The 56,263-nt window shown below is 47.1% G+C and carries 57 protein-coding genes and 2 pseudogenes (1 of these 59 only partly in view); 36 read left to right on the plus strand and 23 right to left on the minus strand.

The window, feature by feature from the left end; genetic code table 11:
• Positions 1-88: 88 nt before the first annotated feature.
• The 5 genes and pseudogenes from KOD92_RS02430 to KOD92_RS27640 form a co-directional block, all read left to right on the plus strand.
• A complete protein-coding gene (locus tag KOD92_RS02430; RefSeq protein WP_215231921.1) occupies positions 89-514 on the plus strand; it encodes a YybH family protein in 426 nt (141 codons plus the stop codon).
• Positions 515-610: 96 nt separating this feature from the next.
• A complete protein-coding gene (locus tag KOD92_RS02435) occupies positions 611-1,123 on the plus strand; it encodes a VOC family protein (protein ID WP_215231922.1) in 513 nt (170 codons plus the stop codon).
• Between the two features lie 273 nt (positions 1,124-1,396).
• On the plus strand, positions 1,397-1,855 hold the full coding sequence (locus tag KOD92_RS02440; protein WP_229254489.1) for a DUF1569 domain-containing protein: 459 nt from the start codon (positions 1,397-1,399) through the stop codon (positions 1,853-1,855).
• A pseudogene (locus KOD92_RS02445) lies at positions 1,856-2,164 on the plus strand (XRE family transcriptional regulator); the annotation flags it as partial.
• Positions 2,165-2,835: 671 nt separating this feature from the next.
• Positions 2,836-2,937: pseudogene (locus tag KOD92_RS27640) on the plus strand (XRE family transcriptional regulator); the annotation flags it as partial.
• 241 nt (positions 2,938-3,178) lie between these two features.
• Here KOD92_RS27640 and KOD92_RS02450 read toward each other — a convergent pair.
• From KOD92_RS02450 to KOD92_RS02460, 3 genes are all read right to left on the minus strand, one after another.
• Positions 3,179-4,471: a T9SS type A sorting domain-containing protein gene (locus tag KOD92_RS02450; RefSeq protein WP_215231923.1), complete on the minus strand. Its 1,293-nt coding sequence runs from the start codon at positions 4,469-4,471 to the stop codon at positions 3,179-3,181.
• A 104-nt stretch (positions 4,472-4,575) separates the two neighbouring features.
• Positions 4,576-5,784 carry a serine hydrolase gene (locus tag KOD92_RS02455; RefSeq protein WP_215231924.1) on the minus strand — a complete coding sequence of 403 codons (1,209 nt, stop codon included), beginning with the start codon at positions 5,782-5,784 and terminating at the stop codon, positions 4,576-4,578.
• Between the two features lie 236 nt (positions 5,785-6,020).
• Positions 6,021-7,565 carry a tail fiber domain-containing protein gene (locus KOD92_RS02460; protein ID WP_215231925.1) on the minus strand — a complete coding sequence of 515 codons (1,545 nt, stop codon included), beginning with the start codon at positions 7,563-7,565 and terminating at the stop codon, positions 6,021-6,023.
• A gap of 455 nt (positions 7,566-8,020) precedes the next feature.
• On the opposite strand from KOD92_RS02460, the gene KOD92_RS02465 reads away from it, so the two are divergent.
• Positions 8,021-9,148, plus strand: coding sequence for a PQQ-binding-like beta-propeller repeat protein (locus tag KOD92_RS02465; protein WP_215231926.1), 1,128 nt, complete (start codon positions 8,021-8,023; stop codon positions 9,146-9,148).
• 24 nt (positions 9,149-9,172) lie between these two features.
• On the opposite strand, the gene KOD92_RS02470 is transcribed toward KOD92_RS02465, so the two are convergent.
• A complete protein-coding gene (locus KOD92_RS02470) occupies positions 9,173-9,565 on the minus strand; it encodes a hypothetical protein (protein ID WP_215231927.1) in 393 nt (130 codons plus the stop codon).
• 257 nt (positions 9,566-9,822) lie between these two features.
• Between KOD92_RS02470 and KOD92_RS02475 the strand changes: the two genes are divergently transcribed.
• The 4 genes from KOD92_RS02475 to KOD92_RS02490 all read left to right on the plus strand — a co-directional run bounded on the left by KOD92_RS02475 (position 9,823) and on the right by KOD92_RS02490 (position 13,056).
• Positions 9,823-10,539, plus strand: coding sequence for an SDR family NAD(P)-dependent oxidoreductase (locus KOD92_RS02475; protein WP_215231928.1), 717 nt, complete (start codon positions 9,823-9,825; stop codon positions 10,537-10,539).
• Between the two features lies 1 nt (position 10,540).
• Positions 10,541-11,188: a flavin reductase family protein gene (locus KOD92_RS02480; RefSeq protein ID WP_215231929.1), complete on the plus strand. Its 648-nt coding sequence runs from the start codon at positions 10,541-10,543 to the stop codon at positions 11,186-11,188.
• Positions 11,189-11,193: 5 nt separating this feature from the next.
• Entirely contained in the window at positions 11,194-12,438 is a 1,245-nt protein-coding gene (locus tag KOD92_RS02485; RefSeq protein WP_215231930.1) for an NAD(P)/FAD-dependent oxidoreductase, read from the plus strand.
• 231 nt (positions 12,439-12,669) lie between these two features.
• Entirely contained in the window at positions 12,670-13,056 is a 387-nt protein-coding gene (locus KOD92_RS02490; RefSeq protein WP_229254490.1) for a VOC family protein, read from the plus strand.
• A gap of 104 nt (positions 13,057-13,160) precedes the next feature.
• Here KOD92_RS02490 and KOD92_RS02495 read toward each other — a convergent pair whose 3' ends face one another.
• The 3 genes from KOD92_RS02495 to KOD92_RS02505 all read right to left on the minus strand — a co-directional run bounded on the left by KOD92_RS02495 (position 13,161) and on the right by KOD92_RS02505 (position 16,782).
• Positions 13,161-14,078 carry a hypothetical protein gene (locus KOD92_RS02495; protein WP_215231931.1) on the minus strand — a complete coding sequence of 306 codons (918 nt, stop codon included), beginning with the start codon at positions 14,076-14,078 and terminating at the stop codon, positions 13,161-13,163.
• A 10-nt stretch (positions 14,079-14,088) separates the two neighbouring features.
• A complete protein-coding gene (locus tag KOD92_RS02500; protein WP_215231932.1) occupies positions 14,089-15,540 on the minus strand; it encodes an MBOAT family O-acyltransferase in 1,452 nt (483 codons plus the stop codon).
• A gap of 261 nt (positions 15,541-15,801) precedes the next feature.
• Complete coding sequence (locus KOD92_RS02505) at positions 15,802-16,782, minus strand: GlxA family transcriptional regulator (RefSeq protein WP_215231933.1); 981 nt, start codon at positions 16,780-16,782, stop codon at positions 15,802-15,804.
• A gap of 148 nt (positions 16,783-16,930) precedes the next feature.
• Between KOD92_RS02505 and KOD92_RS02510 the strand changes: the two genes are divergently transcribed.
• From KOD92_RS02510 to KOD92_RS02545, 8 genes are all read left to right on the plus strand, one after another.
• Complete coding sequence (locus KOD92_RS02510) at positions 16,931-17,377, plus strand: SRPBCC family protein (RefSeq protein WP_215231934.1); 447 nt, start codon at positions 16,931-16,933, stop codon at positions 17,375-17,377.
• 307 nt (positions 17,378-17,684) lie between these two features.
• Entirely contained in the window at positions 17,685-20,075 is a 2,391-nt protein-coding gene (locus tag KOD92_RS02515) for a TonB-dependent receptor (RefSeq protein ID WP_215231935.1), read from the plus strand.
• Positions 20,076-20,111: 36 nt separating this feature from the next.
• Positions 20,112-21,344, plus strand: coding sequence for a DUF4374 domain-containing protein (locus KOD92_RS02520; protein WP_215231936.1), 1,233 nt, complete (start codon positions 20,112-20,114; stop codon positions 21,342-21,344).
• Complete coding sequence (locus tag KOD92_RS02525; RefSeq protein ID WP_215231937.1) at positions 21,341-22,174, plus strand: helix-turn-helix domain-containing protein; 834 nt, start codon at positions 21,341-21,343, stop codon at positions 22,172-22,174. Before KOD92_RS02520 ends, KOD92_RS02525 begins: the two co-directional genes overlap by 4 nt.
• A gap of 36 nt (positions 22,175-22,210) precedes the next feature.
• The gene (locus tag KOD92_RS02530; protein ID WP_215231938.1) at positions 22,211-22,543 is read left to right on the plus strand and encodes a hypothetical protein; all 333 of its coding nucleotides are present in this window, start codon (positions 22,211-22,213) and stop codon (positions 22,541-22,543) included.
• Positions 22,544-22,546: 3 nt separating this feature from the next.
• Complete coding sequence (locus KOD92_RS02535) at positions 22,547-22,846, plus strand: hypothetical protein (protein WP_215231939.1); 300 nt, start codon at positions 22,547-22,549, stop codon at positions 22,844-22,846.
• Positions 22,836-24,554, plus strand: coding sequence for a PepSY-associated TM helix domain-containing protein (locus KOD92_RS02540; RefSeq protein ID WP_215231940.1), 1,719 nt, complete (start codon positions 22,836-22,838; stop codon positions 24,552-24,554). Before KOD92_RS02535 ends, KOD92_RS02540 begins: the two co-directional genes overlap by 11 nt.
• A complete protein-coding gene (locus KOD92_RS02545; RefSeq protein WP_215231941.1) occupies positions 24,544-25,263 on the plus strand; it encodes a DUF4198 domain-containing protein in 720 nt (239 codons plus the stop codon). The genes KOD92_RS02540 and KOD92_RS02545 overlap by 11 nt, the downstream gene beginning before the upstream one ends.
• Positions 25,264-25,299: 36 nt before the next feature.
• On the opposite strand, the gene KOD92_RS02550 is transcribed toward KOD92_RS02545, so the two are convergent.
• Positions 25,300-26,322 carry an LLM class flavin-dependent oxidoreductase gene (locus KOD92_RS02550; protein ID WP_215231942.1) on the minus strand — a complete coding sequence of 341 codons (1,023 nt, stop codon included), beginning with the start codon at positions 26,320-26,322 and terminating at the stop codon, positions 25,300-25,302.
• Positions 26,323-26,439: 117 nt separating this feature from the next.
• On the opposite strand from KOD92_RS02550, the gene KOD92_RS02555 reads away from it, so the two are divergent.
• The 3 genes from KOD92_RS02555 to KOD92_RS02565 all read left to right on the plus strand — a co-directional run bounded on the left by KOD92_RS02555 (position 26,440) and on the right by KOD92_RS02565 (position 29,523).
• Complete coding sequence (locus tag KOD92_RS02555; protein ID WP_215231943.1) at positions 26,440-27,354, plus strand: pirin family protein; 915 nt, start codon at positions 26,440-26,442, stop codon at positions 27,352-27,354.
• A gap of 236 nt (positions 27,355-27,590) precedes the next feature.
• Positions 27,591-28,634, plus strand: a complete 1,044-nt coding sequence (locus KOD92_RS02560; protein WP_215231944.1) for an SDR family NAD(P)-dependent oxidoreductase — start codon at positions 27,591-27,593, stop codon at positions 28,632-28,634.
• A 76-nt stretch (positions 28,635-28,710) separates the two neighbouring features.
• On the plus strand, positions 28,711-29,523 hold the full coding sequence (locus tag KOD92_RS02565; RefSeq protein ID WP_215231945.1) for a helix-turn-helix domain-containing protein: 813 nt from the start codon (positions 28,711-28,713) through the stop codon (positions 29,521-29,523).
• On the opposite strand, the gene KOD92_RS02570 is transcribed toward KOD92_RS02565, so the two are convergent.
• Positions 29,520-29,756, minus strand: a complete 237-nt coding sequence (locus KOD92_RS02570; protein ID WP_215231946.1) for a hypothetical protein — start codon at positions 29,754-29,756, stop codon at positions 29,520-29,522. The genes KOD92_RS02565 and KOD92_RS02570 overlap by 4 nt on opposite strands.
• A gap of 110 nt (positions 29,757-29,866) precedes the next feature.
• Positions 29,867-31,129, minus strand: a complete 1,263-nt coding sequence (locus KOD92_RS02575) for a TolB-like translocation protein (protein ID WP_215231947.1) — start codon at positions 31,127-31,129, stop codon at positions 29,867-29,869.
• Positions 31,130-31,236: 107 nt separating this feature from the next.
• On the opposite strand from KOD92_RS02575, the gene KOD92_RS02580 reads away from it, so the two are divergent.
• Positions 31,237-32,799, plus strand: a complete 1,563-nt coding sequence (locus KOD92_RS02580; RefSeq protein WP_215231948.1) for a sulfatase family protein — start codon at positions 31,237-31,239, stop codon at positions 32,797-32,799.
• A gap of 39 nt (positions 32,800-32,838) precedes the next feature.
• Here KOD92_RS02580 and KOD92_RS02585 read toward each other — a convergent pair whose 3' ends face one another.
• From KOD92_RS02585 to KOD92_RS02595, 3 genes are all read right to left on the minus strand, one after another.
• Positions 32,839-33,093, minus strand: a complete 255-nt coding sequence (locus KOD92_RS02585; RefSeq protein ID WP_215231949.1) for a hypothetical protein — start codon at positions 33,091-33,093, stop codon at positions 32,839-32,841.
• A 68-nt stretch (positions 33,094-33,161) separates the two neighbouring features.
• Positions 33,162-34,586 (minus strand): family 16 glycoside hydrolase, encoded by a 1,425-nt coding sequence (locus KOD92_RS02590; protein ID WP_215231950.1) that lies wholly within the window; start codon positions 34,584-34,586, stop codon positions 33,162-33,164.
• Positions 34,587-34,695: 109 nt separating this feature from the next.
• On the minus strand, positions 34,696-36,303 hold the full coding sequence (locus tag KOD92_RS02595; protein ID WP_215231951.1) for a family 43 glycosylhydrolase: 1,608 nt from the start codon (positions 36,301-36,303) through the stop codon (positions 34,696-34,698).
• 179 nt (positions 36,304-36,482) lie between these two features.
• Here KOD92_RS02595 and KOD92_RS02600 point away from each other — a divergent pair, with 179 nt between their 5' ends.
• The 3 genes from KOD92_RS02600 to KOD92_RS02610 all read left to right on the plus strand — a co-directional run bounded on the left by KOD92_RS02600 (position 36,483) and on the right by KOD92_RS02610 (position 38,930).
• Positions 36,483-37,541, plus strand: coding sequence for an NAD(P)-dependent alcohol dehydrogenase (locus KOD92_RS02600; protein ID WP_215231952.1), 1,059 nt, complete (start codon positions 36,483-36,485; stop codon positions 37,539-37,541).
• Between the two features lie 163 nt (positions 37,542-37,704).
• A complete protein-coding gene (locus KOD92_RS02605; protein WP_215231953.1) occupies positions 37,705-38,229 on the plus strand; it encodes an RNA polymerase sigma factor in 525 nt (174 codons plus the stop codon).
• Between the two features lie 5 nt (positions 38,230-38,234).
• Positions 38,235-38,930, plus strand: coding sequence for a hypothetical protein (locus tag KOD92_RS02610; RefSeq protein WP_215231954.1), 696 nt, complete (start codon positions 38,235-38,237; stop codon positions 38,928-38,930).
• On the opposite strand, the gene KOD92_RS02615 is transcribed toward KOD92_RS02610, so the two are convergent.
• From KOD92_RS02615 to KOD92_RS02630, 4 genes are all read right to left on the minus strand, one after another.
• Positions 38,869-41,475, minus strand: a complete 2,607-nt coding sequence (locus KOD92_RS02615) for an ABC transporter permease (protein WP_215231955.1) — start codon at positions 41,473-41,475, stop codon at positions 38,869-38,871. The two genes, KOD92_RS02610 and KOD92_RS02615, sit on opposite strands and share 62 nt — an antisense overlap.
• A complete protein-coding gene (locus tag KOD92_RS02620; RefSeq protein ID WP_215231956.1) occupies positions 41,472-41,810 on the minus strand; it encodes a PadR family transcriptional regulator in 339 nt (112 codons plus the stop codon). Before KOD92_RS02620 ends, KOD92_RS02615 begins: the two co-directional genes overlap by 4 nt.
• A 177-nt stretch (positions 41,811-41,987) precedes the next feature.
• Positions 41,988-43,058 carry a glycosyltransferase family 9 protein gene (locus tag KOD92_RS02625; RefSeq protein ID WP_215231957.1) on the minus strand — a complete coding sequence of 357 codons (1,071 nt, stop codon included), beginning with the start codon at positions 43,056-43,058 and terminating at the stop codon, positions 41,988-41,990.
• On the minus strand, positions 43,051-43,632 hold the full coding sequence (locus tag KOD92_RS02630; protein ID WP_215231958.1) for a D-glycero-alpha-D-manno-heptose-1,7-bisphosphate 7-phosphatase: 582 nt from the start codon (positions 43,630-43,632) through the stop codon (positions 43,051-43,053). The genes KOD92_RS02625 and KOD92_RS02630 overlap by 8 nt, the downstream gene beginning before the upstream one ends.
• Positions 43,633-43,753: 121 nt before the next feature.
• On the opposite strand from KOD92_RS02630, the gene KOD92_RS02635 reads away from it, so the two are divergent.
• Both KOD92_RS02635 and KOD92_RS02640 read left to right on the plus strand, forming a co-directional pair.
• Positions 43,754-44,467 carry a DUF421 domain-containing protein gene (locus KOD92_RS02635; protein WP_215231959.1) on the plus strand — a complete coding sequence of 238 codons (714 nt, stop codon included), beginning with the start codon at positions 43,754-43,756 and terminating at the stop codon, positions 44,465-44,467.
• Complete coding sequence (locus tag KOD92_RS02640; RefSeq protein WP_215231960.1) at positions 44,467-45,150, plus strand: YetF domain-containing protein; 684 nt, start codon at positions 44,467-44,469, stop codon at positions 45,148-45,150. The genes KOD92_RS02635 and KOD92_RS02640 overlap by 1 nt, the downstream gene beginning before the upstream one ends.
• An 86-nt stretch (positions 45,151-45,236) precedes the next feature.
• On the opposite strand, the gene KOD92_RS02645 is transcribed toward KOD92_RS02640, so the two are convergent.
• Positions 45,237-45,833 (minus strand): hypothetical protein, encoded by a 597-nt coding sequence (locus KOD92_RS02645; protein ID WP_215231961.1) that lies wholly within the window; start codon positions 45,831-45,833, stop codon positions 45,237-45,239.
• A 208-nt stretch (positions 45,834-46,041) separates the two neighbouring features.
• Between KOD92_RS02645 and KOD92_RS02650 the strand changes: the two genes are divergently transcribed.
• The 6 genes from KOD92_RS02650 to KOD92_RS02675 all read left to right on the plus strand — a co-directional run bounded on the left by KOD92_RS02650 (position 46,042) and on the right by KOD92_RS02675 (position 50,092).
• Positions 46,042-46,431 (plus strand): SPW repeat domain-containing protein, encoded by a 390-nt coding sequence (locus KOD92_RS02650; protein ID WP_215231962.1) that lies wholly within the window; start codon positions 46,042-46,044, stop codon positions 46,429-46,431.
• Positions 46,432-46,456: 25 nt separating this feature from the next.
• Entirely contained in the window at positions 46,457-47,203 is a 747-nt protein-coding gene (locus tag KOD92_RS02655; protein ID WP_215231963.1) for an OBAP family protein, read from the plus strand.
• A gap of 84 nt (positions 47,204-47,287) precedes the next feature.
• Complete coding sequence (locus KOD92_RS02660) at positions 47,288-48,445, plus strand: zinc-dependent alcohol dehydrogenase (protein WP_215231964.1); 1,158 nt, start codon at positions 47,288-47,290, stop codon at positions 48,443-48,445.
• Between the two features lie 8 nt (positions 48,446-48,453).
• Positions 48,454-48,939 (plus strand): hypothetical protein, encoded by a 486-nt coding sequence (locus KOD92_RS02665; RefSeq protein ID WP_215231965.1) that lies wholly within the window; start codon positions 48,454-48,456, stop codon positions 48,937-48,939.
• A gap of 99 nt (positions 48,940-49,038) precedes the next feature.
• Complete coding sequence (locus KOD92_RS02670; RefSeq protein WP_215231966.1) at positions 49,039-49,710, plus strand: DUF6766 family protein; 672 nt, start codon at positions 49,039-49,041, stop codon at positions 49,708-49,710.
• Between the two features lie 103 nt (positions 49,711-49,813).
• Complete coding sequence (locus KOD92_RS02675) at positions 49,814-50,092, plus strand: SemiSWEET family sugar transporter (protein ID WP_215231967.1); 279 nt, start codon at positions 49,814-49,816, stop codon at positions 50,090-50,092.
• Positions 50,093-50,160: 68 nt separating this feature from the next.
• Here the strand turns inward: KOD92_RS02675 and KOD92_RS02680 are convergent, their stop codons facing one another.
• Positions 50,161-50,670 (minus strand): DUF4142 domain-containing protein, encoded by a 510-nt coding sequence (locus tag KOD92_RS02680; protein ID WP_215231968.1) that lies wholly within the window; start codon positions 50,668-50,670, stop codon positions 50,161-50,163.
• 212 nt (positions 50,671-50,882) lie between these two features.
• On the opposite strand from KOD92_RS02680, the gene KOD92_RS02685 reads away from it, so the two are divergent.
• Positions 50,883-51,800 (plus strand): NDR1/HIN1-like protein, encoded by a 918-nt coding sequence (locus KOD92_RS02685; RefSeq protein WP_215231969.1) that lies wholly within the window; start codon positions 50,883-50,885, stop codon positions 51,798-51,800.
• A 91-nt stretch (positions 51,801-51,891) separates the two neighbouring features.
• Here the strand turns inward: KOD92_RS02685 and KOD92_RS02690 are convergent, their stop codons facing one another.
• From KOD92_RS02690 to KOD92_RS02705, 4 genes are all read right to left on the minus strand, one after another.
• A complete protein-coding gene (locus KOD92_RS02690) occupies positions 51,892-52,413 on the minus strand; it encodes a hypothetical protein (protein ID WP_215231970.1) in 522 nt (173 codons plus the stop codon).
• Between the two features lie 47 nt (positions 52,414-52,460).
• Positions 52,461-53,705: an amine oxidase gene (locus tag KOD92_RS02695; protein WP_229254492.1), complete on the minus strand. Its 1,245-nt coding sequence runs from the start codon at positions 53,703-53,705 to the stop codon at positions 52,461-52,463.
• Complete coding sequence (locus KOD92_RS02700; protein WP_229254493.1) at positions 53,695-54,771, minus strand: glycosyltransferase; 1,077 nt, start codon at positions 54,769-54,771, stop codon at positions 53,695-53,697. The genes KOD92_RS02695 and KOD92_RS02700 overlap by 11 nt, the downstream gene beginning before the upstream one ends.
• A gap of 123 nt (positions 54,772-54,894) precedes the next feature.
• Positions 54,895-55,047, minus strand: coding sequence for a hypothetical protein (locus KOD92_RS02705; RefSeq protein ID WP_215231972.1), 153 nt, complete (start codon positions 55,045-55,047; stop codon positions 54,895-54,897).
• Between the two features lie 77 nt (positions 55,048-55,124).
• On the opposite strand from KOD92_RS02705, the gene KOD92_RS02710 reads away from it, so the two are divergent.
• Together KOD92_RS02710 and KOD92_RS02715 are read left to right on the plus strand one after the other, a co-directional pair.
• Entirely contained in the window at positions 55,125-55,670 is a 546-nt protein-coding gene (locus KOD92_RS02710) for a YciE/YciF ferroxidase family protein (RefSeq protein ID WP_215231973.1), read from the plus strand.
• A gap of 213 nt (positions 55,671-55,883) precedes the next feature.
• Positions 55,884-56,263 carry the 5' portion of a hypothetical protein gene (locus KOD92_RS02715; protein ID WP_215231974.1) on the plus strand. It continues 76 nt past the right edge of the window, so only the first 380 of its 456 coding nucleotides appear in the window; the start codon lies at positions 55,884-55,886; its stop codon lies off the right edge, out of view.

Genomic DNA, 56,263 nt, shown 5'->3' on the forward strand with positions numbered 1-56,263 from the left:
TAAGAAGCAGAAACTTAAATAGTTGCTAGAATTAAGGCACAGAATTTTTAATTACTAATCGAATTCCTTTTACACATACAATAATATTATGTCCAGCGAAGAGCAAATTGAAGATCTGATCCGACAACAGGAAGCGGCAGTACAACGTAAAGATATTGATGGCGCAATGGTCAATTATGCGAATGATGTAGTTTCATTCGATGTGGTTGATAATTTGCAAAAGGTTGGCGTAGCAGCATGCCGGCAACGTCTGGAAAATTGGCTTTCTCAATTCCCAGGTCCGTTTTCATACAACATAGAGCGACTTTCGATCACTACTAATGAAGATCTTGGATTTTGTCATTCATTTAATCATGTAAAAGGATTGCTGGAAAACGGTGAAGAAATTGATATGCGCTGGCGTGCCACAATTTGCTTCGAGCGAAAAAATGATAAATGGTTTATTATCCACGAACATAGCTCGGTACCATTTGATCCGAAAACTGGCAAGGCATTAATAAAGTTAGACGAATAATTAGTTAATGTTTAGCTGTCTGTTGTCTCATACCACCGCAATTGTCAATGCCGCAATTGGCAGTTTTGTCAACCATCAATTAAACAAATTACTGACATGGAAGGCATCAAAGATATCACCTCAAAACTTGAACTCGCCCAGATTTGCTGGGTAGTTAAAGACATTCACGCGGCTACGGATTTCTTTTCTAAAAGCCTCGGTATCCCCGCGTTTCCTGCACCTGAGCTAGTTCGCGCGCAGGACCTGGGCATGACTTACCAGGGCGAGATAGTTGCCGCAGAATGGCTCACCACGCAGGCTTACAATGGTGTCACGTTCGTAGAACTCGTTCAGCCTTTATCAGGGCAAAGCATGTTTCATGATTATTTGGATCGATATCCAGGAGGTGGAGCGCAGCATTTTGCATACAGGCTTTCGGTCAGCGATTTTGAAGAGGTCGTCGAGAAACTTCGTACAGAGGGATATTCAATCATAAGTGAAGTGGATCACCCGATCGCGCGAATGGTGTTTTTCGATACTTATGAAACCATTGGCGCAGTTACTGAAATCATGGGAATTACGCCGGAAGGATGGAATGCTGTTGAACAAATGAAAAAAGGAAATGGCTAGAAAACTTTCGAGCCGACTTCAAGAGAAACTTTCTTCAAAAGCGGCCAACATCCTGTAACAGATTAATAGTAAAACCAAACTGGGAGACCTACGGAAAATTGCCAAGGATATTAAGAAAGATCATGAGCTAGCACTTGAACTATGGTCAACTGGTAGATTTTTGCCCAGACAACTTGCCATTTTAATAGTGATTGAAAGCAACAAAAGGAATTTATAGTTATTTTCCTCAAAAAGTTGCAATTCACAGCGCTAGCCGATCAAGTATTTGTTCTTATGATTAAAAACATATTCTCACCCGATGTTACCGCTGAGCTTATCGGCCGGATTGATACGCTGAATCAGAATTCCCAGCCTCTTTGGGGAAAGATGAATGTGGCCCAAATGCTGGCTCACTGCTGTGTCAGTTACGAACTTATCTATGAGATGGAAAAGTTTGAAAAGCCGGGCAAGTTTATGAAATTCATTATTAAGCTGCTTGCCAAGCCCCAGGTAGTTGGCGAAAAGCCTTATCCAAAAAATGGCAGGACAGCTCCTGTGTTTTTGATCACAGATGTCAGAGAATTTGAAATTGAAAAAGACAGGCTTATAGCATATCTGAATAAAACTCAGCAACTAGGCGAATCCTATTTCGATTGGCGGGAATCACTATCATTTGGGAAACTCAGTATTCAAGAATGGAATAACCTGTTCTACAAGCACCTGGATCATCATTTACGCCAATTCGGTGTTTGAAACCAGCAGAAGATCTGTTTGCTCGAACAGAAGGAAAAGATTGATTCGGATATTTTGGAGCAGGTTGCGGCGATTCTCAAAATACCGACGGAGGCGATTCGGAATTTTGATGAGGAACAGGCTATCAATGTAATCTGCAATACATTTCAGAATCAGGCATTTTTCGGAAATTCATTTGGCACATACCATAATAATCCGATTGATAAACTAATGCAACTTAATGAGGAGAAGATTGCTTTGTATGAGCGAATGTTGAGAGAGAAGGATGAGATGATGGGGCGGTTGGAGCGGTTGATTGGGGGGAGGTAAATAGGTAAACTGCAAAGCTCCAGAGGAGCTCCCTGTTTCTAGAAAAATCAATGATAATAAATTTGTCAGGCCCCAGCGGGGCCTCCTGTGAATTCGCGATTAATTAGGAGGCCCCGCTGGGGCCTTTCATGTTTATTTGTTTTTACCTTTCTATAAACAGGGAGCCGCTCTGCGGCTAGACGGAATTCGAGAAGGTAAGGCGGTGAATTGTTTGAATCCTTTGCAATGAAATACAATTGGTAACTCTTTCACTTACGGTACAATTCACTTACATCCCTTAATTAGATTGTTCAACTTTATGCGAAGATTGATTTGTGTAAGCGGATGTTGAGGGAGAAGGATGAGATGATGGGGCGGTTGGAGCGTTTGATTGGGGGGGGGTAAATAGGTAAACTGCAAAGCTCCTGAGGAGCAACCTGTTTCTAGAATCAATGATATTAATTTGTCAGGCCCCAGCGGGGCCTCCTGTGAATTCGTGATTAATTAGGAGGCCCCGCTGGGGCCTTTCATGTTTATTTGTTTTTACCTTTCTATTAACAGGGAGCCGCTCTGCGGCTAGATGGAATTCGAGAAGGTAAGGGGGTGAATTGTTTGAATCCTTTGCAATGAAATACAATTGGTAACTCTTTCACTTACGGTACAATTCACTTACATCCCATAATAATATTGTTCAACTTTATGCGAAGAAGATTGCTTTGTATGAGCGGATGTTGAAAGAGAAGGATGAGATGATGGGGCGGTTGGAGCGGTTGATTGGGGGGGTAAATAGGTAAACTGCAAAGCTCCGGAGGAGCAACCTGTTTCTAGAATAAATCAATGATAATAATTTGTCAGGCCTCAGCGGGGCCTCCTGTGAATTCGTGATTAATTAGGAGGCCCCGCTGGGGCCTTTCATATTTATTTGTTTTTACTTTTCTATAAACAGGGAGCCGCTCTGCGGCTAGACGGAAGTCGAAATACCCCAATTAGCCAGCTTCGAACTTGTAACAAAAGCGCGCCGAAAGTGACAAAATATTAATGATTGATGACGACCTTTTCTGTTTTAGAATGACCGTTCTTCATAAGTACTGTTACCAGGTAGATGCCGTTATTGAATTTAGTGACATCAATTTTTCCCGATGAAACGTTCTCTGATTGATATACCTGCTTTCCTGCGACATTGTGAATGGCGACCTGCTGCATTTTCTGAAATTCCACATCTTTGAAATGAAGTACGTCTGAAACTGGGTTTGGATACAGGGTCAAAAAGTTGTCTGCGGCTCCGATTTGCACGCTTTGGATCTTGCTGTATGCGAAAGTTTCATCGTTATCAACCATTTTCAGCCGGTAGTAATTGACTCTCGGCAACGGCGCTACATCCGAAAAAAAATATGTAAGAAGTGCCTTGCTTTCTCCGACAGCATTTTCTCTGCCGATCACCTTCCAATTTACCGCGTCAGAGCTCCGCTCGATCTGAAAATAATCTGCATTGGTTTCCTCCGAAGTCCCCCAGTTCAGGCCAACCTGACCAGCTTCTTCCTTGGCCGTAAAACTGATCAGCGTCACCGGCATTGGGCTGCCTGAGACGGAACCAACTGTGATCGCGCTATACTCGGACATTGTGCTGGTTGTCAATGTGCCTGTCACAATGGCCCCTTCCGTATTGGTGGCAGGTGCAACATCGCCGCTTAGGTTTACCCAAGCTTCCGCTTTTGTGTTCCACCCTACGAGGCGAATGTTTGCAGGCGCGTACCCTTCTATTTTCGAATGATCGGCAATAGAAACCTCAATGCGGATCTCCGATTCCTGGTCTGAATCAGTCAGGGGTACCCAGTCCCAAAAACCGCTGTCAGATACGGATGTGAGCTTAGTGACCCCCGTAACGCCTTCTTCGCTCATTGAATTAATATCGTGAGCACCACCAGTCGGATCAAGCTCTTTGCCAGGACTTCCCTCCCAGTAGGCCACTGCCAGCTTGATTGAGGAAGGTTTTTCCATTGAAATAGTCAAGGACCTCAGATCATTACCCTCCTGGCTGCCAACTGGAAATGTAAATGCCTCGCTGCCAATTTTGGTCACATATCCATTTACGTAACCTGCATCTGTTGTTTCATCCGTATACGCACCATCGGTGAATAACACTGAGCTGGACGCGTGATTACTGCGGGGAGTAATGATGTGAGCAGCAAGAGTCATTGGATTGGAATGTACCCGCAGGTTGCCCCCAGGAAAGCACTGGACTGTGCTGTACACTTTCCCCTTTACCTGTGCAAACGTCAATGTGGCGCTGCACAAAAAGGATAATAGCATGTAGAATTTGTTTTTCATCTCTATTTTTTGCGGTTAAGCCAGAAAAGGCTTCTATCGAAACCAACTGGCGAAGTGATAATGATATCTTAGCCAGCGGTTTCGATAAAAATTAATTTATTTAGTTATTTCAATGAATCCTCGAACAATTGAGCAATAACAGTTGGTTTCTCAGCAAAATCACTTTGGGGAGAGTTTGCAAATACAGATACTTGAACATTCCCAAAATCCATAATAATATTTTCGCAGTTATAACCAAGTCCAGTTTTATAATAGTACAGACCCTTCGTACCTTTAAGTACCCCGTCAAAACCGAGAAGTTTACTTTTCATTGCTAAAAAATCAGTAGCGTTTATAATCTTATTTTGATTAACAGCAGACTGAATCTTAGCGAAATCTGATGCACTCAAATATAATCCCGTTGCACCACAACTTGTTGTTACAATGGCTTTATCAATCCCAGGCGCGTCCCCTAGTTTCTCCGGATATCCCTGGGTTGAAAGACTCGCAGCAATAGGGCCATTTTTATCCCATGCCTGCCAATCAATTACATCAGAGTTAGCAAGTCCGGCAGGAAGAAACACATTATTCCGAACAAGATTACGAAAATGAATACCACAAGCAGACAAGATCGCCACGTCCGAATTATGCTGTGAGAGGTTATTGAACTTACTTGCATCGCCCTGCTTTTTCAGCTCAACTGCCTCAACATAAGGAGCAATAACACCGAGCAAAATATAATTAATATCATTGTTCCTCCGGTCACCTGATATGAAGACACTCTCAGTTAGTTGGCCTTCAACAGTTTTCCTAACATTACCATAATTAATTAAGCCTGTTCTATGAGCAAGCAGTCTTTCAAAATTCAATTCTTTAAATTGCTTACTTGGTACCCAGCCCTTTGGAAGGTACAGCGATACTTTGGTTTTTAATGAAAGGTTGTACTTCTTAAGGACCCGAAGTACTGCAAGCGCAGTAACATATTGTGTAGTTGCATTCGTTTCCTGTGACCTAACGGCACTATGCTTTGCAAAGCCTGTGCCTTCGCTGTGTTTTCTTGCAAATCCATCGCCACCATTTGACATAAAAGATTCTTCGCCATTAACGAATATTGAATAGCCGAAACCAACATTTCCTAAATAATCTTCAATTCGCTCCGCGAAGATATCTACATCAAGCTTTGTGGGAATAACAAGCTTCGCATTGCTATCGTCGCCGACATTCTGTTCTACAAGACTTTCTTGTAAGATTTGATCTTCTTTACAAGAAGTTGCAAATAATACTGTGCAAAAAATAAGGCATGCGCCCGCTGATTTCAAAAATTTAATTTTCATTTCTTTTAAGAATTTGTGTTAATATTTTTAATCGAAGTGCTCTTACACTTGGTAGAACAAAGGTATAGTGTACGACAAATCTGAACTTTTAACGTATGTAAATAAATATAAAAAAGTATAAAACCGCGTGAACAAATAACACCCGCTTTTAATTGATCTTATTTAAACAATATGTAATAAAATATAAAAAAAAAAGCATGGCCGAATTCGACCATGCCAACAAATAACTGAACCTGTTATTTTGAAATTCTTGCACGACCGACCGTCTTATTTATTTGCAATAGCTCCTTAATTTCATTTATTTCATTTTCCTGTGCATTCAGTTTTGCTGTCTGCGTATTTAACAAATCAGAATGCGTGGCACGTTCAGATAATAACTTCTCAATCTGGCTTTGCTGTTCCTGAATAGCTTTCGTTAAAATTGGAATAAGGGAATTGTAATCCAGCGCCAGCGTTTTATCCGCATCCTTGCCTTCGCGAACCAGCTGCGGCAGTATTTTCTGAACCTCCTGTGCTATAAAACCGATTTCTGATTTATTATAAATACTGTCCGCAATAGTCGCTTTTTTCTCGTAGCTCACCGGCTTTAATTTGGAAACAATCCCCAGCCCATTTTTTAATGACTGGATGTTGCGTTTCAAGCGGGCATCTGAGGTTAAACTGGTGCCACTGTTTCGTACCTCGCCAGATGCATTTATGTCGCCGAGTACATCCAGCTCATAATTAGGATTAGTTCTATTGATCCCTACATATCCGCTACTGTTCAAAATAGTAATTGCATCTTTTAAATTCTGCCCTCTAACTCTAAACAAGAGCGCCCCCGCTGTACCAATATCATTGCTATACAATATTCTGGCGTTATAGGCTCCATTGTAATTGTCCTTGAAATCAACGTACCCGTTGTCTTCTTGATTCTGAGCGCCAAACAAAGTTATGCCTCCATTTCTAAGTATAACGGCCTGGGTACTCTCAATAACATCGGAGTTTACTTGATAAATAGGCCCATTTACGCGAAAACTAACTTGCGAAACATCAGGCATTCCCGGCGTACCTATTCCTACCGAGCCACCAGGAGTGATTCGCATCCGCTCAGTTGGCACATTATCGCTTCCTGTTGTGCGGAAGATCAATGGATGCTGTGTAGTCGTTTGGATGCCGGTCACTGCATTATTTTCAGGATGAGCATTTGGATTAATGTTGGCATTATATTCTGCGAACAAGCTGGTGGCAGCAGCTTGTGCCGTGCCGTGGCCTGCCACTGTCGTCGTGCGGACCGATTCGCCAGCTACAACAGTATTGCTCCTCACAGTAACTTCTTGGCTACCAGCTCCGCCATGATAAATAGCAGATCCGATATCGGCAGGATCCGATGGCGTGGCGTTGTTGCTGGTTTTCAGCCAGTCAAAGTCACTGCCCGAGCCGGACTGACCTTTTTTAGAACTGACCCAGCCGCTACCATCCCAGTAATATACCCCGGTACCACCTTCCGCTGCCGGGTAAGAAGTGGATGTAGCTATAACCCCAGCGTTAATGTTATAAACCTGCATTCCCGCAGCAGGCGTACCAGCCAATCCCCACGTGGTAGTATTCGCAAGCGATATCCTTGGAAGCAGTAAACCTTTATCAGAACTTTCTATTTCTAAAACCGATCCTGCATTAATTGTTTGTGGGTTTTCACCTACTTTCACTTGCGCAAAAGCACAATGGTTTCCGAGAAAAACAGCTGCGCCAAGTGTACATGCGGAGAGCAGGATTTTGTGTTGTTTTGGTAAAATGTTCATATTTAATTTAAGTTTAAAAGTCGAGTTTGTAATATTGAGAATCTAAATGGCTAAGTGTGTGGTGGGCCAATTCCTATTGGCATTTTTCAATGCTGCTTCAAAAGATTTACCTAACCCTGTGCTATATACGCTGAGCTATTAATTACATTTTCTCACGAGTTGGAGCGTTGTACTTGATCAGTCCCGTTATTTCTTCTCCTACAATTCCTGATTTTGATAATGCAAAGCTAGACTACCGGTTTGCGCCGTTCTTTAAACACTTATTAACATTTATAAAAAAATATAAAAATCCGGAGATTGTCATTTGTTGATCCTAAATGATGAATCGTCAACTAGTTATCATTTGGATTTATATTGAAGTATTATCCACTTCGCTTATTCTTTAAAAAGAAAACTGTGCTCATTCGCTGTTCCGATAAGCCTAGAATTATATCTAACCGTTCAAGCAAAACTCAATGAAGTCCATCCGCCTACTTAGCCTGTTAGTGATCGTATATAGCTTTACATCATGCCAGAAGAAAAACACCCCCGAACCTGAACCTGAGCCCGATGTAAATGGAACCGTGTACGTAGGTAGCGATGACAAAAATCTATACGCGATTAATGCCACTACTGGCTTGAAAAAATGGGCTTTTGCAACGGATGGAGCTATCTTTTCTAGCCCCTCTTTTGTAAATGGGGTAGTATATGTAGGGAGTTTTGACAAGAAGGTATATGCAGTGAATGCTGCTACCGGGGCGAAAAAATGGGAGTTTGCAACCGGTGGACTTATTTTTTCCAGCCCCTATGTTGTAAATGGGGTGGTTTATATAGGCAGTACTGACCAAAAGCTATATGCACTGGATGCAGCTACGGGTGCTAAAAAATGGGAGTTTGCGGCAGATGCCAGTGTGGATTCGAGTCCTATGGTGGTGAATGGAGTAGTGTATGTGGGAAGTGAAGGCAAGAAGGTATATGCACTTGATGCTGTTACAGGTGCAAAGAAATGGGAGTTTGCAATGAGCGGTACGAGTGCGACGACCCCGACGAGCCCTACATTTGACCATGGGGTGGTCTACGCATGTGACTTTCAAAGAACACTTTTTGCCATTGACGCAGCTACCGGTGCCAAAAAATGGGAATTTAAGACAGAAGCAAGTATTGATTCGAGCCCGACAGTCAAAAACGGTTTGGTGTATATAACCAGCTTTGACTTCAAACTGCGCGCTCTGGATGCGGCCACCGGAATAGAAAAATGGCAATTTGAGATTGGCATTACAGGGATGTCCAGCCCTACCGTCAGCAATGGTTTTGTGTATGTAGGAAGTATCCCTGGTAGATTGTATGCGGTCGACGCGGTCACCGGCCTTAAAAAATGGCAAGTTATTACGGACGACATGAGGCCCGCCATGTACTCAAGCCTAACTGCCGCAGAAGGGAAAATATATGCCTGTACCGGCGAAAAAAAAGTCTATGCGCTTGATGCTATGACCGGTGGCAGCAATTGGGTCTTTCAAACTGAGGGTTTAATTAATTCTTCCCCCTGCGTGGTTACGCCAAGCGGCAATGTATACCACTCTGGGGTAAGCGGCGCACAGGAATAGTTTGCTCCGAGATAATATGGATCGTTACTTTTTCCTGAAATAATAATAAAATAATCGCTCTCCCCTGTCGGCAATAATAACGGAGTTGTAATGATCCCAATTGTTGGCTTCTAGAAGATTCAATACCGCTGATGTTGACTTAAACCGGACCGGCTTTCCCGATGTGTTATCTATAATCCTTTGATCACCAGAATCATTACCAATGCTACCTACCCAGAAACTGCTCTTCTGACCGAAGTCAACATAGACATCTATGTACTTATTAGACATTCTTTCGGCAATCAAAACTTCGATAACCTTAATACTGTCCGATCCATTAATGTCCACCTTCCCAACAAATAGCTGGCCAAATGAGGGCATAGAAGCCAGAACAAAGATGGTCGGTATGAAAAGGCGCTTCACTAGTTTAATGTACATGATGGTCATGATTTTGGAATGGATACTTATTCGAACGCGAATAGAAGTCTTTTCACTGGTTGGAATTTGTAACCTCAAATATACCGGCGATCGGGCTAATTTATATTAAGTTATTGTTACTCTTTAACTTCAATTTCCCGGGAGAACCTGATCAGCTTAGTGGTACGATTATGTTAGATAGATAATGTATTAATATGCATTCGCATTGCATCCGCATTGCATTTGAAAGCGGTAACGGAGTTTAAATATCCAGAACAATGAATTTTAGTGGAAAAAATATACTGGTTGTCGGTGGGAGCTCTGGTATTGGTTTATCGCTTGTTGAAACCTTAAACGAACACAATGCATCGGTGTATGTGATTTCGCGGTCAAAGCCAGCTGATTTTCCCCAAGGTATAGCGCATTTGCAAGCCGATGTGACAGGTGATCTTGAAGCGATCAGCGGTTTTTTGCCGGAACAGTTGCACGGGCTGGTTTACTCAGTCGGCAGCATTAACCTGAAACCATTCAACCGCCTGACAAGCGAAGATTTTTTAAATGATTACCGCCTCAATGTCCTGGGTGCTGCTCAGATTATACAGCATGCCTTGAAGCCACTGAAGAATGCGGCCGGGGCTTCAGTTGTTTTGATAAGTTCTGTCGCGGCTAATACCGGGCTACCTTATCATGCAAGTATATCGGCAGCGAAAGGCGCCGTGCAGGGACTGGCTATCTCGCTGGCTGCTGAACTGGCTGGTCAGAAAATCAGGGTAAATGTAGTGGCGCCCTCACTTACTGACACACCCATGGCGCAGAACCTGCTGAGCTCGCCCGAAAAACGCGATGCGTCTGCTAAAAGGCATCCGCTTGGAAAATATGGGCAGCCAGAGGATATCAGCAAAGCTATTGCATTTTTATTGTCAGACGACAGCAGCTGGGTAACCGGCCAGATCATCGGCGTTGACGGAGGATTGGGCAAACTAAAAACCGCTTAAAATGAGCACAAATATAAACGCCGGTCAAATTGCCGAGCTTGAAAAGCAGTATCGCATATGCCTGATTAATAGTCTATTGGGATATAAATCATTGAACCTTCTGGGCACCGTCAGCAAGACCGGCGCTACTAATTTGTGTGTGATCAGTTCGGCCTTTCACCTTGGAGCGAATCCGCCGTTGATCGGGATGGTTATGCGGCCCGGGCGAGAGCATAACGACACTCTGGCCAACATTGAGGCAACCGGGCAATACACCCTGAGCAATGTGCTGCCCGAGTGGTATAAGCAGGCGCATCAAACCAGCGCCAGTTATCCTTCCGGCGTTTCTGAGTTTGCAACTTGTGGATTTGATGAACTGTATGTACCTGGTTTTGAAGCGCCTTTTGTTCAACAATCAACGGTCCGGATCGGATTAAAACTGCGTGAAACCATTCCAATGGAAATCAACCGCACTACGATCTTGATCGGTGAGATCGTTGAAATAGTAGTTGATGATGTGCTCATCGGCCAGGACGGAACCATTGATCATGTTCAGGCAGAAACCGTGACCGTGGCGGGATTGGATGCTTATTTTCTAACACATCCCCTCGGCCGGCTGGCCTATGCAAAACCTGATATTGAGCCACATGAAATAAACCAGCCCAGTTAAATGCTATGGAAGATAATCTGGATGTGATCATCATCGGTGCGGGATTAGCGGGATTGACAGCTGCAAAAGTGTTAAAAGCTGCTGGCAAGTCAGTAAAGATACTGGAAGCTTCTGACCGGCCAGGAGGCAGGGTGAGGACAGAGAAAGTTGAGGGCTTTCTGCTGGACAGAGGATTCCAGGTGTTGTTAACCGCATATCCCGAAACGCAAAGGTTTTTAGATTACGGTGCATTGGAATTGCAGAAATTCGATCCCGGCGCATTGATCTTGAATGAAACCGGTACGACAAAAATCGGGGACCCGCTTCGGCAGCCCCGTACGCTGATTAGCACGCTGGCATCACCAGCGGGCACATTCGCCGACAAGTTCCGCATGCTTGGATTAAAGTTAAAACTGACCGGAAAAAGCATAGATGAGATTTTTACCGGCAGCGAGACGACCACATTGGCCTATCTGAGCGAAGCTGGATTTAGTCAGCAAATGATCCGCCAGTTTTTCAAACCATTCATGACCGGGATCTTTTTGGAAGATAGATTAAGCACTTCCAGCCGGATGTTTGAATTCGTGTTCAAGATGTTCAGCCAGGGTGATGCGGCTGTTCCCGCAAAGGGAATGGGCATGATTCCGTTACAATTAGCCAGTTCGCTTGCACCCGATGAGATTGTATTAGGTCAAAAAGTGGTTTCCATTGACGCAAACATGGTTACCACATCCGACGCGCAGGTTCATAGCGCAAAAAGCATTCTCATCGCCACCGATCAGCTTGAAATGCCCGAGCCGTTTCGGAAAGTGCCTTCCTCCTATCATTCGGTTACCAATATGTATTTCACAGCGGCGACCAAACCTTATGACCAACCACTTATTGCATTAAATGCATTGCCCAGCAAACTTGTCAATAATATCGCGGTCATGAACCGGATCGCACCCGCCTATTCCAAAAATGGTGATGCACTGATTTCTCTTTCGCTGATTGGAGACCATTCAAAAACGGATAGCGTGCAGCTTCAAGGGCAGGTTTTGCGTGAAATGCAAGCCTGGTTTCCGGCTATGCAATGGAAACATCTGAAAACCTATCACATCGGTTATGCGCTGCCGAATGATGACCAAGTCATTAATGTGCCTGGTAAGGATGCAATGAGGCTAACTGAGCAATGCTTTATTTGTGGAGACCATTTGTTGAACGGTTCGATCAATGCGGCTATGAAAAGTGGACGATTAGCTGCTGAGGCAATAGTAAACAGTCAGAAATAAATTTCCGGATGAAATCATACAAGCTTATTCATGAGCTAATATCACTGGTTGAAGAACTTGAACAGCAAAACCCGGACAGGGCGGTTACGATGCAGGATTTTGCAGGATTTGTGGTTCACACAGCCGGAAAAGTCTGCGCCAGGCGCTGCGCCTCCTGTCTCGATTGCCCTCCATGTTGGCTCGTATTCCCCACAACTACCAGTGCCAAGGTTCGTAGTTTTGTCGACATAAATGAACACGAAAATCGGTATGGATATCAAATTTGAAGGCGGCATTAACATTGCCGTCAAAATCCCGAAAAGTAAATATGATGCCACAGTCGGATTCTATCGCGATATTCTCAAACTCGATGTGGAAGAAAAGCCGATCGCGAATCCGACAGTTTCAAGAACACACCGGGTCAATTTCGGTAACAATGTGATGTGGCTGGACTGCGTCGACAACTATACGCATTCCGAAACCTGGTTGGAGCTTAATGTGGAAAACGTCCCGGCAGCAACCGAATATCTCAGATCCCACGGCATTTCGACTTGCGACGAACTGGAAGAGCTTCCCGACAATATGCATTGGATCACCGATCCCGCCGGGTCTGTGTATATTGTTAAAAACAGAGAATGAATCTTTGAAAATTCCGAAAGGGACGGCAGGAGCGGTTGATATCTGGCCTCAGCGGGGCCTCCTGTGAATTGGCAATCAATTAGCAGACCCCGCTGGAACTAAGACTATATTTCCTTTCCTATAATGAGTTTATTAGTCCAGATCTCGTTCACAATCGTGTTCCCGACAGCATTTGTATAATGTATCGGATCTTCGAAATTGACGGTATTACTGGTGATCGCATTAACATAATCAAAGTCATAAACTTTTGCACTTAACCCGGACATGATCTGCTTGAACTTAGCCTCTTCTTTTTGCAGACCAAAATCAACCAACCTTTTGTGAAAGTCGCTGTGATGGGGAACAATAATGAAAATCACATCTATCTTATTAGCCTTTGCGAATTTGTCGAAGTTTAACAGCTGCGAATATAATTTCTCAGGAAATGCGTACTTACCATACCAGTGGCTGGCCTTTGTATTAATACTCCAGTCCCAGAATTCTTTTCTGGACATAGGCGGAGCGAAGTCGGGCTTCTTGTCGGTGAAAGTATATTTGATGGTGGAATAGGCTGCTTCTGCAACATCTTTATTATAAACGTACATGAATGGATTGTTCAGCATTCTTTTTACGCCTTCCACCCTATCTTCGTGACCAAACTTATTGAACATATTAAAGTTAATTCCGATCACCACCCTTTTGATCGGCGTCTTCGAATTTGCAAAATAGAAAAGATCAAATATCTCATTTAGTTTCGCTCCGTTCGTATTGAGCTTTTTGTATTTCCTCTTTGAAATCTCTTCAATTCGCTCTAAGGGAATATTATACGTTCTTGAATCACCAAAGATGACATTTTCGCAAGGTTCGTTCACATAATCGATCGTACGATAAATGAGCGTATTCAAGCTTTCAGCCTCCTTTTTCGCTGATCTCTGGAATACTTCAAACCCAAAATAATTAAATGGGTCAATAATCGCTATTAAAATACCCCAGACAATTAAAGGTAAAATCAGATAAAAGAATTTGGTTAAGAACTTTTTCATTTGGCTAATATTAGAATTGGAAATAGATGAAGTTACCTGCCGGGTTTTTTGTAGCGCTAAAAACGATCGCTATCAAAAAGAAATAATAGGCAGCCCATCTTATTCTCGGATTTGGGTAAATAATTGTCCGTAACTTATCATTTGCCATCACATATTCCATTACCAATAATACGACCAGAAAGAAAACAGAAGTAAGAAGATCTTCCGGTTTCAATCCCACTCCCCGGAATTTCAATGACATAGCCATCGGATCAGTATAATCTCTGATATCCGAAAACATGTGTGTGATAATGTAAATAGCGTCGCTCAAATTATTGCTTCGGAAGAAAATCCATGCGAATGCAACAAATACGAGTGTCAGGATCATGCGCATCGCATTTACGAGCACACTCGCACTATCGGCTTTCTGAATATTGAATGTCTTTTCAACGATCAGACCGAGTCCGTGTACAAAACCCCAGATCACGTAAGTCCAGTTGGCACCGTGCCATAACCCGCTCAATGTGAACGTAATAAGAAGATTCCTGTTCGCATTAAAGGTAGAAGTGCGGTTCCCGCCCAGCGGGATATAGAGATAATCCCTGAACCAGGTTGACAAGGAAATATGCCACCTGCGCCAGAATTCCGTGAGTGATCTCGAAAAATAAGGCGAAGCAAAGTTCGGTCTCATATCGAAGCCCAATAGTCGCGCGGTACCAATTGCGATATCGGAATATCCGGAGAAATCGCAATAGATCTGGAACGTAAAAAATATCGTCGCTACAACCATTGGAAAGCCCGTGTACGCTTCGGGATTGTTATAAACCGTATCTACCAAAATGGCAAGACTGTCGGCAATAACTATCTTTTTAAAGAATCCTTTTAGAATAAGGCGACCGCCACTTGCTGCAAATGCATAATCAAATTTTCTCTTTTGGAAAAACTGCGGTAACAAATGTTCCGCCCGCTCGATCGGCCCGGCTACGAGCTGTGGAAAAAAGGAAACGAAAGCGAAAAAATTCAGGATATTATGAGAAGGTTCGAGCTTTTTCTTGTAAATGTCAATCGTGTAGCTGAGCGACTGAAAAGTATAAAAGCTGATACCGACCGGAAGAATAATATGAAGCGTATATACATTAATAGGTACATTCATTTCAGTCAGCATCCCGATAAAGCTATCAACAAAGAAGTTGAAGTATTTAAAGAAACCCAGAAAGCAAAGATTAAAGACGATACTCACCAAAACGAGCCGCTTTCTGAGAACAGGATTTTGTGTTTTCCAGATCTGATGTCCCAGAAAGTAATCAATAGAAGAACTGGTAAATATCAGCAACAGAAATCTCCAATCCCACCAGCCATAAAAGAAATAGCTTACAACTAGCAGAAAAGCATTTTGCGCTTTTAAGTGCCGGTTCAATACAAACCAGTACAAGACGAATACAATTGTGAAAAACACAATGAACTCGATAGAATTAAATAGCATAGTTAGTATTGAAAGAGGGGAACGTTTGAGATCTGTGCTTATTTACTACTCATTTTTAAACGGCATTTCAAATATCCGGGAGGGTTGGGTTATCTTCGCTTGAAGTGTTTCGTTGAGGTTTGACTACCACTGACAGCGTTGTTACTAAATCAAATTTAGATAAAAAAGAGCGAGCCGATCAGAAATTTGGGACGACCTCCCGATAATTAGGGGTAATGCAAGAGAATTTACTGGAAAAGGCTAATGATCTCTGGCATCGGGTCAGTTCAGCGCATCCTTATTGTATTTCAACCTGTATTCCAACGGAGAGACGCCGGTCACTTTTTTAAACACTTCCCGGAACGCTTTCATATCGGAATAACCCGTTTCGTACATCACTTCCTTGATGTTTTTGCTGTTCGTTTCAAACGATTTTTTGGCAGCTTCCATCTTTACGCGCTGGGCATATTCAATGGGTGTATTGCCTGTTGCCCTGATGAATCTGCGGTCGAAGTTCCGCCTGCCGACAGCAAATCTGGACGCCAGCTCAGCAATGGAAATCTTGCTTTCCACATGCTTTTCAATGTAAACCTGGGCCTGCCGGATGATCTCGTCTTCATGCGATTTTTGTCCGGCAAAGATGATAAAAGGCGACTGCGCTTCTCTCTCGATATCAATCTGAAATACTTTGGAACAGAAAATGGCCGTTTGCCGGTCAAAATACTTTTCGACCAGGTAAAGGATCAGGTTGAGAAATGAATAGGCGCCGCCGTTTGTGTAGATCCCGTTTTCGTCGGTGATCAGTCTATCTTTCTGTACATTGATCTCAGGGAATTTTGTTTTGAACAAATCGGCAAATGCCCAATGCGTAGAGCACGTTTTTCCATTGATCAAACCCGAGGAAGCCAGCAGAAAAGCGCCGGTGCAAATACTCGCGACCTCTGCGCCGCCCCGATACTGGTCGCGGATCCATTGAATCAAAGGCTGGTTCTTTTCAACTGCCTGTTCAAACTCGTGGTTCAGGGAAGGTATAATGATCAGGTTCGTTTTGGAAACAGCAGAAATATGCACGTGCGGCCGGACCGAAAACAACCCGTCGTGAAAGTCCACCTGTTCCGACAGACCGGCCAGCTCAATCTGGTACAATGTCTTTTTATGATTTTCCTCCCAGTACTTATTTGCCCTTTTCAAAATCTTGTAAGCGCCTACGATACTGCTCAGATTATTTTCTCCGTCGGGAACAAGGATGGTGATCTTCTTCATCTTTTTTGTTGCAAGATAGAAATAGGTATTGTCCAAATCAACCCGCGATAATGTCCATTTTACACTGCACTAATATCCCGTCAAGCCTATACTTTTGAGCACGAATCTATATCAAACTTTCATTCAAATCTTAAACACGCAAGCAGTTATGGCAGATATCTTACACAGGGTCGGGATCAGATCAGACTCATTACAAGATGTTTATAATGCATTAACAACCACGGCAGGCCTAGCCGGCTGGTGGACGAGCAATACGAAAGGGGAAGGCGACCGGGTCGGTAATATCATTGAGTTCCGATTCGGCGCCGGCGGATTTGATATGAAGGTAGCCGAACTCGAAGAGCCCAGCCGGGTAGTGTGGGAGCTGGCCGATGGTCCCCAGGAATGGATGGGAACAACGATCAGTTTTGACTTGAAGCAAGACAATGATTTCGTTATTGTAATGTTCAAGCATGCCAATTGGAGCGAACCGGTGGAATTCATGCACCATTGCAGTACAAAATGGGCAACATTTTTGCTAAGTCTGAAATCGCTGATTGAAGATGGGAAAGGAAGACCTGATCCCGACGATATTAAAATAGACAACTGGAACTAGGTTTCATCAAGTTTACAAGAGGGAATTGGAAAGCCACCAATTCCCTTTTTTGCATTGTATCCCCGAGAAAATATCCAGTTAATCCAACTAAACAGGCAGATTGTATAAGCGATTTAGTGCCAAACTAACTACATTTGCGCAACTATTTAGAATAAGTCTACTTACTAATAATATAAAATATGATTTGAACGTATCCAATTCTTAGCTGACAATATCAAACTATAAAGCAAAAAAGTCGGATGGTTCGTACCCACCCGACTCCCGCGCCGAGGCGCTACGCTTTCCAACGCCAGAACATTTTAAAGCAATGCAAATTAGTAAAATTCTGCATACAGGGCTCCTTTGTATGCTGTCAATCATCGCCTTTGCGCAGCAGTCCCGCATTGCGCCGGCCACTGCCTCGCTCGCTGGCCAGGTACGGACCGAGGACGGTGAGGCGCTTCCCGGCGCATCGGTCAGCCTGAAAGGTACCTCTTACGGTACGGTTGCGAATGCCGATGGGAAGTACACGCTCGAAAACGTGAGCCCCGGTGCCTATCAGCTAATGGTCACCTTTGTGGGTTACCAGCCGCTTTCCAGGGAAATTATACTAAAATCGGGAGAATCTGACAAGCGTAACTTCAAGTTGGTTTCTCAGACCCGGGAACTCGAATCGCTTTCGGTGATCGGCCGGTCGGAAACGCGGGAGGTCAATCGCCAGGCGTATAATGTGACTGCTATCGACGCCAAAAAACTGCAAAACTCGACGCTGGATTTGTCACACGCACTCGACAGGGTATCCGGAGTGCGCGTGAGGGAAAGCGGCGGCGTAGGTTCCAATATGAATTTCTCCCTCAATGGTTTCACGGGAAGACAGGTAAAGTTCTTCCTCGATGGCGTGCCGATGGACAATTTTGGTTCATCGTTTCAGCTCAACAATATCCCGATCAACCTCGCCGAGCGCGTGGAAGTGTACAAAGGTGTGGTACCGATCTGGCTGGGGTCCGACGCACTGGGCGGGGCTGTGAATATCGTGACCAATACCCGCCAGAACAGCTACCTCGACGCATCCTATTCCTACGGTTCTTTCAATACCCACCGCACCGCGATCAATGCGGGTTTTACCAGCAAAAACGGTTTTACAGCCCAGTTGAATGCATTCCAAAACTATTCGGACAATAATTACTGGATCAATGTGGATGTAGCGGATGTGAATACCGGCGAATATTTCCGTGACCAGCGCCTGCGCCGTTTTCATGACACTTACCATAATGAAACTGTGATCGCGAATGTGGGTGTGGTGAATAAAAAGTTTGCAGACCGCCTGCTGCTGGGGATAACGCTGGGTAAAAACAGAGCCGAGATCCAGACCGGCGCGCGGATGGTGAGCGTGTTCGGAGCGTGGCACCGGAAGGGGAATATCGTAATGCCCAGTTTGAAATATTCAAAAAAGGATCTGTTTGTCAAAGGTCTGAGTGTCAATATTTCAGCAAACTACAACCTGGGGCAGGAACAGAATGTCGACACCGTGTATCGCCGGTACAACTGGTTCCAGCAATTCAAACAATATGAGGGTTTGGGCAGCGAGCGTGAAAGATCACTTTACCGGTTCCGGAACAACAACGGGCTGGCTACCGCCAATGTTACCTACCAGATCGGGCCGCGCCATTCATTGACCGTTAACAACGTTTATAACACCTTCAACCGAAAAGGCGAGGATGAACTTTTTCCCGATGCGGAAAAATTTGAACAGCCGCGGATCAACAAGAAAAACGTGCTGGGGCTCGGGTATAAGTTTGATTACAGCGAGCGTTGGAACACTTCTGCATTTGTCAAACATTTTTCTCAAAACAACAAGTACTCGATATCCTACAACCCGAGCGGGAACTGGGGCGACAATGCGTTTCTGGAACAGAAAAGCAATTTCACAAAGCTGGGTTACGGAATTGCGTCCACTTATTTCCTTCGCAAGAATTTACAGTTAAAAGGCTCATTTGAAAAGAGTTACCGCCTTCCTGAAACCGACGAGCTATTTGGTGACCTGATCAATCTCGAAGGTAATATTGACCTGGATCCGGAAACGAGCTATAACTATAATCTGGGTTTCAGCTATCAGGCAAATATCAATCGCGTACACCGTTTCAGCGTCGATGCCAATGTGCTCTACCGCGACGCGCAGGGTTTCATCCGCCCCCGACTGAATGCCAATCAGACCAAGAAGGTAATGGATAACCTGGCCGACGTGACCAACTTTGGTGTGGACGGCGAAGTGCGGTATTCTTACAATCAGCTGCTCACCGCCGGCGTAAACCTGACCTACCAGGACCTGCGAAACAATACGCGTTTTGAAGAAGGCTATACCACCGAAAGCCCGCTGTACCGCGACCGCATTCCCAACATGCCGTTTATGTTCGGCAATGCCGACGCAGCTCTATTCCTGAAAGATTTTGGAAGAAAAGGCAACACGCTGACCTTCGGCTACAACCTGCTTTTTGTGCACGCTTACTACCTCTACTGGCCGAGCATGGGCAGTGACAAACTGGACATTCCGCAGCAGCTTAGCCACGATGTGAACGTGGTGTATGCGATGGCTAACGGGAAGTACAATATCTCTCTGGAATGCAAAAACCTGCTCGACGCCAAGCTTTACGACAATTTCAGCTTACAGAAGCCCAGCCGCGGTTTCTATGTCAAATTGCGCTATTTCATCAGTAAATAAAAACTTACAATTCATAATATAATTCAAATCAAAAAAATGAAAAAGTCATATCTCAAGTGGTTTTTCTTTGCAGGATTGGGCCTGTCGATAGCAGCGTGCACGGACGAAAATACCTCCGAACCGACACCGGATCCTGAGCCAGGCACCAGCTCCCGCTATGTGGTAGCTTCCACGCCGGTAGGCTCGTCAGGCGTAGCCGATTATTTGCTGACCACGAGCGATCTTACTCAGGGAACGATCAGCACAGTCGGAAACGGGATTGAGCAGGACGGTTCTTACCGGTATTACCTGACCCTTAAAGGAAAATTTTTCAGTCTTTTATATGGACAGGGAAATCCGGGTGCGGTTACTACCTATTCCATGGACGATAAAGGAAAGCTGGAAAAAATATCGGATTTCCAGAGTGAAACGGTGCAGATATGGAGCACTGCCGGTGATGATCTTCTGACTTTTAAAGTGCCCAGGAGTGGAAATGAGAATGCTTCGTGGTTCAGGATCAATGCTGATCAATCCAAAATCGTCGCTGAGGGGCAACTCAATATCGTGAAGCTGGCGGGCAATGGCGAACGTGCGCATTACACCTGGGCGACTCAGGTGGGCGACAAAATATTTGCACCTTATATGAGCATCAAAGGCGTTGCTCCGGATGCTTTTGGAACTGCCTACCCGGACAGCAGCTGGATCGCGGTTTACTCCTACCCTTCCATGCAGCTGGATAAAGTGATTAAGGATAACCGGACGAGCTTTTTTGGTTCTTATGGAAAAAACGGGCTTTCTGTTGACGAAGCTGGCGATATATATGCTTTCTCACCCTCTGTCGCCACGAACAGCGGAAAACAAACTTCAACCAAACCCTCTGCCATTGTAAGGATCAAAAAAGGTACTACTGAATTTGACAAGAGCTACCTGTTCAATGTGCAGGAAAAATCGGGCGGCAAAAAGGTAATTGCACATACTTATCTGGGAAAAGGCAAGGCGCTGCTTTATATGCTCGTTGACGGAAATAACCAGTACGGACCTGTCAAACTCGCTATTGCTGACCTGCATAACCAAACCTTCACCTGGGTTACCGGCGCGCCGGAAAGTATCGTTTCGAGCTCTGCCGCATACAACAACAATACAATAAGTGCGGATGGAAAAACGGTGTATGTGGGATCCAATACAGAGGCAGGAAGCTGGGTATATGTGATTGACATTGAGCAGGCAACCGCCAGACAAGGCTTGAAAGTAGAAGGCGGCGCGATTACCGCTATCGTAAAAGTAAAATGATCGATTTTAAAGAATATCCCCTTCATCAACTCGGCGGTGCATTCTTTTCGATGACCACCATTGAAGATGCTGACGAATACTTCTTCGATGGCATGCACCGCCATGATTTTTATGAACTGCTCTGGTTTACCGATATCGGACCAGAGCAGGCACATTATATTGACTTCAACAAATGCACGATTGATCCTAACCAGGTTTTCCTGCTGCTGCCCGGCCAGGTACACAGTATTGAGCAGCGTCACAAACGCGGTTTTTTAATGGCTATTTCAAAGGATTTTTTTGAAAAGCTGCTCGGCGGCGACATTTTCTGGTTCCAGGAGTATTCCAGCAACTTTACCATCGTGGTACCGGACGATTCGCTGCACATTTTCAATACGCTGATGAAGCTGATCCGGCTGGAATATGATGGTAACCGCCGCCCGGCGATACTGGAATCTTATCTCAGGAGCTGGTTCCTGCATTGTGTTGAAATAAAAAAACAGCTTAGTCCGGCCACACACAGCAATCCGCGCATACAAATCCTGATTGAATCCATAGAAAACCATTACCGCAAGCAACGTAATGCGGATTTTTATGCCGCGCAGCTTTCCATCAGTGCCAAGCGGCTTAATGAAATCACCCGGGAATCTTTCGGCAAAACCATCAGCCAGATGATCAACGACCGCCTGATCCTGGAAGCCAAACGCGAAATGGGCAATGTCGAAAAGCCGATCAAGGAGATCAGTTACGCACTGGGATTTTCAGAGCCAGCCTATTTCACGCGGTTTTTCGGGAAGCACACCGGTTGCGCCCCGCAGGATTTCAGAAAACGGATCGCTTCACCGGAATAAGCATTTCTATAAAAAGCGTTCATAAAAAAAAGTAACATGTTCAGCACCATCTGTTTACTCTGTCTCGCCGGCTTTATCTGCTGGATGAATACCTCCCGGCGAATCGCCTGGACCGATAAGAATCAGGTATTGGCCAGATTGGCATCCAACCCATTTTACGGGCGGGTCGCAGCCGGAGCTATCTTCCTGGCAGCAACGGTACTCTGCATCATTTCGCTGGGTTGGGGTAGCGGGCTGTTTGCTGCGCTTGTTGTGTTAATGACCGCCGGCTCTGTTTCCGTGCTGTTCTTTCCCTTTAATTACTTCGGTCCCAAAAGCATTGCACTCCTGTACATCTGCGCACTTGCACTTGAACTCATTACCCGCTGACCTATGCCTGCCAATAAAAAATACCTGACAAAATCCCCCTGGCTGCGGATCAGCAAGATCCTCGCCGGAATGGTCGGCGGCTATGCCGTAACGATGAGCCTGCACCTGTTCCTCACGGCCTTTTTCCCGAAAGAAAATGTGATCATCACAGCCTTTTTCACTGGGTATATCCTCTGGGCTTTCCTGCTGCTATACGCATTCATCGCTACAAACGTGTGGCGCGTGTGGGCGATCTACATTGTACTTACCATCGTGTTCTCATTGCCTTACCTGCTGAAATTCAACATCAATTATGGATCTTAGGAAGTACAACATCTATTTTCATACGCATACGATAAGTGGTATTTTCATTGCCGCTATTCTGTATGTGATCTTCTTTGCGGGTTCTTTTGCTTTTTTTAAAGACGATATTTCAGCCTGGCAAAAGGGTACCTCGATCGTTGCCCGCAAACCGGTCCAGAAGTTCAACCCGGTGATCGATTCGCTTGCGGATAAACATAATCTGCAAGGTCGGAACCTGGATTTCTACATGCAGCGCCAAGGCCAGGGTGCTTACGTGAGTATGAGCGCCTCAGCCGACACGACCATTACAAAACCCAAACCGAAACCCAAAAAAGAGGAAAAAAGAAGGGGTCGCGGCCGGCGCGGAGGCGATGACGATTCGGCCTATTTCCTTTACAGCTTCACCGAAAATAAGGCCGCGGGTGAATATGCAAATGCCTACGACATGGGCGAGTTCCTATACCGGCTGCATTTTCTTGCCCAGCTTAACCAGGTTTTTCCATTTAATATAGGTACACCAATTGGCTACCTGATCGCAGGTATCGTTTCATTTCTTTTTCTGTTTGCATTGATAACGGGTTTGCTGCTGCATTGGGACAAGATCAAATCCAACTTCTTTGTTTTCAGGCCGCTGAGTAAATGGAAAACGGTCTGGACGGATATGCACACAGCATTGGGCGTAATCGGGTTTCCGTTCCAGCTGGTATTTGCAGTGACCGGCGTGGTACTGATCGTGAACTATGTGATCCTGAGCCCTTTCGCCAGCCTGCTTTACGAAGGCAATTCAGAAAAACTCTACGAAAGCCTTCAATACAACCGCAGTATGACGGCCGAGTACACCTACAAGCCCATGAAAGCAGGCTTCGATCTGGACGCATTTGTATCCAAATGGAAGAAAGAATGGAAAGGCAGCGAGATTACGCGTGTCAGCGTTCGCAACTATATGGATGAAAGCATGCAGGTCACTTTGGAATCCAAACCAAACCCGCAAGCGGCATTCGCAGGATCGGGGCTGGTTCAGATGGAAGTTGTTTCGGGTAAAATTCTGGCAAAAAAATCACCGACTACCGACGGAAACTACATCGACACTGTAAAGAGTCTGGTATTTCACCTTCATTTTGGCGATTTCGGTGGCAAGCCGCTGCGCATTGTCTTTTTTATCCTTGGGTTAATGGGCTGTGTAGTGATCATTTCCGGTATCCTGATCTGGTTCGTGGCGCGGGATAAGGTGAGCACCGACGCTTACAAACGGAAGTTCAACTTCTGGGCGAGCAACGTTTTTCTGGCAACCTGCCTGAGCATGCTTCCCGTGACCGCATTCACATTTATTATGCTCAAAACGCTGCCAAAAGTGGATCAAACGGCCATTTACCACACCTACTTTTACAGCTGGCTCATATTGTCCGTGTACTTCATCATCCGCCGCGACTTCCCGCTGATGAACCGCCAGACGTTACTTTTTTCCATCGTGCTATGCCTGGGCGTACCCATTGCGAACGGTATTTCCACCGGCCTCTGGATGTGGACAACCTGGGGACAAGGTGCGTTCGATATCTTCTTCATTGATGCACTGTTCCTGGCGCTGTCGGTTTGCTGCGCGTTCGCTTACAGGCGGGTTCGTATGGAAGCCAAACCGTTCAAAGTATTGAAAAATGAGAAGAGGGAGCACACAACATTTAAAACACAATCACTTAAAGTAAATGTCAATTTCAAATCTTATGATAACTAAAAAACTGATTCTTTCGCTGGTCGCATTGGTTGCCGCTATTTCAAACTTACAAGCACACGCACTATGGATCCAAACCTCCGCGACCGGCGCGGCGGGCAAGGAGCAGCAGGTAAAGATCATTTATGCGGAACCGGACCAGAAGCCGGAGAAACTTTCGGAATGGTATTCGGATGTAAAAGAATTTGAACTCTGGCTCACCGCACCGGACGGTAAAAAAGAGAAACTTCCGACGGTTGCCGGCGAAGATTTTTTTACCTCCAAATTCACACCTGCCCAGGAAGGTATTTACACGATATCAATAGGTCATACAGCCAAGGAACCAGGCGGGACTACGGTATACCAGTTCAATGCAAGTGCACTGGTAAAAGTGGGCAAAGCTTCAACCGGAAATGACGCAACATTGAATAAGAACGACCTGAGCGTTTTTGCAAATGCTTCTCAGACCTATAAAGTTAACAAGCCGCTAACCCTGAATACTTTATACAAGAATGCACCCGGCGAGAAAATGGCTGTGACAGTTTCATCACCGAGCGGCTGGTCAAAACAAATCGAGACCAACGCCGACGGTATAGCCGAATTTACCCCGATCTGGCCGGGCACCTATTACATTGAAGCCTCAAAAAGCTGGAAAGAAAGCGGCACACAAAACGGAAAGGAATATAAAGCTGTCTGGCGAGCCGCTACTTTGCTGGTGGATGTGGCAAAATAGCATTGTTTTTTGGGCCCCGGGCGGGGCCCAAAAAACTCAACGCCACCCTAACCCGGGCGCAACATGTTCCAGGATCGCTGACAATACGTGCACATTATAATCAACTCCCAGTGTATTGGGGATTGTTAAAAGGATTGTATCTGCTTCCTGAATAGCCTCATCCTGTGCCAGCTCTTTGATAAGCTGATCTGGTTCGTCGGCGTAGCTTCTGCCAAAAATGGCGCGTTTATCTTGTTCAATCATACCGATCTTATCTCGCCGGCTTGCTTCCTGACCGAAGTACATACGGTCCTGATCATTTACCAATGCAAAAATAGAGCGGCTTACTGAAACCCTCGGCTCACGTTTGTGCCCCGCCTTTTTCCAGGCTTCCTTATACAGCCTGATCTGCTCGGCCTGCTGCACGTGAAAAGGCTTGCCGCCTTCGTCGTATTTCAACGTGGAGCTTTGCAAATACATGCCGTTTTCTGCCGCCCAAACGGCAGTAGCATTGGAAGCCGCTCCCCACCAGATGCGTTCCCGCAGTCCTTCCGAATAGGGTTCCAGGCGCAGCAAGCCCGGTGGGTTTGGAAACATCGGGTACGGATTCGGTTCCGCAAACCCCGCACCTTTCAGCCTTTCCAGGAATTCCAGTGCTTTGCGACGCCCCATTTCCGCGTCGGTTTCTCCCTCGGCCGGTTCGTAGCCAAAGTAGCGCCAGCCGTCGATCACCTGTTCCGGCGATCCTCTGCTGATACCTAATTGTAACCGACCTTCCGAGATCAGGTCCGCCGCGCCGGCATCTTCGACCATATAAAGCGGGTTTTCATAACGCATATCGATCACGCCCGTTCCGATTTCGATTTTGCTTGTCTTGGCACCAATGGCCGAAAGCAATGGAAAAGGCGATGCCAGCTGAGATGCAAAATGGTGTACCCGGAAATACGCACCGTCCAAACCGATTTCTTCGGCAGCAACAGCCAGGTCAATGGATTGAAGCAAGGTATCGCTCGCTGTGCGTGCGTTATATGCCGGATGATTTGCCCAATGCCCGAACGATAAAAATCCTATTTTCTTCATAAGGTTCTTTCAGAGTCATTTTCATATTAGACAGATAATCCGGCTTTAAAAGTTCCTGGCAGCCGGGTTTCGGAACATTGGTCCTGGTAACTAACTTTGTTTCAAAATCACATTTTTATGCTAGATATAGTCATTGAGTCCAGGAAAGCGGAAATCGTTCCGGGTTTTCAGGTAAAACGCATTCTCCCCTATCAGCTACGGAGGATGGTGGGACCGTTTATCTTTATGGATCACGGCGGACCGGTGAGTATACCCACGCCAACTGCAACGAATCTGGATGTACTGCCACATCCGCATATTGGTTTGTCGACGGTAAGTTATCTGTTCAGCGGAAACGTAACCCACCGGGACAGCCTTGGCGTAGAGCAGGTTATCAAACCCGGAGAAGTAAACTGGATGACAGCCGGAAAAGGCATAGCGCACAGTGAACGCTTTGAAGACCCGGCTATGCTGGCTGGCGGTGAACTGGAACTGATACAAACCTGGGTCGCTCTTCCTGAAAAAGACGAAGAATCCGACCCTTCTTTTAAGAACTACACACCGGAACAATTGCCCATATTCACCGACACAGGTATCTGGATGCGTTTGATCGCCGGTGACGCGTATGGTCTCAAAAGCAATGTCAGTACCAGCTCCCCGATGTTTTATCTCCATATTGTGCTTGATCAGGGAGCAAAGTTTGGCCTGCCTCGGGAACATAGCGAAAGAGGTGCATACATTGTAAATGGCAGCGTTGAAGTGAACGGTATTACCTACACGGCGGGAAAATTGCTGGTTTTCTCAAAAGGCGTGGATCCGCTGATCATCGCAAAAGAGACTACCACACTGATGATGCTGGGTGGCGAGCATTTGGGCGAGCGTTACATCTGGTGGAACTTCGTTTCCAGCCGCAAAGAGAGGATTGAACAGGCGAAAGAAGATTGGAAGCAGGGTCGCATTATACTACCGCCAAACGACAACGGAGAATATGTTCCGCTACCCAGGGATAATTCCAGACCCGCCGGCGGACCTCCTCCGCAAGCATTATCTTAGTCTCAATAACAACCCAAACAGTATTTGTACGCGATCCTTCTTCTCCTGCATTCGGTTTTTCGCTGGTTGGAATCTGCTTCTGACAATCCCATGGCCGTTCTCCCCATTTGTAGCCCGTCCTAATTTCCGGTAACTGAGGATATGACATTTTAAACAAAGCAATTTGACATTTTGAACAAAATGATCACGCAGGCGGTCCTGTAATTTTGTCCTATCACATTTAAACAAAAAATGACATGGGACAGAACAATTATCAGGGAGCCTTACAACAGCCGGTCGGCTCGGGGTTCAACGCGACATCCACAGCAAGTGATGTAATCAGAGGGATTGATTTGACAGGAAAAATCGCCATCGTGTCCGGCGGCAATGCAGGTATTGGTTTGGAAACCACCAGGATTCTGGCCGCAGCCGGAGCCACGGTGATCGTTCCTGCGAGGGACGTAGAAAAGGCGCGGAAAAATCTGGCAGGTATTCCAAATGTGGAATTGGGGAAAATTGATTTTATGGATCCTGCTTCGATAGATGCATTTGCCGACTCTTTTATCGCAACAGACCGGCCTCTACATTTGCTGATCAACAACGCCGGCATTATGTGGGTGCCTTTGCGCAGGGATAGCCGCGGTATTGAATCGCAATTGGCCACTAATTACCTGGGGCAGTTTCTACTTACTGCCCGGCTATGGCCCGCGCTCAAAAAAGCGAATGGCGCGCGTGTAGTGAATGTATCGTCGCTTGGCCACCAAATGGCCCCGTTCAACTTTGAAGATCCGAACTTCCTCCATCGCGACTATCAGACATTGCAGGCTTACGGTCAATCCAAAACGGCCAGCAATCTATTCACCGTCGAGCTGGATCACTTCGGCAAACAGTTTAATATCAGTGCTTTTTCGCTGCATCCAGGTTCTATATACGGGACTGAACTGGGGAGAGAAGCATCTTTGGAATTGTTTCAGCAAATGGGCTTTCTGGATTCCGAAGGTAATCTTTTACCCGAAGTACTGGCATCCTTGAAAACCATTCCGCAGGGTGCAGCTACGACTGTCTGGTGTGCTACAAGTCCAATGCTAAACCATCTCGGCGGCGTATATTGTGAAGATGCGGATGTGGCCGAATTAAGCCCGGAAAGTACTGATAGCGAAGTAGCTACCGAGCAGCGTGGCGTAAAATCGTATTCCCTGGACCAGGTAAGTGCCCGGAAATTGTGGGAGTGGAGCGAACAGATCACCGGCATCACTTTCGGACAGGACAGGCATGCTGCTGCACCCGCATTTTTAGTTTAACCTGATTTTACTCAGAATTGCTGATAATTTTGTTTCGCTATTCGTATGAACCTAGCCGCTATTACTCGCTGAGAATATGGATCACATTTCAAAGTACCTGACCAAGGAGATCAAACTTTCCAGCTACGACGACAAATTGTTTAAGTCAGACCTGATGTTTGATGATCACATGCTGATCTGGTTTATTTCCGGCGAAACAAAAATAATACAGGCGGATGCTACTCACTATTTCAAAACGGGCGACATATTCCTGATCCCGAGAAATCAACTGGCCACAATTGTTAACTACCCCAAAAATGGGCAGCCGCATAAAACAGTAGTCATGCATTTGTCGACCGAACGGTTGAAACGGTTTTATGAAAAAATAGAGGTTACAAGAAACGGTAGCGCCGTGCAGCAGATTTTCAGCTTCAATAATCATCCCTTTCTGGAAAGTTGCCTGGCTTCATTAATACCATACTTTAATGTAAAGGGCGAGTTTCCGGAAAGTATTGCCTCACTAAAAATCACGGAAGCGATTACAATCCTGAGAGAAATTGACAAGACGGTCGACAGCGTGCTGGCAAACTTTGACGAACCTGGAAAAATTGATCTGATCGATTTTATGCAGCGCAATTTTATGTTCAATATGCCGATGGAAAAACTTGGTTATCTGACTGGCCGGAGCTTGTCGACGTTCAATAGGGATTTCAGGAAATTGTTTGATATAACACCCCAGAAATGGCTTACAGAAAAAAGGCTCGAACTGGCCTATTACCAACTGTCGGAAAAGAAGAAAAAACCCACAGAAGTATATCTGGAAGTAGGCTTTGAGGATCTGTCCCATTTCTCTTTTGCATTTAAGAAAAAATATGGAATTGCCCCGACGCAGCTGCATTCCCGCGCTTAGCCCAATCCTTCTATTGTGGAAACGATTGCCTGCATGAGCCCCTTGTCGATTTTCACAGGTTCGCCCTTATCCTGCATTACCCGGAAGTTTCCTTCGTTATCCTTTTCCAGGATCAGTCGCTGGTCCCCTACCTGCACGTGTAGTTGGTAAGCATAACCAAAAGTGACGACGGTAACAGGGAATTCAAGGGTTTCTCCCTGATATTCCACTGGAATTAGTATTGGCTCTTCCATAAATAATTTCGAAACGCTGAGTAATAAGAAGCAAATCTCCCGAAACTTCAACTAGGGATCAAATCTCTTTAACACCGGGATAACAAGCGTGCCGAATTAAAATCGTGCCGTTACAAAAGCACGCTGAAATAGCCCCTTTTGCCACGCTGCGTTCCCAGGAAGATCAGCTTTTCATTGCCTTGCCACTGGGGTTGATAATCGTCGGAAGGAATAAGGTCCGGTAGCAGTTCCACCCGCCTGACCTTGCCGGTGGTGAGGTCGCGGACCCATAAGCTGTAAGAAATGAATGAAGGATTTGCGCGACTGCTCAGGAAGGCGAGCTGTTTTCCGTCGGGCGAGAACGAAGGATTGGTATCGATCCAGCCGGGCTGGGTCTCAAAAAACTTTTGCTCGCCCGATCCGTCAGTCGCATACAGCGAAATAGCAAAACGCACGTGCTTGCCGCCGTCGCTTCGCGTACGCGACACAGCAATATGCCGGCCGTTGGGCGACCAATCTATATTCGCCTGCCGGAAACTATTCAGATCGCGGAACCGCATGGGCGGGGTCAATGGTACCGGAGCGCCTCCCGCTACCGGCATTTTCCAAAGCCGGCCCTCTTCTTCGGTAACTGTCGGAAAAGCCAGCCAGTTACCGTCGGGCGACCAGGTCAATCCATATAGCTGATCCAGATTTTCCGCCGGAAGTGTACGGGTAACGCCTGTGGCGACGGTGTAGATAACCACGCCCTTTTCAGTAGGTGACAAATACGCAACCTGTTTTCCATCATCTGAAAAAGCGGGTCTGAAACCTTCGCGGGTGATCAATTTTCTGGAAGTAATCTGCTCATTTTCCAGCTCTGCCAGATACAACGGCGATAAGTTCTGACCCGGAGCCTGTACCATCGCAACCGAGTAGAGCGCTGTTTTCCCGTCGGGCGTCACAGCCCCGCCTGTTACCAGATCCGATGTGCCGAAGCCCGGATAAAAAGCCGATTGGGAAAGTGGGCCGCTGGTAGCCATAACCGGATCGGAACTGACGGGCGGCGCGCCTTTGGCTTTTGAGACGATACGGGCTACCAACTGTCCACCCCGGCCGGCTGTGGGGATATTGATTGATTTCTGATCCGCACGAACGGTCCGGTATGTTTGAAACGGGCCCAGCTCATCAGCAGCGATCTGAATTTCATATTCCTCGGCTTCCACATCCGCGATGTCAGGGCACGGCAACATGTAACAGATAATGCTGATCCCCTCCCAACTCAACTGATACTCGCTACCACTTACGGTTATTTGCAAACCAACAGGGCGTACCCGTTTGGACGGGTCAATCGCTTCCTCTTTGCAGGCGTACAGAAAAAGGAGCGTGATCAGAAAGAGTAGTGAACGTTTCATAGTAAATACGTTTAGACGTTGGTAGCGCATTTAAGACGCCGGTAAAGTATAAAAGGTTGGCAGATAGTTTCACGCCTTTTTTGACTTCTATAAAAAAATCACCTTTTATGATTACTAATAAAGCAAAGCAGTTTACAATACCCTGTGTCGCGCTGGCCATTTTAATTGCGGCTACCGGCTGGCAGTTTACGGCAAAAGAAAACAGGGCGGCAAAACCCAACATCATCCTGATCAACCTCGACGACCTGGGTTACGGCGACGTGGGCGCGTACGGGGCAACCGCGCTGAAAACGCCTAATATGGACAAGATCGCAAATGGTGGTATTCGTTTTACAAATGGCTATGCTACTTCGTCGACCTGTACGCCGAGCCGCTTTGCATTGGTGACCGGCGTGTATCCATGGCGCAATAAAGACGCGAAGATCCTGCCCGGCGATGCGCCGCTGCTGATCGATACTGCGCAAATGACCATTCCGAAAATCCTTAAAAAAGCGGGTTACGCCACGGGAATCGTAGGAAAATGGCACCTGGGACTCGGTGATGGAAATACGGATTGGAACAAGGAGATCAAACCCGGACCGAACCAGCTTGGTTTTGATTATTCGTATATCCTGGCAGCTACCCAGGACCGCGTACCGACGGTTTATATTGAAAATACCCGCGTCGTCGGCCTCGATCCGAGCGATCCTATTCAGGTGAGTTACAAAGAAAATTTCCCTGGCGAACCGACCGGAAAAGCCAATCCGGAGCTACTAAAAATGAAGTGGCACCACGGTCACGATCAGAGCATTACGAACGGAATTTCGCGCATTGGCTACATGAAGGGCGGCGCGAAAGCCAAGTGGGATGATGAAGAAATGGCCGATCTGTTCCTGACGAAAGCGCAGGCATTTATTACAGATCACAAATCAAAACCCTTCTTCCTGTACTACGCCATGCAGCAGCCGCACGTGCCGCGCACGCCAAATCCGCGTTTCAAAGGTGTTACCGGGCTCGGACCCAGAGGCGACGCAATAGCCGAAGCTGACTGGTGCCTGGGCGAGTTGCTCAAAACGCTTGAAAAAGAAGGAATCCTGGAAAATACACTGGTCATTTTCACCAGCGACAATGGCCCGGTCGTGAACGATGGTTACCACGATGACGCGGTGGAAAAGCTGGGAAACCACAAACCTGCGGGACCGTTACGTGGCGGCAAATACAGCCTGTTTGAAGCTGGTGTGCGGGTTCCGTTCATTACCTATTGGAAAGGCACGATTGAACCGGCGGTTTCTGACGCAGTAGTTTGCCAGCTCGATTTGCTGAGCTCACTTGCGCATTTGGCCGGGCAGGAAGCGAAAGGTTTGGACAGTCAGAACTACCTGGATGTGTTTTTGGGTAAAAGTAAAAAAGGGCGGAACGAACTGGTGATCGAAGCCGGCTCGCGCACTGCATTGCGGCAGGGCGATTTTGTGATGATACCGCCTTACAACGGTCCGGCGGTGAACAAGCAGGTCAATATCGAACTGGGGAACGCGAAGGAATATCAACTATACAATTTGAAAACAGATGTTGGTCAGCAGAATAACCTTGCGAAGTCCCAACCTGAAAAACTGAAACAATTGATCGCCGCTTATGAGCAGCTGGCGAAGGGTATTTCAAACCAAAAGACAGAAACGCTTAAACTGGAATAGAGGCGAAAAGTGCTGATGCGGGCCATTTTGCAGCCCGCATCAGTTATTTTCAAGTAAAATCCGATACTTGTCAACCTGACTTTCAAAGTTCCTAATCGCTACCTCGTAGATGATTTTCAGCGATTCCAGGTCGTCTATATCCTTTTCATAATCGTCGCTGGCCTGCACATTCCGATCGAGTTTCGATAGCAGTTTTTCGAGCTTTTTCAATGAACCCGCATTCTCTTCCGCGCGGTACTGATACCAGTCCAGCAGTTGCCTGTAATTTTCTTTTAAGCTGTCTTTTTTCGCCATTGTTAAACCTTTATCCGCAGGTCAACAATATCTGTGCCACTTTTTTGGATGGCTGAATAATGCGCGCCCTACTCCCGCAAAAATTCGCGGCTTTCGGTTCCCTGCCTCAATATCACCTTTTTCTCCGCCAAACTGAATTCAAAAGTGGCTCCTTCTGCGGGATAGGAAAAGGAATGCTTGCCGGTTACCTGCAGTTCGGCAGGTTTCTGGCCGGTAGGCTCGACACTCAGCCCGGTTTCGCTTTTTGCAAAAATCAGCTTATACCCCGCCTGCACGCTGCTGTAAGTACCGATGTAAGGTTCCAGGTCGATGCTCGCGATCTCTTTGGCGAGGCTGACAATCCCTGAAATATGATCGGTACCGGTGATCCCGTCGCCCTGTTTTAGCCGCGCCATGATACCCCAGCCGTAAAAATCATTCGAAACGCCGATCAGCAGATCGTTCTCGCCCGCATTCAGGTTCAGATCGACCGTCGCATTCTGGATTGAGATCCTGCCGTCGGGGTAGCGTTTCATATTCTGCTGGAAAAGGTTCTTATCTGCGAAAATGATCTGGTTGTTGAGAAATACCCAAACCTCGTCGCTGAAACCGAGTTGTAGTGCCACTTTTGCAGCTTCCTTTGCAGTAATCCTCGTTTTGAGCCAGATCGCCCTGCGTGTTTTACTACCGCCGTGCTTCCTTGTCAGGTTCACAAAACCTGCGCGTTCGGCAGCAATACTATCTGTAAAAAGTTGGGGTTTGGGCTGGTTTTGAAAGGATAGTTCACTGCCTACCGGTAGCTCGAACGGCGCGCTTGATGCCCATTTTCGGAGGTAAAGTCCGTCGTGGTCGGTGATATCAGGCAATGCGAACGGGCTCAGACCTTCCACTTCGTCGGGCTTCACCTGCACATTGGCAATATAGGAAGCGCCTTCAAAAGCAATACTACCCTCAGCCGCGGAGCCTTCCAGCCTGGGAATATCCAGTACCGGTTTGGTTGCATTGTTGAGAAAAACTTGCAGGCGTTTGCCCGAGATAATCAGTTTCAAGTGATTCCACTCCCCCGGCTTCAATATCGCAGGCGCCTGATAGTCAGGATACATATCCCACATATTGATCCCATCAAAATAAGGACAATACTGTATTCCCTGATTCGCCAGCCGGTTGTTCACGCGCGACATGCGCAGGTACACGATCTCCTGCTCCCTGGCGTCTTTGCGATGGAAGTAAATGCTTTCGGCGAATTCAGATTCAGAAGGATCAATGTCAAATTCAATGGTCCCGTTTTTGAAAACGAGGTCTTTCAAAACTACCTGGCCGGATCTTTTTTCGATCTTCATCGCCTTCGCGCCTTTGTACGTTTCGAAAGCGACCTTACCTTCCTGAAATTCCCATTTCTCCGCTGTAAGGGGAATAAGATAATCGACTTTTGCAGCCGCAGGAGTTACTTTTTTCCTTTGACCAAAACACTGAACCGAGAGAAGAATGAGTAAAATGGGAACGACGTTTTTCATAGCATTTTTGCTTGTTTTGTTTTGAAGCAAAAGTGCATTCCAATGCAGTTACAGCCTGTTCAAACCTGGGGCAAATTCAGTCCAAGATGCTTTCAAGCAGAATAATCACTCATTTCGGACTGATATAGGTCTCAAATTTCAGGCTTCTGTTTTTCTCGATCACGAAATCCCCATCACCCTTCACCGCCGCCGCGCCTTTTGGATAAGACAGCGAATCATTGAACTGAAAACCATAGCAGCCTTTTGTAGTTTTTGATTTCAATGCGATCACATATTTCTTCCCTTTCTCTACCTGAATATTGGGGTTGAAGTGAAGTCGCTTGGGCGCCCAGCCCATAGAATCGGGCTCGGCAACGGTGGCAAAGAGAGAGGAACCAGTTGGTAACCCGGAATCGGTTGCAGGATATATATTCAATTCAAGCCCGGAGTCGGGGTAACCATCGCGGAAAGTCGTAAAATTAACTTCGCTCAACTTGCCCGATCTGGTAGCTACAAAAGATTGCGTCCGCTCCTTTCCGTTACTAATATCACACTGTGTTGTAAAACCCTCCCGGCCCGAAGAATTGTCGATATTTTTCCGTGACTTTTGGTCAGGTACAGCGCCTACTTTGACGCGCACATTTTCGCTCGGATTGCAGGGAACAGGCTCAATAGCGCCCTTTTCATCAAATTTCAGCGGCGCCCAGAAATAGTTGGCCAGCGCCTCATTTTTGGCTGCATTGTTCCACAGATCGCTCCCATACAGATAGACTGTTTCAGAGTCAAATTGGATCGTGGAAACGAAGGAAGGTTGCCCGCCGCAGGATTTATCACTGATACTGATCCCCTCCGACCAGGGCCCGAGCGGCGATTTGGCGGTACGGTAAGAAGTGCCGGTACCGGAGCAATACCCGCAGTTGGGATCCGAATACAGGAGGTAGTAAATGCCATTTCGTTTCATCAGTCCCGGCGCTTCCGTTTTTCCCGGCGTCACTGCCTTCACGTGTTTGCCAGTGCCGGATAAATAATCGTCAGTCAGTTCTTCGATCACGATAGTTCCTTTGGTCCGCCAGTCGGTGTAAGCTACGTAACCTTTACCATCATCGTCGACAAAAGTATCGTGGTCGCCATTGTTCAACCCGGCGGCTTCGGCATTCTGATTAACAGCCAGTTTTGGATTCTCAACTTCTGTAAAAGGTCCCGCTGGGTTTTTGCTCGTAAATACCCTGAATCCGACCACATTATCATACACATTTACCCACAATACATACAGCCCGGTCTTTTTGTTAAAAACAACGTGAGGCCGGAAGCAACCGTACGTATTTCCATTACACCTGCTCTGCCAGACGGGATTTTTGGCGTCAAATAAATAGCCCTTATCCGTCCAGTTCACCAGATCCGGCGAAGCGTACACTTTAAAACCACAAAACGGAGCGGACTTGTTCTGCCAGGCGAAACCGCAATCGTAGCTGGTTCCGTAGAGATAATAAGTCCCGTCGAAATAGGCGATCTCACCATCGTGCGCATCTATCGCATCGCCCGCAATATCAAACCGGGTCACCTGCTTGCCCGATTCATTAAAATTAACAATGCTGACCGGCGACAACGTATTTCCCTTGCCAGTCGCTGCATCTCTTTTGCGTTTACTCTGGCTGAATGTATCTGTAACCGGAAAAACGATTAAAAACAACAGGAATGCGGCAAGCATTCTGGCTATCAGACTGATTTGAAATTTCATAGGATTCAGGAAAATGGTCGATTCGAAAGCTACAAACCTACCGCCTAACCTCCCCGCCCGAAATGATCGAATTGGCTGATCTTTTACATATTTTGCTGTCGTGAAACCTCCCGCAAAATGGCGGGGTACAGATTTGTTATAGTTGAAGTGACCGTTAAAAAAACCATTTAAATCATACCATGATAGAAACAACAAACGTGAAGGCATTCGGAACAGAAGCGGCCGAGGCTCCATTGAACGAACTTGGCATCAGCCGCAGAAAACCGACCGCGCACGATGTGGAAATCGACATTCTTTTCTGCGGAGTATGTCATTCCGATTTGCATACCGCTAAAAATGAGTGGCACGGGACCCAGTATCCCTGCGTTCCCGGTCACGAGATCGTGGGGAAAATTATCAGTGTGGGCGACCACGTGAGTAAGTTCAAAATCGGGGATACGGTGGGAGTCGGCTGTATCGTGGATTCCTGCCGCGAGTGCCAGTATTGCCAGGATGGTTTGGAACAATTTTGCGAACCGGGCATGACCGGCACCTACAATTCACCCGATAAATACCTCGATACACCGACATTCGGCGGGTATTCTGAAAGTGTGGTGGTGGATGAAAACTATGTATTGCGCATTCCCGAAAATCTGGATCTGGCAGCGACTGCGCCCCTCTTGTGTGCAGGTATCACTACCTATTCCCCTCTGAGACACTGGAATGTGGGTCCCGGCCAAAAAGTGGGAATTGTTGGCATCGGCGGACTGGGGCACATGGGCATTAAGATCGCCAAGGCAATGGGCGCCGAGGTAGTAGCATTCACCACGTCGGAAGCGAAGTTTGCGGAGGCGAAACGCCTGGGCGCAGACGAAGTGGTGATGTCAAAAGATAAAGACCAGATGGCGGCTTACACGGGAAAGCTGCACTTTATATTAGACGCAGTTTCGGCGGAGCACGATATCAATGCATTCCTCAGCCTGCTCCGCGTGGACGGTTCCCTTGCACTGGTAGGCGCGCCTGAGCAGCCGCTACCCGTCGCTGCATTCAGTTTGATTATGGGGCGCAAAAGTTTTTCAGGCTCTATGATCGGCGGCATTGCGGAGACGCAGGAAATGCTTGACTTCTGCGGTGAACATAATATCACTGCTGACATTGAAATGATCGATATGCAGGAGATCAACGAAGCATACGAAAGAATGCTGAAAGGCGACGTGAAGTACCGTTTCGTGATTGATATGGCGTCCCTGAAAAAGTAAAATCGGATTCAAAAAAGGCTTGCATGAATAAAATGAAGTGTGCTCACAAGGTGCACTTCATTTTTTTTGAAAATATTCACGCAAATTGTGTGACATTCTTTTTGTTGCTGCGAATAATTATTCAGGACAACATTAATTTTCACAAAGCAAAAGAAACAGCCTGATGCATGTGCCGGGAGATTCCGATCTACGCGATACCGAAAGTTTTCTGAATGTGATCGATGCGAATAAGGGCATTATTTACAAAGTCGCGAATGCATATTGCCGCGACAATGAAAACCGGAAAGATCTGATCCAGGAGATTACCGCACAGCTCTGGCTTGCGTTTCCAAAGTATGATGACCGGTTCATGCTCAGCACCTGGATGTACCGTATAGCGCTGAACGTTTCTATTTCTTTTTACCGGAAAGAGACAAAAAGGGATAAGCTGAATCAGCCGCTGACTGCCGAAATAATCAGCCTGATAACGGAAGATGCGCCTTTTGGTGCAAATTCTGAATTGTCGCTGCTGCACCGGTTTATCCGGGAGCTCAAAGAATTCGACCGGGCGTTGATCCTGCTTTATCTCGAAGACCGGAGTCAGCAGGAGATCGCCGACATTCTGGGAATTTCAATTTCTAATGTCTCGACAAAAGTGGCGCGGATCAAGGAACAACTCAGACAAAAATTTTCAATCTTAAAATCTTAACTACCATGCAAGAATCCGAACTGATCGCATTGTGGCGGTCTTATGATCAAAAGCTCGAAGAAAACCTGACCCTAAACCGTCAGAATGCAGCGGCGATCACGCTCATCAAGATCAAGTCGCTGCTGCGTACGATGGCGCCTATGAAAATTTTCGTGACCGTTACGGGAATACTCTGGATCTCGTTTTTATGCGTGGTACTTTACAAAACCTATTCATTCGCGAGCCCGTTTTTCTGGTATTCTATCTTAATACACGTGGTGCTGCTCGCCGTCGTGATCGGCATTTACATTTCGCAGCTGGTACTGATATTCCAGACCGACCTCAGCGAGGCGCTGATAGAAACGCAGCGCCGGCTTGCCTCTTTAAAAGGCTCCACCCTACTTGTTTCCAGATTAATGTTCCTGCACGCGCCGGTTTGGACAACTTTTTCAATCCAGGAAAGAATGTTCGAACACCCGGTCTGGCTTACTTTGCAAGTGGCTACTACCATCCTATTCCTCATCACCGCCCTCTGGCTATTCTTCAATATCAAATACGAAAACCGTGATAAGAAGTGGTTTAAAATGATATTTAATGGTAAAGAATGGGACCCGGTGATGAGATCGATCGAAATGCTGCGGGAGATTGAAGGGTATGAGCCTAATCCCCCTGCAAGCTCTTCACCGGGTTCATCAGGGCGGCGCGGATACTTTGGAAGCTGACGGTTACCAGGGCAATAGTCGCGGCGATCAGCCCGGCCAGGACGAATACCCACCAGTCGATCGTGGTTTGATAGGCGAAATCTGCAAGCCACCTGTCCATTGCGTACCAGGCGATTGGTGTGGCCAGCAAGATCGCGATCAGGATAAGTTTGAGAAAACCCTGGGAAAGCAAAGCTACTACGCCGCTCACCGTTGCGCCCAATACCTTGCGGACACCGATCTCTTTTTTCCGCTGCTCGGCCATAAATGCCGACAGACCGTATAGTCCGAGGCACGATATGAAAATCGCCAGCCCCGCAAAAAGATTGAAAATATTCCCCATTTGCTGCTCACTTCTGTACAGGTTATCGAGATCTTTATCCAAAAAACCATAGGTGAACGGATATGCAGGATTAAGCTGCCGACTGATCTCCCCGAGTTTGCCAATAGTCGCCTCGTTTGCGCCGCCGCGGGTACGAACGATCACGACCCCGCCCCATCTATTGAGCCGCAAAATCAGTGGCTCAACGGCATGTTGCAGAGATTTGAAATTAAAATCCTTTACTACTCCGATAATTGTACCCTTACTTTCACTGAATGAGATGCTTTTCCCTACCGCATTGCCTGCATTCATTCCCATGATCTGCATCGCCCGTTCATTGATCACATAATTTGCAGTATCCCCCGAAAAATCACGTGAGAAACCGCGGCCAGCCAGCAACTTTGTTTTGAATACCTTCACAAAGTTCTCATCCACATCCAGCGAAGGCACAACTATTTCATTTCTGGCAACCTGTCCTTCCCATTCCAGATCCACCGTACCCGAAGTGATGGCTGTCGGCAGCTGCGAGATGATCGAGAAGTTTTCGGTAAGCGGGTTCTCACCCAATGCCGTTTTCAATGCCTGTTTTTTATCCCATAATTCACCGGACATAGACAGGTAGAGCAAGTTCGATTTATCAAAACCCAGGTTTCTGTTTTTAATAAAATTCAATTGTTTGTAAACAACAGCGGTACCGATAAGGAGAATGATAGCGACGACAAACTGTGTGATTACCAGTCCGTTCCTGAAAAGAAGATTAGCGCCTGCTACCCTCATTTTTCCCTTCAATACCTTCACAGGAGCAAATCCCGAGAGGAACAGCGCCGGGTAACTGCCCGAGACCAGGCCCGTCAATATCGCAATCCCGACCAGACTGAGCAGTAACCTTCCGTCCAGCAATTGAATGGCAAGTTCCTTTTCGGTGAGCATCTGAAATACCGGCAGCAGCATATAAACGATCACAAGCGCGATAAGTAGGGACAGGAATGAAAAGATCAGCGATTCACCCAGAAACTGGACGATCAGCTGGTAGCGACCCGCTCCAACCACTTTGCGCAGCCCCACTTCCTTGGCCCGGCGCTCGGACCGCGCGGTAGCGAGGTTCATGAAATTAATGCAGGCTACGACGAGGATAAAAATCGCGACAACGAAAAAGATATTGACATACTGCATATTACCGTGGCCCGGCAGGTCGATCTGTAAATCGGAATGCAGGTGAATAGCGGTAAGTGGTTGCAGCTGAAAATCCACCTTCATTTCATTTCCGTGCGCTTTGTAGAGTTTATAGATCTGTGCGGCCATCGCCTGCAAACCAGCAGCCGACGTATTCACATTCTTATTTAGCTGGAAGTAGGTGTAAAAATTGAAGTTTCCCCACGTACTGGTTTTCAGATCATTGTCAAATCTGGCCAGGTACGACATGGGCATAACAAAATCAAATTGTAAATGAGAATTGGAAGGCGTATTGGCCAAAACGCCTGCTATCGTAAAATTTTCGTGATTGTCCCTCCGTATGACTTTGCCGATCGGGTCCTGGTCTCCGTAGTATTTCTTAGCGATTTCCTCCGTGATCAGCAGCGCACCCGGGTTACTCAGCGCAGTTCTTACATCGCCTTTTAATAAAGGAAAAGAAAAAACCCGCAGGAAATTAGAGTCCGCAAATACCACCCGCTTTTCTTGAAACTTCTTCTCACCCGCCTCAAAAAGGCTCGTAACAGGCTTGCTTAGCCGCACCGAAGCTTCAATCTGGGGCATTTGCGACTGCAAACCAGCCGCCATACCCGCCGGACTTACAGCAGCTTTAAAATCACCTGCATTGCAGGTCATTCTGAAAAGCTGGTCGGCATTTGCATGAAAGCGGTCGTAGCTCAACTCATTTCTTACCCACAGCAAAATGAGGATACTGCACGCCATTCCAATGGACAAGCCGGCAATGTTGAGTGCGGAATAGGCTTTTTGACGGAGCATATTCCGCCAGGCGATTTTAAAGTAGTTGCTTAACATATCGGGGTTGAGGAAAAAGGTTTGGTCATATTTTGTCTGGCTTGCGCGCCGCTTCACAAATGGGGGTAACACCGAAATCACATTCAATATGTAGCGCATTACCGCTTGTGATCTGCCGCCACGCCGGTACCAGTATTCGTAGAGTTCATCAAGGTCGCCTTCCACCTCTTCGAGCGTATTGGCCGGATGCAGCCAGCGGAGCAGGGTTTGTGCCCAGCCGGGCGGTTTTGGGGCGCTCATATTCCGCTCACCCTTAAATCGTTGTCGGGCATCATCTGCCAAAGCTTATTGCGCAGCTCCTGAATATCGCGCAATGCAGTACTGCCGAGTGCGGTTACTTTGAAGAGTCGCTTCCGCCGACCGCCCCGTTCCGTTGTAGCCCCGCCAAGCTCGGATTTAACAAAACCTTTTTCTTCCAGCCGGATCAGCGTGTTGTGAACCGCGCCGAATGTGACGAGCCGCCCGGTATGCAGCTCAATTTCCTGACTGACCGTCACCCCGTACGCTTGTCCGTCGAGGATCGCGATCATAAGTAGGACCAACTCTTCAAATTCTCCGAGGTATGTCCGGCGCATGCTGAAACCATTAGTTTCTATTTTTTAGTACAAATGCATGCCAATTTTAAAAAACTGCCCTTAGTGCACCTATTGAGGTATTTTAGGAGTTTTTAAAAAGAATATCCTGTCCGTAAAAGAACGGAGACTGTTCGATTTTGAACAGTTCAAATACCTCTCTATTTGATAAAGAAAACCTCAGGCCGGCAAGAGTAAGCCTTCGACCGCGGCCAGGATTTCTTCCGGCCGGGGATAGGGAATGTGCGTGGCGTAAATCTGATCGGAAACGTGGCGGATAATGATATTACTGCTTTCCAGATGCCGCGGGACGGAATAGGGCAAGATCCGGTGCGGCGATTTCCAGGGCGTGTGCTGCGGATTTGTTTGCGCATATAAAACCACAACCGGCGTTTGCATCGCCGCGGCGATATGAATCGTGGCAGTATTGACTGAAACTACACAGCGAGCCTGATCGATCAGGGCAGCAAATTCAGCCAGCGAAAGCATTCCGGCAACAGATACCGCACGTGCGCCGATCCCGGCAGCAACGGTTTCCGCAAGCTGCCTTTCGGCACCCGACCCGCTGACCAGGATCGGCATTGGATACCTTTCCGTCAGCTGCCGCCCCGCCTCGATCCAGCCGGCAACGGGATATTCCCGCTTTGCTTCCGAAACGCCGGGGTGGAAAACCAGAAAAGGCTGCGTGGTATCTACCTGAACAGCGGCCATTTTCTGTATGCAGGATTGCTGCTCCTCCGGACTGATTTGCAGCAGCAGGCGATCATCGGCAGTACCCGCTCCCAGCCTGGCCGCGACTGCCAGGTCACGTTCCACCTGGTGAACAATATGCTGGAAGGGTTCGGGATCGGGCAGCCAGTGGGTGAGCAGCTGATAAGGATTTTCGCGCGCGTACGCGACCCGAACGGGAATATCTGCCAAGAAAGCGAGCATTGCCGCAGGCAGCGAGCTCTGACTATATACCGTAAAAATAACTGCCGCGTCGAACCCGCGACTTTTAATATCCCCTGCCAGCTGTACCAATGCCCCGCCGTCACAGCCGTCGCTTCGGACCCACGGCAGATCTGCTACGATCGTTTCGTTAATACACGGAATATTCGGAGAAACCAGCGAGCCGGCACGAGAAGTAAGTAGCGTAATGCGGCTTCCAAACGTTTCCTTCAATGCCCGAAATGCAGGCGACGCCATGATCACATCGCCCATATTATCGGCGCGAATGCACAAAATGTTATTCAGTTTCAGTTCAGGCATCGGTCGTTTCCTTTTGGGTGGAAATATAAGTGGCTGCTTCCAGGAAGTTGCTGGCTGTGAAAACGGGATCGCGGAAGGGGCCGGTAAGCCACTCGGTTTCATTTCCATTGCCGATGAGCACCGTGCGGCAGCCCGCGCGGTTGCCCGCTTCGACGTCATTCAAAATATCCCCGATCATCCATGATTGTTGTAAATCAATATGCAGCTCCTCCGCAGCCCGGACCAGCATACCCGGTTCCGGTTTCCTGCATGCACATGAAAATCCTAGCTCAGCAGGTGCATGCGGACAGTAATAGAAGCCTGCCAGTTCGAGCTCGTTTTCCTGAAAGGTTCTGTTAAAAAATTGGATCAGCTTGTCCAGATCGGGGCTCGTAAACTTCCCCATCGCGAGTCCGGGCTGGTTGGAAATGATCGCCAGTTGATATCCCTGAGCCTGTAAAGTCCGTAACCCTTCAAAAACGCCGGCTTCAAAAACGACCAGCGCAGGATCGGCATTGTAGGGTAAGTCGCGGATCAACGTACCATCCTTGTCCAGGAATATGGCTTTTGTTTTGGGACTTTGAGATATCTGCATCCGGAAAATATGGTTCGCCGCTTTCAGAAAAAAAAGATGCCACTTCGGACGGATAGTGTATGTGTGACTGGCACGCATTTATAAGAGACGCGATCCCGAATCAACATTCCTTTTTTGTAGCATGAAAAAAGAAGATATACAGCCCTGGGACTGGCAGCGCATTCTTTTCGGCGAGGCTCCGCCTGAATTTTTGCTGGAAGTTTTTATCCGCACCTTCGTTATTTACGTGGTGCTGCTGATTATTGTGCGGTTGATGGGCAAGCGGATGGGCGGCCAGCTGACTATCTCGGAAATGGCCGTTATGGTCACACTCGGTGCGATTATCTCGCCTGCGATGCAGATTCCCCAGCTGGGTATTTTAATGGGTATGATGATCCTTGTCTGCGCGCTCATTTTCCAGCGGGGCCTTAATCTGTTTGAATTTAAAAGCGGCCGGTTTGAAGAGCTTAGTCAGGGCACAACTTCGCTTGCCGTTAAAGACGGTATTATTCAGCTGGAAGAAATGAAAAAGGCAAAAGTTTCGAGGCAGCAGCTTTTTGCCGCGCTAAGAAATCAGAATATCTACAATCTAGGTGATGTGGGACGTGTGTACCTGGAAGCCTGTGGCATATTCAGTGTGTACAAAAACGAAGAACCGGCTCCCGGTCTGCAAATTTTCCCACCGCAAGATCAGAATATCAACAGCTTCTCCCAGCAGATCGTCGAAGGTAGCCTTGTGTGCGCAAGCTGTGGAAATGTGGTAGAAGATACCGACACTTCACACGCCTGCCAGGTTTGCGATTCAACTACGTGGATATCCGCCACAGTCTCCATCCAATCTCAATTAACAAAATAATGAAAGCAGAAGACATACATTTCAACGATTGGCAACGGATATTCGTAGGAGACGTTCCAGGCGGATTTTACCTGGAAGTAATTCTCAGGATCTTCGTCATTTACCTGGTCCTGATGATCTCCATGCGGTTAATGGGAAAAAGAATGGCGTCTCAGCTGAGTCGTAACGAGTTGATCGGAATGGTCTCGCTCGCTGCTGCAATCGGGGTGCCGCTGCAATCACCTGACCGCGGCATACTACCTATTATCGTGATCGCGGCGATCGTCATTTCGATTCAGCAGCTTGTTGCCAGCCTTGCCACCAAAAGCCAGTCACTGGAAACACTTACACAGGGAAACCTCACCGCAATTGTTGAAGACAGCTGCCTGAATCTCGACAAAATGCAGCAGGTTGGCATTACCCGGGAACGTGCATTTGCCCAGCTGCGCAGTTACAGTATCCGCCATTTAGGAGAAGTAAAAAGGCTATATTTTGAAGCAGGGGGAAATTTTACACTGATAAAAAACTTTGAAGTGACGCCAGGCCTGCCGGTATTACCGATCTGGGATAAGGAATACCAGCAGCGGATCAGTGAAACGTCCGAGCAGCTGGTCTGCGAGGATTGTGGGGAAAAATCGAACGACGACCAAAGCACACCCTGCCCGAATTGCGGAGGCAAAAAATTTATTCACGCGGTTAAATAAAATGAAAGTGAATAACTGAAAATCGCAGGCTTGCATAATGCAAAAGCCTGCGATTTTTGATTTAGGTACTTGTTAAAAACGGCTGCTCAGCTCATCATCATCCTTATCCTCCGGATATGATCCGCATCTTCCTTCCTCTTCCCGACGATACCTCTGATAATACCTTCCAATGAATCATTAAATTGCTCAAACTCACCTTTAAGCGCCTGGTGCGCCTGTTGGAGAAATGGAACATTCTGCTGATGCGCTGCAATTGCTTTTTTCGGCTGCCTCGCATATTGCTCATACTCAACACACAGCTCCTGGTTGATCTGGTTCGTGAACCACTCCCCGGCCGGCTCCGGCAACGGGATAGATGGCCGGCAACCGAACAGGTAGCCGGATTCTTTCAGGGCATATTTGTACATCAGTACGCTTACGCGCACATTGACTCCCTTCCTCATGCCGGGCTGAAATTCAGAAAGCGGCAAAATCCGGTCGATGATGAGCTGGCGGCCACTGTTGAAATCAATCTCCGGCAGTCTCAGCGTGAAAGACTCTTTCAACGACGAAATATGTTTTTCCAGCTCCCCGTCTTCAAGGAACTCCTCGGGCCACAGACCCACCTGATCTTCCAGCTCATTCGTGGTTTTCAGGAATAGCGCAGCCGCGTCATACTGTGAAAACAAATGTATTTTTTGCATGGACAAGTGTAAAAGATTGTGGATTCTCTTAATTCTGCCCCTACTAAAAATAGGCCAGATCCACTAAAATCGCCGTTTTTGAGCAAAAAAAAGTTTAAAAAACCGGATAAACCACATATCCCTGCGGGTAGCCCCTCAAAGCGTCCCGAACTGGCACAGGTTTTTACAACGCGCCGTATTTTTCATAACCTGTCAACCAACAAACCAAATGAAAATCATCAGCACCAAATTACACAGCAAACTGGATTACGCGACCGGGCCGCTATTCATAGCGATGCCCTGGATTGTAGGTTTCAGCGAAGTTTTACCAGCGACCTGGACGCTCGTCGCCGTCGGCTCAATGGTAATACTAATGTCGATGTTTACGGATTATGAAGGTGGCATGGTACGGAGCATTCCGATGTCCGTTCACCTGAATATGGACATTATCACCGGATTATTCCTTGCCGCATCTCCCTGGATCCTGGGTTTCGCAGATCAGGTATACCTGCCGCATCTGATACTGGGGATTATTGAAGTAGGGGCCGGATTAATGACTGTGCGGGTATCCCGGCAAGTGGAGGAAAGTCCAATGGAAAGAACCCACAACCCAACCTGACCACCGTATCAAAATCCAATTTTTTATGAGGCATTACATCTTGTTCGGACTCCTGGTTGTTGCTGCCGGCTGCGGCGGCAACAACTCGGGCTCCCAGGTAAAATCCCCCGGCGATTCCATACCCACCAAAGACGCGCTGCTGGATAAAGGCGCAGATCTTTTGCAGGACAAAACGCCATTCAAAAGTTTCAATACCTATCTCGACGGTTTTCATTTCTACAATGGAAATATCAATGCGCAGATGGAAGCACATCATTACGTCAATCAGCTCAATGAGGACCTTTATCAGGCGATCATTTTCGACGGTAATGGGAAAGATGCCAAGTTGATGGGTGTGGAATACATTATCACAGAGCGGCTTTTTAAAACCCTGACTGAGGAGGAAAAAAAGCTTTGGCACAGTCACCATCACGAAGTAAAGTCAGGCTCCCTCGTTGCGCCGGGCATTCCGCTTGCAGCGGAGCACGAGCTGATGGAGAAGCTGGTTTCAACTTACGGAAAAACGATCCACACCTGGCATACGGACCAGGAAAGAACATTACCGGTGGGCTCTCCGATGATCATGATGGGATTTACAAAAGACGGACAGCTGAAAAAAGAACTGCTCGACGACCGCGACAAGCGATTTGATATCTCCACTGAAAAAATCAAAAAGAGCCGGGCGGATATTCCGATGCCGCAAATAGCAGCCGGTGCCAATGCCTGGGAGAAGGGCGAGATCCGGCAGTTTGTGATCAGCAGTAAGGCTGATTCGGCTGTGCACAAGCACTAATATGTCCCCACACTGGAATGGTTTTTTAAAGAGCCGCGCCTACTTAAATCTTTTACACTTCAAGCACTTAACAACAGACCAACTATGCTAGCAATGAATTATCGCGGCCCGTACCGGGTCAGACTGGACCGTAACAAGCCGATGCCGGAGATCGAGCATTCGAGCGATGCGATCGTCCGTGTTACCCGCTCCTGCATTTGCGGCTCAGATCTTCACCTCTATCACGGCCTGGTCCCGGATACGAGGGTTGGAACCACTTTTGGACATGAATTTATAGGTGTAGTCGAAGAAATCGGCGATGCTGTTCAGAACCTCAAAGTCGGCGACAACGTACTGGTACCATTTAATATAGCCTGTGGAAAATGCGTTTTCTGCGAGCAGCAGCTTTATGGTAACTGTCACGAGTCCAACCCCGAAGCAACCGCAGTAGGCGGTATATTCGGCTACTCCCACACAGCCGGCGGTTTCGATGGCGGCCAGGCAGAATATGTGCGGGTACCTTATGCCGATGTAGGCCCGACGGTCATTCCGGCAGATATGGACCACGACAATGCAGTACTCCTCACCGACGTATTCCCAACGGGCTATCAGGCCGCTGAAATGGGCGGGATCAAACCCGGCGATACGGTTGTGGTATTTGGCGCGGGGCCGGTTGGAATTATGGCTGCCAAGTCTGCGTGGCTGTTCGGCGCAGGTCGTGTGATCGTCATTGATCACCTGGAATACCGGCTGGAATTCGTAAAAAACTTTGCGCAATGCGAGGTGTACAATTTCCGCTCGCTGGGTGATGTCGTTTTGTTTTTAAAGAAAACAACCGACTGGCTGGGTGCCGATGTGTGTATTGATGCGGTGGGTTGCGAAGCTGCGGGTGATGCAATGCAAACGATCACAGGCCGGAAGCTGATGCTGCAATCGGGCTCGGCAACTGCGCTTCACTGGGCTATCAATTCGGTGAAAAAAGGAGGTATTGTATCAATTGTGGGGGTCTACGGACCAACCGGCAACCTGATCCCGATCGGAAATGTGGTCAATAAAGGTATTACGATCCGGGCCAACCAGGCTTCTGTGAAAAGGTTGCTGCCGAAACTGATCGACCACATTCAGTCTGGCCGCGTGGATCCAAAACAGATCATCACACACCGGATTCCGCTCGAAGAAGTTTCTGATGCATACCATATTTTTTCAGCGAAGCTCGACAATTGTATCAAACCAATATTGATTCCGCCATCGGCACGTAAATAACGAACATTATGAAAAATACAGAAAGAGATTATAGTCATATCAAAGGCTGGGGGATCGATGCTGATCCATTGGATGTACCAGCCTATCCCATGAAGCGACGGACCGAAAATGACAATAAGGGAATGATATGGGAAAGACCAGCACAGCAGCCGGCAATGGTGGAAGTGCTGCATTCCAATGAGCGTCCCGGTTTGTCTGCCGTATTCGGTACACCCAATCCGCCAGCCGGACTAAGTGGAAAAATAAGGCGTTTTGCATTTCGCTACTCTGAATCCATGATCCGGCACTGGCTTTTGCTGCTGATCGCAGATCGTGTGAATATGATCGAGGGAGTGCACCAGGACATTCAGAGCGGCCACGTTCCGGATTTTTTCAGTGAACTGGGCGGCAAATCAGAGCTCAAATACAACAAACCGGGATTGATCCGAAAAATCGCACTGGGTTCCCTGATCACGATTGTGGCTGTTGCCTGGCTGGGCAGAAAGCGAAGGTAGATAAATTAAATAGTTGCAAATTCTAATACTAAAAATGGCCCGGGTTTCCGGACCATTTTTGTTTATTTACCTAAATAATTTTTATCTGGAAATCGACTAATGAGCCAAACCTCCAAGCAACATTCATTCCTTTATAAAAATGGACTGGGCCTCTTGTTCGTCGGCCTTTTTATCGTTACCCTCGCCGCCCAGGCACTTACCGGCTGGTACCAGCACAACGCAGAGCTGGAAGAACAGCAAGCGGCCTTGCTCAGTCTCGCTGCCTACCTGCAAAGCGGGCATTTCATTTCCGCTACATTTGAAAATTTCGAAAGTGAATTTTTGCAAATGGCACTGTATGTGGTACTTACCGTCGGATTGCGACAAAAAGGATCGGCAGAATCGAAATCTCTCGATGAACCCGAAGAGGTCGACCGGGAGCCGCAACCCGGGCCGGATGCGCCCTGGCCGGTCAGAAAAGGCGGGCTGATTTTAAAGCTTTACGAGAACTCGCTATCGATCACTTTCGGGATTCTGTTCGTGGCAAGCTGGGTACTGCATTTTTACGGAAGCTGGGTAGACCACAACGAGGAGCAATTATCGAAAGGGTTGGCACCGGATACCATAGGCGGTTATCTGGCGCAGGCTAATTTCTGGTTCGAAACCTTTCAGAACTGGCAGAGTGAATTTCTCTCTATTGCGAGCATTGTATTGCTGACCATTTTCCTTCGCCAGAAAGGATCGCCGGAGTCGAAGCCCGTTGATGCGCCGCATTCTGAGACAGGAAAATGAATGTTCATTTCACCTATTTTTTTTAAGTAAAATCCACCTGTAAAATACGGTATGCTGGTATAATTGTTTAAGAGCGCCGGTCTCTCAAACAACTTTCACAAATATGGATTTTATAGAAGGCCTGGGCCTGGCAGCCGGAATATGCACATCCTCAGCAATCATTCCACAACTGGTTACGACGATCAAAAAGAAGACGGCGAGCGAAGTTTCCGCCTGGATGTTTATCGTATTATTGACCGGGAATGCATTGTGGGTTTATTACGGGATAGATAAAAAGGACATACCCATTATTTCCACAAACATCTTCACGCTGCTCCTCAATGTGACCATGCTGATCCTTAAATTCAAGTATAAAAAGGATGGTAATGAGCAGGCAGGCTAAATAACATTTAAAAGCCACCCGCAACCATGTCGGCGAGGGTGGCTTTTACGTACAGAATAACTTCGCGCTTACTTCACGGCTGCGCCTAAAAGTTGCTCCGCCATTTCCAAATGGTGCTTTAATGCAGGAATTTTCGAATCCGCCCATTTTTTAAGATCGGGATCCTGCCCCTTGTTGGATTCTGTTTGAAAAACGCCGATCGCTTCCTCGTGTGACGCGATCATCATATTCATATAAAGCATATCAAATTTTTCTCCGGTTTGCGCAGCAAGACTATCATATTGCTGCTGCTTTGCGGTGCTTAGCTTAGCCGGAACGGTCAGCTGCTTTTTCCTGGCCAAAGCTTTCAGTTCTTCGTTTACTTTGGTATGGTCTGTAACCATCATTTTTCCATAGTCCTTGCATTTCGCTGACGTAGCGCGCTGCGATGCCAGCTCACCCAGCTTCACTTCAAGCATACCGCCGTCGGCCGCAGCAATTACAAATTCTTTGTCAGGTGAATCTGTTTGGAAACGGTCGGTGAAAGCCAGGAACGCGGTCAGTATTACACACATTGAAGACAAGAAAATCGTTTTCATTTTTAAGTTGTTTTGGTTTGAGATTAAACGCCTGTTCTCACGGTGCTCCTGCGCCGAAGGATGGGTTGCGCGTCTTAAAATCATGCCAGCCTCCGACCTTCGAATGAGTGGGATTCAGATGCGGTATTTTTGGATAACTATGGTGAGGATCAGCGTGGCACGGGAATTTAAAAGAGGGCCGAAAATTAGTTTAAACCCATAAATTCCTGTTTATGCGCTTCAATAAATGGTTGGTCACATTACTGGTTTTGCTGGTACTGGCCGGAGTCGGGATCTGGTGGTGGAAGTCACCTTCTTCTGAAAAAGTCAAGGAAAATGCGGCGGACAAAGTAATGCCCACACTGGGCGTTGCGTCAGCCAGTATTACGGATATAGATGCGGAACGTATTAAATTGGTAAGTAAGGTCTCGATCCATAACCCGCTTCCTGTGGACATTAAAACTAGGAAACTGAACTACATTATCTATATCGATTCCGTGAAGGTGATTGAGGACAGCTACGAAAAGCCGATCCATATCCGTTCTTCCGACAGTTCCACCCTCACATTGCCTATGGAAATTATGGCAAAACCGATGGCCCAGGTCATTAAATATTTTGACAACCAAAAAATCGATAGCGCAGATTATTCCGTCAAAGCCTCTTTCGAGGTGGATGTTCCTATTGCGGGCGAGCGTAAGTTCAATATGGATTTTTCCAAAAGATTGCCCGCATTGCGGCTACCCAAAGTGGAAGTGAAGCATGTAGATCTGAACGCACTCGCATTGAAAAGTAAGGGAATGGACATGGAGGTGGCGGTTTTTAATCCTAATCTATTCCCCCTGAAAATGCGCGACGGGAAGTTCAGTTTCAATATCGAAGATGCAATGGAAATGAATGGCGTACTTGAAAAGAATATCAGCATTCCAGCCAAAGGCAGCCAGAATATATCCGTTCACGCGAAAATGACAGACGGGAGCGTAATGAAAAGCGGCTGGAAAATACTGACTGACAAGAAAGATACGCGCTTTACGTGCAAGTTCGCCGGGGAGATCGAATCAGAGAACAAGATGCTTGAAAACAGTAAAATGGTAAGTACAATCTCCGGTACGCTCGACGAGATAGTTAATACAGTAAAAAAGGCGATAAAATAATATTTAATAGCGCAGAAAATGATTCGGGCCTGTATCGGCGATATTGAGTTATCGACGGTACAGGCCCGAATTGATATCTTACAAACTTCGCTTATGGACGCGTAGGCACTCTCTGGTTATGCTTCATCTCCTTATTCTGGTAGTTACCAGTTGTCCCTGTGTGATTTTTGGTATTCTTGGGAGCCGAACCACTACCCTTTTTCGCCGTTGTGTCCGCCTCTGTCAAATTTTTCCTGCGCGCTTCCACAGCTTTCTTTGAATTCAGCATCGACTTTTCGTTCGCTGCATCATTGTCCGAGTAACGACCTACATCGTTTGCATTTTCATTCGAAGCACCACCGGGGCGGGTACTGCCGTCGCCAGGTGTATTTTGCTGTGCCTGCTTGCTGCGTGTGTCCGTTGCGCCCGTATTTCCTGCCTGGGCGCTACCACCCGACGGTGCAGCACTGGTCTTTTCGGAATTTCCCTGATGGGTTTTGTTTGTAGTCTGACTGTTCGGATTCTGCTCACTTGGCTTGTTCGTCTCGCCCGCGCCGGTACCTCTGGTTTGTGAATATGAAACTGTGGTCGCGTATAGCATCGCCGCAGCGACCAGCATAATTGACTTTTTCATAATGATGATAGTTGGTTGATGAAATAATATGTGACGCATTTCTAAAATTATGCCAGCAGGTAGCCTGATGGAACCTCTGATGCGCCCTCTTTCTCCATTTGTCTGCTCCTTAATGTAAGCTCGATCAGCTGCTGACCTTCCGCCAGCGCAACTGCCGATTCTTGGTGCAATACCCTTGCGTGCCTTTCCGAGAAATCGTTGTCCCACAAACCTGCCTGGTGCCAGATATGGAGATTATCCCAATCGGGGCGGTCGATAACCGGGTAGAGGCAAACGCCCAGGATCGGAGCGCCGCGGTTGATCAGCTCTGCACATTGTGCCGCGATCATTCTAATCCAGAAAGGCCGGTCCTCCTTCGGGTGACTGGTTTCGGAGATCAAAAATGGCTTATCATAGCGCAGGTAAGCGGCTTCCAGCAGGTCGGCCAGTTCTTTCCACCTCGGATCGTTGACTTCGTCATTCCAGCCCAGGAACTGGTAGCTGCCCACAATCCACTGGTTATTGTAATAATAATTAAATCCTAAAATATCGAGCAGGTCCATACTCCCCCCGAGTTCCGGGCAGATCTTTCCGCAAAGCATATCGACGGACTGAAACTGCTGCTCATTTTCCAGAGAAGCCGCGAGTAAATCGTCCGGCGTCGGGTCAAGTACCGGCACCATATTGACGAGCGGCTCGGTGGTGAGTATCCGTACATGGTCGCTCATTTCTTTCATCGCCCTTGCCCCGGCGATATAAGCTTCCATCAATGCATACTTCACATTCCATCCGTTTCTCTGGCAGTAAGGCGAAGTGCCAGCTACCTCTCCCCCCAGCCAGGAAAGAAAACTCACTTCATTTACCGGAGTAACGAAAAACAGCTCACCAGGAAAACTGGCGGTATAAAATGCTACAAACGCCTTGCAAAGCGCCACGAAACGCGGCGTAAAATGAGGGTGTAAAGGGGTAAGGTCTGCTGGAAATCCAAAGTGACAAATATCCCAGATTTGCTGTATCCCATTCATCTTCCCCGCCTTCATCATGCGCAGCACCGCCGAGAAATCGTAGTGATACGGTTTATACTCCACAGTACTCCACCTGATCCCTTCACGCACCGTCCTCATTCCGAGCGCGCTTAGCCGCGCATAGTCCTCATTGATCAGCTCCAGATGCCCGGTAACTTCTAACAGGTCCACGCGGTTGCCGCTGGAATTAAGCTGGTCCGTGCATTCGAAACCTCCCATCCAGAATGTTCGGAATGGGCTGTTCTGCATTTGAAAATGTGTATTTCGTGCGTATCCGTCAGCTGGCATTTTTCAGTTCTCTCGTTAATACAACTGCCTTATCCTTTCTGGTCGCGGCCAGCATTAATGCCGCCATGGATGCATAGGTATCTTCCCATGATTTGTCGGCAAGATATTGATCCACTGATTCGAGCCAGTCCGGATTATCCAGATTTCCCAACTCGTATTCAATAGCCGAAATGAAAGTTTCCGCATCGTCGCCAATGCTCACCAGCCCGAGTTTTGCATACGGTAATACCACATCCCTGATCGGAGTCGAAACCACCGGTCTTCCAGCCGCCAGGTATTCCGGTGTTTTGGTTGGGCTGATAAATTTCGTGGACTCGTTGAGCAGGAACGGGATCAGCGCCACATTCCATCCAGACAGGTACGAAGGCAGTTCCTGGTATTTTTTGGAACCCAGATAATGGATATTATCCGCCACCGGAAGCAACGCCGGGTCGATTTTCACAACCGGGCCCACGAGCATAATATGCCAGTCCGGTCGGCGGGCAGCGATTTCCCTGATCAGCTCCTGGTCAAACCGCTCGTCGATCACACCATAGAACCCCAGCTTAATTCCATTGATCTTAGCCTGGTCGGCCGGCTCTGACACTACTGCCCTGGCTGCCTGAAAATGGTCCTTGTCGATACTGCTCGGGAACGGATGAATGTTCTTGTGACAGGATTTTTTGGACTCATAAAGAGTAACCCCGCCTGTGAAAACGATATCAGCCTTTGCAAGCAGCTGCTGTTCCAGCTCCCGGATCCCGGCCGGAGCAAATTTGAAAGCCGACAGTTCATCCATGCAGTCGTACACTACCAGGTCCGGCTTGAAGGTTTTCGAAAATTCAAACGCCATCGGCGTGTAATACCAGAATACGAAGTTGGTGCTGCCGCGGTCTTCGAAGAAGGACGCAAGCAACTCCCTCATCATCTCATTGGACTGCTGGTGTGTGCAATCTGGCGGCAGATGCGGCACACAGACCGATAGTCCGGGAAGCTCTTTTTTAAACTGAATGTAAGGTCTGTCAGTCGCGTCAAAAAATGGTTCTTCCAGAAAAAAAACGTTTCCGTTTTTAGCGAAGCGCGTCATTAAGTGTTGCGGACGTTGAAAGACGAAATCCCACCTCAGGTGGGAAAAACATAGCAAATCTTGTTGTAAGTTGATGCCCATATCGATTGTGCCAAAATAAAAATTGACACGGAGAGATAAGAACTATGCCAGCGTTAAAAGTGCACCTACACACTTGCTACTAAGTAAATTGGGGAACAGCTTTCCAATTCCGGGATCAGCTACCGGCGCGGCTGCCTCGCGCATTTTCCCGCGCGTATTAGCGCGACGGTTCGTCCAGCCGGGACCCACTTCCAAAAAATGCGCTGGTACAAAATTTTTATAAGCGGCGGCAGTGGAAATTTTCCAGAACTCAAAACTTTACAACCGAAATCATGAAAACGACTAAAAGCAAGACCAAAGCCACAAAACAAATTACTGAACAAGATAGCGCGAAGCTGAAAGAACTGTTCGTTGATGGACTTAAAGACATTTACTGGGCTGAAAAAAACCTGGCAAAGGCATTGGTTAAGTTGTCCAAAAATGCAACTTCCGAAGAATTGAAATCAGCATTCGAATTGCACACTGAGCAAACTCAACAACATGCAGCAACTTTGGAGCAGGTTTTTGAGATTGTTGGGGAAAAAGCGCAGGCTAAAAAATGTGCTGCAATGGAAGGCTTGATCGAGGAAGCTAACGAGATCATCGAAAGCACAGAAAAAGGCACCATGGTGCGTGACTGCGGCTTGATCATGGCAGCACAAAAAGTGGAACACTACGAAATCGCTTCGTATGGTACCCTTAGAAATATCGCCCGTACGCTCGGTTACGAAGAAGCGGCTACCCTATTGCAACAAACGTTGGATCAGGAAGGCGAAACAGATCATATCCTGACCGAATTGGCAGAAAGCTATGTAAACGAAGAAGCCAGCGCAGAGTAATTTCCGCAGGTTTTAATACACGAAAAAGCTGGCGACCATCAGGTCTTGCCGGCTTTTTTGTTTTTAAGATGTGATCGCCGGCATTTGAATCAATGATCATTCTCATAAAACGGACCTGCTCCATGTCACTTTTTTACTTGTCGGCCGAATCTAGCTTTGTGAAAAGTAATTTTTATCCCGACAACTAAAACTGCCAGCGCTGCAAATCCGAATATGAAAATCTCTCCCGTACTAATTAGCCTGTCCCTGCTTGCACTCACTGCCTGCAACTCCGGCCCGACCGAAAATTCTGCGGTCAACACGAAGACCTCTGAATCCGACAGCACTTTTAATCTCTGCTATGCATCTTTTGTGCAACAGGATACGGTATTGTTTAATGCGTTGATGTTCGGGGATAGTATCAAAGGCAGTCTTGGCTACAAGCTTTATGAAAAGCAGCAGAATAATGGCATGTTATTGGGGAAAATGCAGGGCGACACGATCTGGGGACTATATACTTTCATGGCCGCCGATTCGCAGTTTATCAACGAAGTAAGTTTCTTAAAGAAAGATACGCTGCTGGTAGAGGGCCTGGGTAAACGGGTATTTCGAGA

It is taken from the genome of Dyadobacter linearis, assembly GCF_907165045.1.
Lineage (GTDB): Bacteria > Bacteroidota > Bacteroidia > Cytophagales > Spirosomataceae > Dyadobacter > Dyadobacter linearis.

Excerpts from the sequence above, each read along its gene's own strand:
- KOD92_RS02430 (WP_215231921.1), top strand. The coding sequence starts at position 89 with ATGTCCAGCGAAGAGCAAATTGAAGATCTGATCCGACAACAGGAAGCG.
- KOD92_RS02435 (WP_215231922.1), top strand. The coding sequence starts at position 611 with ATGGAAGGCATCAAAGATATCACCTCAAAACTTGAACTCGCCCAGATT.
- KOD92_RS02440 (WP_229254489.1), top strand. The coding sequence starts at position 1,397 with ATGATTAAAAACATATTCTCACCCGATGTTACCGCTGAGCTTATCGGC.
- KOD92_RS02450 (WP_215231923.1), bottom strand. The coding sequence starts at position 4,471 with ATGAAAAACAAATTCTACATGCTATTATCCTTTTTGTGCAGCGCCACA.
- KOD92_RS02455 (WP_215231924.1), bottom strand. The coding sequence starts at position 5,784 with ATGAAAATTAAATTTTTGAAATCAGCGGGCGCATGCCTTATTTTTTGC.
- KOD92_RS02460 (WP_215231925.1), bottom strand. The coding sequence starts at position 7,565 with ATGAACATTTTACCAAAACAACACAAAATCCTGCTCTCCGCATGTACA.
- KOD92_RS02465 (WP_215231926.1), top strand. The coding sequence starts at position 8,021 with ATGAAGTCCATCCGCCTACTTAGCCTGTTAGTGATCGTATATAGCTTT.
- KOD92_RS02470 (WP_215231927.1), bottom strand. The coding sequence starts at position 9,565 with ATGTACATTAAACTAGTGAAGCGCCTTTTCATACCGACCATCTTTGTT.
- KOD92_RS02475 (WP_215231928.1), top strand. The coding sequence starts at position 9,823 with ATGAATTTTAGTGGAAAAAATATACTGGTTGTCGGTGGGAGCTCTGGT.
- KOD92_RS02480 (WP_215231929.1), top strand. The coding sequence starts at position 10,541 with ATGAGCACAAATATAAACGCCGGTCAAATTGCCGAGCTTGAAAAGCAG.
- KOD92_RS02485 (WP_215231930.1), top strand. The coding sequence starts at position 11,194 with ATGGAAGATAATCTGGATGTGATCATCATCGGTGCGGGATTAGCGGGA.
- KOD92_RS02490 (WP_229254490.1), top strand. The coding sequence starts at position 12,670 with ATGAACACGAAAATCGGTATGGATATCAAATTTGAAGGCGGCATTAAC.
- KOD92_RS02495 (WP_215231931.1), bottom strand. The coding sequence starts at position 14,078 with ATGAAAAAGTTCTTAACCAAATTCTTTTATCTGATTTTACCTTTAATT.
- KOD92_RS02500 (WP_215231932.1), bottom strand. The coding sequence starts at position 15,540 with ATGCTATTTAATTCTATCGAGTTCATTGTGTTTTTCACAATTGTATTC.
- KOD92_RS02505 (WP_215231933.1), bottom strand. The coding sequence starts at position 16,782 with ATGAAGAAGATCACCATCCTTGTTCCCGACGGAGAAAATAATCTGAGC.
- KOD92_RS02510 (WP_215231934.1), top strand. The coding sequence starts at position 16,931 with ATGGCAGATATCTTACACAGGGTCGGGATCAGATCAGACTCATTACAA.
- KOD92_RS02515 (WP_215231935.1), top strand. The coding sequence starts at position 17,685 with ATGCAAATTAGTAAAATTCTGCATACAGGGCTCCTTTGTATGCTGTCA.
- KOD92_RS02520 (WP_215231936.1), top strand. The coding sequence starts at position 20,112 with ATGAAAAAGTCATATCTCAAGTGGTTTTTCTTTGCAGGATTGGGCCTG.
- KOD92_RS02525 (WP_215231937.1), top strand. The coding sequence starts at position 21,341 with ATGATCGATTTTAAAGAATATCCCCTTCATCAACTCGGCGGTGCATTC.
- KOD92_RS02530 (WP_215231938.1), top strand. The coding sequence starts at position 22,211 with ATGTTCAGCACCATCTGTTTACTCTGTCTCGCCGGCTTTATCTGCTGG.
- KOD92_RS02535 (WP_215231939.1), top strand. The coding sequence starts at position 22,547 with ATGCCTGCCAATAAAAAATACCTGACAAAATCCCCCTGGCTGCGGATC.
- KOD92_RS02540 (WP_215231940.1), top strand. The coding sequence starts at position 22,836 with ATGGATCTTAGGAAGTACAACATCTATTTTCATACGCATACGATAAGT.
- KOD92_RS02545 (WP_215231941.1), top strand. The coding sequence starts at position 24,544 with ATGATAACTAAAAAACTGATTCTTTCGCTGGTCGCATTGGTTGCCGCT.
- KOD92_RS02550 (WP_215231942.1), bottom strand. The coding sequence starts at position 26,322 with ATGAAGAAAATAGGATTTTTATCGTTCGGGCATTGGGCAAATCATCCG.
- KOD92_RS02555 (WP_215231943.1), top strand. The coding sequence starts at position 26,440 with ATGCTAGATATAGTCATTGAGTCCAGGAAAGCGGAAATCGTTCCGGGT.
- KOD92_RS02560 (WP_215231944.1), top strand. The coding sequence starts at position 27,591 with ATGGGACAGAACAATTATCAGGGAGCCTTACAACAGCCGGTCGGCTCG.
- KOD92_RS02565 (WP_215231945.1), top strand. The coding sequence starts at position 28,711 with ATGGATCACATTTCAAAGTACCTGACCAAGGAGATCAAACTTTCCAGC.
- KOD92_RS02570 (WP_215231946.1), bottom strand. The coding sequence starts at position 29,756 with ATGGAAGAGCCAATACTAATTCCAGTGGAATATCAGGGAGAAACCCTT.
- KOD92_RS02575 (WP_215231947.1), bottom strand. The coding sequence starts at position 31,129 with ATGAAACGTTCACTACTCTTTCTGATCACGCTCCTTTTTCTGTACGCC.
- KOD92_RS02580 (WP_215231948.1), top strand. The coding sequence starts at position 31,237 with ATGATTACTAATAAAGCAAAGCAGTTTACAATACCCTGTGTCGCGCTG.
- KOD92_RS02585 (WP_215231949.1), bottom strand. The coding sequence starts at position 33,093 with ATGGCGAAAAAAGACAGCTTAAAAGAAAATTACAGGCAACTGCTGGAC.
- KOD92_RS02590 (WP_215231950.1), bottom strand. The coding sequence starts at position 34,586 with ATGAAAAACGTCGTTCCCATTTTACTCATTCTTCTCTCGGTTCAGTGT.
- KOD92_RS02595 (WP_215231951.1), bottom strand. The coding sequence starts at position 36,303 with ATGAAATTTCAAATCAGTCTGATAGCCAGAATGCTTGCCGCATTCCTG.
- KOD92_RS02600 (WP_215231952.1), top strand. The coding sequence starts at position 36,483 with ATGATAGAAACAACAAACGTGAAGGCATTCGGAACAGAAGCGGCCGAG.
- KOD92_RS02605 (WP_215231953.1), top strand. The coding sequence starts at position 37,705 with ATGCATGTGCCGGGAGATTCCGATCTACGCGATACCGAAAGTTTTCTG.
- KOD92_RS02610 (WP_215231954.1), top strand. The coding sequence starts at position 38,235 with ATGCAAGAATCCGAACTGATCGCATTGTGGCGGTCTTATGATCAAAAG.
- KOD92_RS02615 (WP_215231955.1), bottom strand. The coding sequence starts at position 41,475 with ATGAGCGCCCCAAAACCGCCCGGCTGGGCACAAACCCTGCTCCGCTGG.
- KOD92_RS02620 (WP_215231956.1), bottom strand. The coding sequence starts at position 41,810 with ATGCGCCGGACATACCTCGGAGAATTTGAAGAGTTGGTCCTACTTATG.
- KOD92_RS02625 (WP_215231957.1), bottom strand. The coding sequence starts at position 43,058 with ATGCCTGAACTGAAACTGAATAACATTTTGTGCATTCGCGCCGATAAT.
- KOD92_RS02630 (WP_215231958.1), bottom strand. The coding sequence starts at position 43,632 with ATGCAGATATCTCAAAGTCCCAAAACAAAAGCCATATTCCTGGACAAG.
- KOD92_RS02635 (WP_215231959.1), top strand. The coding sequence starts at position 43,754 with ATGAAAAAAGAAGATATACAGCCCTGGGACTGGCAGCGCATTCTTTTC.
- KOD92_RS02640 (WP_215231960.1), top strand. The coding sequence starts at position 44,467 with ATGAAAGCAGAAGACATACATTTCAACGATTGGCAACGGATATTCGTA.
- KOD92_RS02645 (WP_215231961.1), bottom strand. The coding sequence starts at position 45,833 with ATGCAAAAAATACATTTGTTTTCACAGTATGACGCGGCTGCGCTATTC.
- KOD92_RS02650 (WP_215231962.1), top strand. The coding sequence starts at position 46,042 with ATGAAAATCATCAGCACCAAATTACACAGCAAACTGGATTACGCGACC.
- KOD92_RS02655 (WP_215231963.1), top strand. The coding sequence starts at position 46,457 with ATGAGGCATTACATCTTGTTCGGACTCCTGGTTGTTGCTGCCGGCTGC.
- KOD92_RS02660 (WP_215231964.1), top strand. The coding sequence starts at position 47,288 with ATGCTAGCAATGAATTATCGCGGCCCGTACCGGGTCAGACTGGACCGT.
- KOD92_RS02665 (WP_215231965.1), top strand. The coding sequence starts at position 48,454 with ATGAAAAATACAGAAAGAGATTATAGTCATATCAAAGGCTGGGGGATC.
- KOD92_RS02670 (WP_215231966.1), top strand. The coding sequence starts at position 49,039 with ATGAGCCAAACCTCCAAGCAACATTCATTCCTTTATAAAAATGGACTG.
- KOD92_RS02675 (WP_215231967.1), top strand. The coding sequence starts at position 49,814 with ATGGATTTTATAGAAGGCCTGGGCCTGGCAGCCGGAATATGCACATCC.
- KOD92_RS02680 (WP_215231968.1), bottom strand. The coding sequence starts at position 50,670 with ATGAAAACGATTTTCTTGTCTTCAATGTGTGTAATACTGACCGCGTTC.
- KOD92_RS02685 (WP_215231969.1), top strand. The coding sequence starts at position 50,883 with ATGCGCTTCAATAAATGGTTGGTCACATTACTGGTTTTGCTGGTACTG.
- KOD92_RS02690 (WP_215231970.1), bottom strand. The coding sequence starts at position 52,413 with ATGAAAAAGTCAATTATGCTGGTCGCTGCGGCGATGCTATACGCGACC.
- KOD92_RS02695 (WP_229254492.1), bottom strand. The coding sequence starts at position 53,705 with ATGCCAGCTGACGGATACGCACGAAATACACATTTTCAAATGCAGAAC.
- KOD92_RS02700 (WP_229254493.1), bottom strand. The coding sequence starts at position 54,771 with ATGACGCGCTTCGCTAAAAACGGAAACGTTTTTTTTCTGGAAGAACCA.
- KOD92_RS02710 (WP_215231973.1), top strand. The coding sequence starts at position 55,125 with ATGAAAACGACTAAAAGCAAGACCAAAGCCACAAAACAAATTACTGAA.